Here is a 57,671-nt window from a genome sequence, read left to right as displayed (position 1 = left end):
GACATGGAAGAGATCATGGCAATTTTTGAAAAGGATACAGATCGTTTAATCAAGACGTTTACACCAAGCATGATTAAAGAGTTTAACTTTGATAATACAACCGATTTTTGGACGCAGGTTGTAATGAATCAGCAAGGCAAAATCAACACTTGGGCAATTTATTGGTATGCCACAGTGTTTTTGAATAATGGTTTATTTTTACATCCTAAAGAAACGTTTATAGTGAATATTGGACATGATGGTAGTGGTGTGCATTGTGGTCAGACGAATAAATTTGATAGTCCGTTAATACAAACTTATGACATAGCTTTTCCTGAAAAACTTGAGGTTTGTGATACTGCTAGAGAAGCTCATAAAGAATATTTCAGCTCTCAAACCGGACATATACATCGAATGATAAGAAAACTATCATCATTAGTAGGATTATGGAGATGATTAAATATATTACTCATAATAATCAACTATTATCAGTCATTATCCATCGAAACTTTGAGAAACAAGGCATAGAATTTTTCACACCAGATGATTTCTCTCAACAACTTGCATATATGAAACGTCCAAAGGATTACGTAATTCCACCTCATGTGCATAACCCAGTATTACGTGAAGTGCACTTAACGCAGGAAGTTCTTTTTATCAAAAGCGGTCGAGTCCGTGTAGACTTCTATGACGATGATAAAAATTATTTGGAAAGCACCACTGTTGAAGCGGGGGATGTTATTCTGCTAGCACATGGTGGACATGGTTTTGAAATGTTGGAAGAATCTGAAATCATCGAAGTCAAACAAGGACCGTATGCAGGCGAGATGGATAAAGTCAGATTTGAGCCCATCTGCAAAACGCAAATTAAGGTAAAAGATGATTGCCGTTAATGAGCCATTACTGAATGGTAATGAAAAAAACTATCTAAATGAATGTATTGATACAGGCTGGATTAGCTCTGAAGGTCCATTTATCAAAAAATTTGAACAAGGTATGGCAGACTATGTTGGTCGCCATTATGCAGTGTCAGTAACCAATGGCACTGCAGCGCTTGAAATGGCTATTGTCGCTTTAGGTATCGGCTTAGGCGACGAAGTTATTATGCCAAGCTTCACCATTATTTCTTGTGCGCAGGCAGTGGTAAAAGCGGGTGCTACACCAGTATTAATAGATTGTGAATATGATAGCTTCAATTTATGTGTTGAAGCGATTGAAGCTAAAATTACAGCACAAACCAAAGCGATTATGGTTGTGCATATCTATGGTTTACCTGTGGATATTAATCCAATTTTAGCTCTAGCCAAGAAGTACAATCTTAAAATCATTGAAGATGCGGCGGAAATGCATGGTCAGACCTATCATAATAAAAAATGTGGTAGTTTCGGCGATATAAGTATTTTTAGCTTCTATCCAAATAAGCACATTACTACTGGCGAAGGTGGTATGGTATTGATGGATGATGAAGTTTTGCATGAAAAATGTAAATCATTAAGAAATCTTGGTTTTTCACCTGATGGTAGTAAGCGTTTTATCCATGAAGAAATAGGATGGAACTTGCGAATGACGAACATTCAAGCTGCGTTGGGTGTGGCGCAATTGGAAAGAATAGATGAATTTGTAGAAAAGAAACGCTGGATCGGCGGAATGTATCAGGATTTATTACAGGACATTGATGCAATTAACCTTCCAATAAAGCGAACATCGTTTGCTGAAAATATCTATTGGGTATTTGCAATCACCTTGAAAGATGAGTATCCAAAAACCACCCAACAAGTGATGAAAGAACTTGGTGAAAAAGGCATCGGAACTCGCCCGTTTTTTTACCCGATGCACCAGCAGCCTGTCTTAAAAAAAATGGGGCTATTTGTAGATGAAGTTTATCCAAACGCAGCAAAACTATATGAGAGAGGATTTTATATCCCAAGCGGCTTGGCATTAACAGAGGCACAAATACAAGAAGTATCCAAGATTATGCATGAGGTTATCCAATGAGCCAGTTCGGTCATTTATATTCTCAATATTACGATTTACTTTATCAAGATAAGGATTATATTGGTGAAGTCGAATATATAAAGGAATTGATCAAAACCTATAAAAGCGATGCCTTAACCATATTAGACTTGGGTTGCGGTACGGGTAAACATGCAGAACTGCTTTGTGATGCAGGCTATCGTGTTCATGGCATAGATTTGAGTACAGATATGCTGTCGATAGCTGAGCAAAGACGATTAGGCAAAGAAGATCGCCTGAGCTTTACTTATAGTAATATCCAAGATCTCACATTAAATCAAAAATTTGATGCAGTCATCTCGCTTTTTCACGTCATAAGTTATCAAAGCTCTAATCAAGAGTTGGTGCAAGCTTTCCAAGTTGCAAAGAATCATTTGAGCGAAAATGGTATTTTGATTTTTGATTTTTGGTACGGTCCTGCCGTTTTGACAGATTTGCCAACAACACGAGTAAAACGGCTAGAAAATGAGTCAATTAAAGTGACGAGATTGGCTGAACCCGTCATACATGTTCAAGAAAACGTTGTTGATGTAAATTATACTGTTTTTATTCAAGACAAAAAAACTCAGGAAGTGGTAGAAAATAAAGAGTTACATAAGATGCGATATTTGTTTGATACCGAACTTGAGCTGATTTGTGAGCAAGTCGGGTTTGGTGTTTTAAATAAGTTCAAGTGGATGAGTAAAGAATCTCCATCGTTGGATAGTTGGAATGTGGTATGGATACTAAGAAAAAAATATTAATTATTCACCCAGAGGGTAATATTTTTAATAATCCTAATCTTTTAGCAATAGCAAACTATCTATCTGACGATTTTGATGTTGATGTACTAATGCCTCAATTTTTATATACTAATGAATCAAAGTTTGAAATGATAGTGTATAAACCTATATGGAATAAAATTAAGAATAGAATTAATTATTTTTTACTCTACAAATTATTATTTATTTTTTTTAGCTCTAGATATACAAAAAAGTATGATTTTATTTTTGGCGTTGATAGGATTGGCATCATTGATGCTTATTTATTATCTAAGAAAAACAAATGTAATTATGCTCTAATTTCATATGAAATCTTATTCAAAGATGAAACATCGCAGCAGTTCAAAGAAATTGAAATAACTTCTTGTCAGAAAATATCTTTTGCAATAGTACAAGATGAGCTAAGAGGGCGGTTTTTAGTAAAAGAAAATAAAATTAATGATAATAAATTGATATTTATCCCTGTAGCTAGTGATGGTTTTTCAGAAATTTCTGAAAAGAAAAATATTTTACATAAAATATTTAATCTACCACCCGAAACAAATATTCTAATATTTACAGGTAGTGTTGCTCAGTGGACATCTATTGATGAAATATTAGAGCAAGCTAATGATTTTCTACCGCCAAACTGGGCGTTAGTGATTCATGATCGGTATGGCAAGGCAAGGCAAAGTATCCATAAAATGAAGCTTGACTATACAATAGGAAAGAATATTTTTTTAATAGAAGATAGTATTTTTAGTTTTGAAGATCTTAATTCGATATTATCGGATGCAGTACTCGGAATTGTAAGCTATCGTCCAGTAGAAGGTTCACCCTACACTGGAAAAAACATTCAGCATATTGGACTTGCATCAGGTAAATTTAGCACCTACATGAAAAATGGTCTTCCAACTTTGGTATATAGAGCGGATGAATTGGGTGAAATTGTAACTGCGAATAGATTAGGTTTTTTTGTGAATGACTTAAAAAATCTAAGACATATCTTAGAGAATTTTGAGGGTAGGGATAAATATGAAACTCACTGTCAGTATTTTTTTAATACAACGTTATCATTTGAAAATTATAAAAATATTCTGAAAAGTAAGATAGAGTTACATATTGAGTAAGCTATTATGAATATAGTTTATTAGTACATAGTAGTTTAGGAAGTCTTAAATGAAAAAAGCACTCATCACAGGAATTACAGGTCAAGACGGCTCATATCTAGCCGAATTTCTGTTAGAAAAAGGCTATCAAGTTCATGGAATTAAGCGCCGTTCATCTTTATTTAATACACAGCGAATCGACCATCTCTATCAGGATCCACATGTCGATCATCAACAATTAATTCTTCATTATGGTGATTTAACAGATTCGTCGAATCTGACGCGATTATTGCAAGAAATACAGCCTGACGAAGTCTATAACTTAGCTGCCCAATCGCATGTGGCGGTCAGCTTTGAGTCGCCTGAATATACCGCTGATGTTGATGCAGTTGGGACACTTCGTTTACTTGAAGCAATTCGTTTTTTAGGCTTAGAGAAAAAAACCAAATTTTATCAGGCATCAACGTCAGAACTTTATGGCTTAGTGCAAGAATCTCCTCAAACCGAAACCACTCCGTTTTATCCACGATCACCTTATGGTGTGGCCAAGCTTTACGCTTACTGGATTACCGTGAATTACCGAGAGGCTTACGGCATATATGCTTGTAACGGGATTTTATTTAACCATGAATCCCCTCGTCGTGGCGAAACCTTTGTGACTCGAAAAATTACTCGTGGACTAGCCCATATCGCTTTAGGTCTGGAAAAGTGCTTGTATTTAGGTAATCTTAAAGCTCTGCGAGATTGGGGACATGCTAAAGACTATGTGCGAATGCAATGGCTCATGTTACAGCAAGATCAACCCGAAGATTTTGTGATTGCGACAGGCGTACAATTTTCAGTTCGGCAATTTATTCAATGGTCTGCACTGGAATTAGGAATTCATTTAAAGTTCGAAGGTGAAGGTGTTAATGAAATTGCAGTTGTCGAAAATATCACTGGGTTAAATGCAATTGGCGTAAACATTGGTGATGTGATTGTTCGTGTAGATCCACGTTATTTTAGACCAACAGAAGTAGAAACTTTGCTAGGTAATCCACAAAAAGCAAAAGATAAGTTGGGATGGGTACCCGAAATCACGGTGCAGGAAATGTGCAAAGAAATGGTTCTGGAAGATCTTAAACTGGCTCAACGTAATGCTTTATTAAAACATTCTGGACATGACGTATTTTCTCCTTGGGAAGCAGATAGATGACCCCAGAGAAAAAACAACAAATCTTTGTCGCGGGGCATCAAGGTATGGTGGGGTCTGCTCTTGTCCGTACACTAAGCCAAAACAAGAGTCTCCAGATTATTGTGGCTACTCGGCGGGAATTAGATTTAACCAATCAAAGTGCGGTAAGACATTTTTTTGCTTACCAGCATTTTGATCAGGTTTATTTAGCTGCTGCTAAAGTTGGCGGCATTCATGCAAACTCGGAATATCCCGCTGACTTTATTTATCAAAACTTAATGATTCAGAATAATGTCATCGATGCTGCTCACCAAACCGATGTGCAAAAATTACTATTTCTAGGATCATCTTGTATTTATCCTAAATTTGCAGAGCAACCCATTCAAGAAGAGTCGCTATTAGCAGGTTATTTAGAACCCTCAAATGAACCCTATGCAATTGCCAAAATTGCAGGAATCAAATTGTGTGAAAGCTACAATCGCCAATATGGACGAGATTATCGAAGTGTAATGCCGACTAATTTATACGGTATTCATGATAATTTTCATGATCAGAATAGCCATGTCATTCCTGCCTTAATTCAGCGTATTCATTCCGCTAAAATAGCTGATCAAAAACAGGTAGAAATTTGGGGAACTGGACAAGCTAAACGTGAGTTTCTTTATGTGGATGATATGGCATCAGCATGTATCCATGTCATGAATGCACCCTTCGCACAATACCAACAGATGACCGCCACTCTCTCCCATCTTAATATCGGCACAGGTGAAGAAGTGACGATTCAGGAACTGGCACAATTAATTTGTGATGTGATTGGATATCAGGGAAAATTAATTTTTAATGCGCAAAAACCCGATGGTACGCCTCGCAAAGTATTAGATATTTCGCGCTTACATCAGCTTGGTTGGCAGCATCAAATTTCATTAAAAAAAGGTTTAGCACAAACCTATTCATGGTATCTTAATCAGCAAGGACAACTTAGAACCGTATAGTGCATTAAGGATACAAGCATGATTGTACCTGTGATTTTAGCTGGAGGATCGGGTACACGACTATGGCCCCTCTCCCGCCAATCCAATCCCAAACAGTTTTTATACTTGGTCGATCAGCAATACACCATGTTACAGCTGACCCTAAAACGTTTAGAAAATTTATCCCAACAGGTTCTACCTCCAATCATTGTTTGCAATGAAAATCATCGTTTTATTGTCGCAGAGCAATTACGCCAAATTGATATTGCTCACGCTTCTATTATTTTAGAACCTTGCGCTAAAAATACTGCTCCAGCGATTACCCTAGCGGCATTACAGGCACTAGAATTATATCCTGACCAAAGTGTGAGCTTGTTAGTCTTATCCGCAGATCATTATATTGCCGACATCCCTGCTTTCCAGCACAGTATCTTACTTGCGGAACAACAAGCACGATTAGAGAAACTGGTTATATTTGGAGTAAAGCCAACAGAACCTCATACAGGTTATGGCTATATTCAATTAGGCGAGCAAATAAAAGAAAAAAATACTTACAAACTGGACAAATTTGTAGAAAAACCAGATTTACAAACGGCAGAACACTATGTATCAAGTCAAAATTATTTGTGGAATAGTGGGATGTTTATGTTCCAAACTCCACTCTTTTTACAAGAGTTAAAACATCATCAAGCTGATATTTATCAATGCTGTGTAAACGCATGGCAATATAAAACTAAAGATTTAGATTTTATTCGCATTGGTTTGCAAGAATTCCAACAGTGTCCAGAGAATTCGATTGACTACGCCATTATGGAAAACACCACTCAAGGTGTGGTTATTTGTCTTGATGTAGGCTGGAATGATTTAGGTTCGTGGTCATCATTGTGGGAATCGAATCAAAAGGATGCGAATCAGAATGTTATATTTGGTGATGTTATAGCCGAACAAAGTCAGCGTAACTATGTTTATTCAGCTTCTCGCTTAGTCACCGTGTTTGGTGTGGAAGATCTCATTGTTGTTGAGACCAAAGATGCAGTTTTAATTGCTCATCAAGATAAATCGCAAGAGATTAAAAAAATCGTTGAACAATTAAAAAATGAACAGAGAGTAGAACTACGGCAGCATAAAGAAGTCGTTCGACCTTGGGGAAAATATGATTGTATTGATGTTGGTTCGCGCTACCAAGTCAAACGAATTACAGTCAATGCCAAAGCAAAACTATCACTGCAAATGCATCATCATCGAGCAGAACATTGGGTAGTGGTGAAAGGAACTGCAAAAGTCACTAAAGGCGAAGAACAGTATTATGTCTCAGAAAATGAATCCACTTTTATTCCTTTAGGTACTTTACATAGTTTGGAAAACCCTGGTTGCATTCCTTTAGAGTTAATCGAAATACAATCTGGTAGTTATTTGGGAGAAGATGACATTTTGCGATTTAAAGATGAGTATGGACGTATCTAAATGCTGAAAAAATTAGAAGTTTTTGATGGAAAGATTAGTGTTATTACCGCAGTTTATAATGCTGAAAATCATATTCATTCTTTAATTGAAAGTTTAAGACATCAAGTTGATCCGAATTTTGAATGGGTTGTGGTTGACGGGCTGTCAACAGATAACACCCTAGATATCCTAAAAAAAATTGATGATCTCAATATTAAAATAATTTCCGAAGCAGACTTCGGCATTTATGATGCGTTTAATAAAGGTGTCAAACTTTCTCAAGGTGAGTATTATTTAGTTGCTGGGGCTGATGATATTTTTTACCCAAATGCCGTTGCAGATTATAAAAATGCAATAAATAGCAATATCGACATAATTACCGCAACTGTAAAAATGGGAAATGAACTTGCAAAGCCGATGGGGCATAGCTGGAGCTGGCTATTTGGGATGCGGGCTTTTATTTCCTGCCATTCAGTGGGTGCGCTTATTCGAAAAGAACTACATCAGAAATATGGATTCTATTCAAGGAAATTTCCCATAACGGCAGATCAGCTATTTATCAAACATTGCTGCCAGAGTGGCGCCCAAGTTAAAGTTATTGACAAATTAGTGGGTAACTATGGAGTAGATGGAGTAAGTGCTAGAGATATGTTTGGTGGTTGCACAGAAATGTTTAGAGTTCAGTTACTTACAAAAGAAAATAAATGGGTGCAATATCTTATCCTCGTGATTAAATTAACATTACGGATGTTTAGATAGAATAATATTTACCCCCTCATCATTAAGCTACTACACTGGTATAGATCTCGATATATTTATCCACCATATCATCTATATTAAAATTTGCCACAGCATTTTCTCTAGCCTTTCTTCCGACCTCAACGCATAATTCTGGGTGCTTCTTTAAATGCCTTATGGTCTGAACAAAATCATCTATATTATCTTTTTTGCAAAGAAAGCCAGTCATTCCATGATCAGCCAGCTCAGTTAATGAAGAGCAATCAGAAATCACTACGGGTAAACCACAGGCCATCGCTTCGGCGACAACTAAACCAAATCCTTCAAGCCTAGATGGAAAAATTAGAGCATCTACTGATCTATATAATCGAGCTAAATCCGATGGACTTTGGTAAGGTATGGCCTTCATATTTTTGGATACGACGGCGGCACTAGACTCACTTTTTGTGTAAAGTAACTCAAATCCATCACCCAACTCTTCCATAATTCGGGGTAGTAAGTCAAAACCCTTTCTAATTGAATTCGTTCCAACAAATAACAAACGAAATGGTTCATTTTTGTCTTTGCTTACTTGAGGGTGATCACAGAAAATATCTGTATCAATACCATTATAAATTGGTTGAACTGCTTTTATATCAAAAAGTCTCTCAACACACGCAGCAGTATATTGGCTAACAGCAGTAATACGATCTGCCTGTGCAAAACACTTTTTTTCTATTGGGGTGACCCAGTACTGATGATAATATTTTTGAGCTATCGTTTTATATGGTAAATACTTTGGATCTTGAACACAAAGATGCACTGATGCAACTATTGGTAGCTGACTGGGATAAAATTTAGGATGCAACCAACTATTAACATGTGTGATATTTGCCCAATCAGGCTTCTGTGGAACAGGGACAAGCCAAGGTAAGTATTCTGCATGATGCGGTAGCCATGTGATTTCAGCTTGAAATCCTCTTTCATTTAAAGCTGAAACTAATTGTTCTGTAAATTTATCCGAACCAGTATTGGTTCTAACTGTGGGAAACCATATTGCGGGTTTAGTATTTTTCATAAATTCACGATTACTTTTTCAAATTTATCTTTAAGATTATACCAAGCAAATTTTTCGGCATAATTTTGGCAATCTTGTTGGCTCATAAAACTCTCGTCCTGTAATAATCGAATCACTTTATCTGTGAAGTCTTGATAATCCTGATTTTCAACTAAATAACCTGTCTTGTTATTTTGTACAGCATCGACAATCCCACCAGTAGCGAAAGCAATGGTTGGTGTTCCATGTGCCGCTGCCTCAATCGCAACCATTCCAAAGCCCTCTGGATCATCTGGGATGTGTTTAACTGGAAAAACATGAAGATCCGCCAAATAATAAAAACTAGACAAAATATTATCATCACTAATATTACCCGTGAAAATAATATGATGCTCAATCTGATGCTTTTTCGCAGTCGACAAAATAAGCTCTTTAGATTGTAAATTTTTATTGAGTGACTGACTGGGTGTGTCACCAATGATCACTAAAACTGTATTTGGAATGGCTTGGACAATTTGAGAGAAACTGTGTTCAATAAATTCATTTAATCCTTTCCGCTGAGTCAGACGTCCAACAGAAATTAATACTTTTTTTTCTTGGAGTTGATATTGTTCCTTTAACTGATCGACCAGCCCTAAATTGATGGATATTGCGGGATAACTTACACCTGGATGAATAATACTCAGTTTATCTTTTTTTATGCCTTTTCTAAGACAGATATCATAGGTTGGAGAGCTATTAGCGATGACTTGCGTTGCATTTCGAATACAAGGAATCCATAAAGAATTATAAAACTTATTGTCCGTACCAATATCTAAACCATGAATATAGACGATACTTTTTTTTCTAAAAATTTTGGCCCAAAAAACAGCGATTGGTGCAGTTAAGCCACTGCCTGCAAATAAAATATCTGGGCGCTGAATGATGCAAAGCCAGAATGTTTGAAAAAAAGCCAAAATTAAAAAAATAGGTAATGGATTGAGAGGGACGCCATAAAACGTAGTGTCCTGAGGTGCTGTCGTTTTTGCTTCAGTATGACTAATAATACTTACATCATGGTCTTTAGAAAGTTCATCTGCAATATGCCAATTTAAACGTTCCATCCCTCCTATCAGAGGCGGTAGGTTGCGTGTCACGACAAGAATTCTTTTATTCATTCAATAGCTTGGTAGATTTCTAATTGCGCTATATTACCCCGAATTATGAATAAGATATAGAATCGGTTATTCACCTCTGCATAAATCAAGGCAAACAACAGTAATATACGACAAATATCCATGTCGAATGCAAATCCAACCATTTGAAATTATTATAAAATTTTAACAAAAAAGTCGTCCTTTTTTTTAAATTAATGACAATATTTGTCAACGCCTGAATATTATAAAACCAATAAACAATTGAAATATATTAAATTAAATACTGGCATGTTTCTTGATTATCTTCTGGAAAGATTATATTTGGAGATCATCCCCGTGATCAGTATCAAAGGATTTACACTCGTTGAATTAATGATTGTTATAGCCATTATTGGGGTTTTGGCTGCAATCGCAATTCCAGCCTATCAAAACTATACTACTCGGGCACAGATTTCTGAGGCAATCAATATGGCAAGTGCATTGAAGTCGGAATTGATGGTAAAATATGGGGAAAGTGGAACATGCCCAACCACTCCTGAAGACTTAGGTTTAGACTCATCAGGAACAGTAAATACCAAATATATTCAAAGTGTTGGTATTACCGCCTATACAGGTGCTGTATGTGCGTTTCAATTTACCTTTAATAGTAGTGGTATGAATGCAGGTGTTGCAGGAAAAACCCTCACTTTTGCCATGATGAATTATGCTGGAAATGGTGCAGCGCGTTGGGAGTGTGCATCATCACAAATTCGCCAATTATATTTGCCAACAATTTGTAAAGGCATATAAGAGGGTGTAAATAATTCTGTGTAAATACAGTTTTAAAAATACTTGGTTACACGCTCTTCAAACATGATACTAAAGCGATTCATGGCAGCTTTCCAATTCTGAATAGGCATCGTCCATTTTTTGCTTGCTGCCATAATTGCTAAATATACCACCTTTTTCACGGAATCATCAGTTGGGAAGATTTTTCTTTTCTTGGTTGCATGGCGGATAACGCTGTTGAATGATTCAATCGCATTCGTCGTGTAAATCGCTTTGCGAATATCCATAGAGTAAGCGAAGAACGTGTTGAGATTCGACCAGTTGGCAAGCCATGACTTGCTGATTTGAGGGGTAATCCCCCCTAAAAATAATAGGATCTAAAAGTAGAATTTTCTCTTAAGATACGAGCAGGAGATTCTGCATGAAAACATCTAAATTTACTGACAGTCAGATCATGTCCATCTTGAAACAGGCTGAATCTGGCACACCTGTAGCGACCCTTTGCCGTGAACACGGCATGAGTAATGCTACCTTTTATAAATGACGTGCCAAATATGGTGGTATGGATACATCATTAGTGGCTCGACTGAAAGAGCTAGAAGCCGAAAATACCAGACTTAAAAAGATGTATGCGGAAGAGCGATTAAAGGCCGAAATCATCCAGGAAGCGATGGCAATGAGCAGCACTGCTGCGCAAGGGTAAAGCCATCTTGCCGGCGTAAGATGGCACAACAGGCAGTTGCCCAGCATGCCATTAGTATTCGTTTGGCTTGTAAAGCATTTGGCATTAGTGAAACCTGCTACCGCTATCAAGCCAAACTCAGCGATGACAATGCACTCATTGCTGAACAGCTCATTGAACTCACTGAGGAAAATTCCGATTGGGGCTTTGGTTTGTGCTTCTCGTATTTACGGCATGTTGAGAGTTGCTGCTGGAATCACAAGCGGGTTTACCGCATTTACTGTGAGTTGGCACTGAATCTGCGTATTAAACCGAGAAGAAGACTAAAACGGCATGCGCCTGAACCATTGAAAGAACCAATCCGAGAAAATCAGGTTTGGTCATTAGATTTTATGCATGATCAGCTTTCCGATGGTCGCAAGTTTCGATTATTGAATGTGATTGATGATTACCGCCGCGAAGGCCTAGCCATTGAAGCAGGGTTCTCATTGCCCACAATCAGGGTTATTCGTACGTTGAATCAATTGCTGGAGTGGAGAGAAAAACCGTTAGTGATCCGATGCGATAATGGTCCCGAATTTATCAGTCACGAATTTGTGCGCTGGGCTACTGAGCACGGTATTCGTATTGAATATATTCAACCGGGTAAGCCACAGCAGAATGCGTATATTGAACGCTATAATCGGACCATACGTTATAGTTGGCTGAGCAAGCATTTATTTGATACTTTGGATGAAGTACAAGATTATGCAACAAACTGGTTGTGGCATTACAACCATGAAAGACCACATCAAGCTAACAAAGGAAAGCCACCTCTAATGGCTGCTTAACCTCTACTTTTAACTTCGGTTATTTATGGGAGGATTACCCTTGAGTTTAACAAATTTTGTCATTTTTAGAGAAATAGATCACACTTTATATTATTACGTCATCTATTTTTTATGTATTTGATTTAAATTTCAGCAAATTTAAGTTGTGTGCGGTAATCAATTTTGAGCTTTTTCTACCTCTATGCTTTAGACAGAGTAAACCATCTATGACACATAGCGAAGAATTGTAAAATCTCAAAAGTAAAGTTTTATATAGCAAAAATCATGAATAATCCCTCCCCCATCTTTCAAAGAGAGGGACCTAGATTGACAAAAATCTATCCTAAAATAATCGGTGCATTTCCTAATTCATTCTGTGTATCTAGCAACTGGCGGTCATAAAACACATCCAAAATTTCACCAATTTCTTCCACACCTGTCATCACCGCTTGGCGATACTGCTGCTGTGCCAAACCCTGCACAATATGCGCACAGACATCATCCCACTCCTGTTGCGTAGTCGCAGTTTTAATCCCACGGTCTATCACAATTTCCACTTTGCTCTCACACAAATTCAGGTACAGCAAAACCCCACTGTTAAGTTCAGTATCCCAAACACCTAATTCTGCAAATAATTGGCGAGCACGGGTATGCGTATCTATCGCATACGCCAACCGCGAGGGTAAACAGCCTTCAATCACCACCTGAATTTCACCTACATGCCCATGCTCGGCAGCCGTCACTGCTTCTGCAATGGCATGTTGATCCTGCGCATTAAAAAAACGTTTGGTGGCAGGTAAATAAAAGAAATGCTTCAGCCAACGCTTTACACTCGGACGCGCTGCAATGTCCATTTTCGGTTGAGTAATAATTTCTGTTGTATCTGTTGTGGTTACCATGATCCTGATGCTCCTCCCCCACCAAAGCCACCACCGCCGCCGCTATAGCCACCGCCACCAAAACCGCCGCCGCCAAAACCACCACCACGTCCGCCTCCACGCCCTGCAGAGGACAAGAAAATTTGGAAAATGGTCTGTGCAATCGCAGTGATGAGTAAAAAGAAAATTCCCGCGCCAATCATTAAACTGGTGATTAAGCCTGCACCATTGACCAAACCTGCCACTGTACCTGCCACGGCAGCGGTTGAAGCACTTAAGCGTTTTCCGACAATCAGTGAGCCAATTACCCCCGCAATTAAAATAAATAAAGCAGTGCTCAAGGTTTTTTCACGCGCCTGTTGTTCTTGCAAGGCTTGTTCCTGACGCTGTTTCAGTTCTTGCGCTGCCTGTGCCGCAACTTCGGGGTCTAGGTTTAAAATCCGTTCAATTTCTGCCAAGCCTGCGTCAATGCCTTGTGCATATTGCGCTTGTTTAAAATACGGCGTAATACGTTGGTTAATAATCCGACTGACTACAATATCGGGCAGCACGCCCTCTAAACCATAACCTGTTAAAATCTGAATCCGACGGTCATTGACTGCAATTGCCATCAACACACCATTGTCTTGCTTGGCAGAACCGAGCTGCCATTGTTCTGCGATCCGCATAGCAAAATCAAAAATATCTTCCTGCCCTGTGGTCGGTACAATCACCACCCCAATTTGTGCTTTGGCTTGTTGATGTAAATTTAAAATCCGCTGGCTGATTTCCTGTTTTTCTGCAGCAGTGAGCAAATTGGCTTGATCGACTACGGGCTGATTCAATGTCGGCAAAGCACGGATAGATTCACCCTCTGCCATATCATTGTCAATTTTCGGTTGCTGAACGGGTGTTTCTACAGGTGCTTGCTGAGTGCTAGATGTAGACTGGCGTGAGTTTACAAGTTCTGGGATAGAGTTGGCAGTTTGAGGATGCTGTTGCTGTACAATTTTACCTAGCACCACAGCTTCGGCGGTTTCATCGGTTGCGGTGGCAACTTCACTATATGCCAAGCAGCTGGAACACATAACTGCCATGAGCAGCAGCATCTGCACTAGATTTATACAGGTCTTGCTGTGCGATTGCAGCATCCAGACATCCTCCTAGGCGTTATTCAAACGAAACTTTCGGTGCAGTTTGTGCGCTTTGCTCGGCACTGAAGTTTGGTTTGGTGTCCATCCCAATGACTTTTGCGGTCATCACTTGCGGGAATTGACGTGCATAGCTGTTAAAGTCTTGCACTGTGCTGATGTAACGGTTACGCGCCACGGCAATACGGTTTTCTGTACCTTCTAATTGTACTTGTAAATCACGGAATTGCTCATTGGCTTTTAAGTCTGGATAATTTTCAGACACCGCTATTAAACGTGATAAGGCACTGGTCATTTGCGCCTGAGCTTCCTGATATTTCTGGAATAACGCAGGGTCTTCCAATACCGACTTATCCACTTTTAAGCCTGCGACATTGGCACGTGCCTGAGTGACTTCAGTCAAGACTTGTTCTTCATGTTTGGCATAGCCTTTGACCACATTCACCAAGTTTGGCACTAAATCGGCACGGCGTTGATATTGGTTTTGGACTTCTGACCAAGCCGCTGTTACGGCTTCATCTTTCACTTGTAAGGTGTTATAGCCACAACCGCTTAAAGTCAAGGTACTGCTTAAAGCCACTGCGAGCATGATTTTTTTTGTGAAATTCATACATTAACCTCTAAATTTTCTTTGTATTTGTTTGAAATGATTTCATTCTAACGTGAAATTCTGACCTGTATGTGTATTTTGTTTAATCGAGCGAATCAGCAAATTGTTTAGATCAAACAATAACCTTGCGCAGTAGATTGAATTGATATTGAAGTTTCTGTTCTTAGGCAATATATGGCTCAGGGATGGGAATATATTCCTAAAGGAAGATAAGAGAGATAAAATATCCAATAAAAAAAGACTGAATTCCTTAAAACTCAGCCCTTTCAAGATCCAAGCAAAAGAAACTCGTTTAGACATCCAAATAATCTAAAATGCCTTCAGCTGCCTGACGACCTTCCCAAATTGCAGTCACCACCAAATCAGAACCGCGTACCATATCGCCCCCTGCAAAAATTTTCGGGTTAGACGTTTGGAATTTGAATGTTTGCTGTTCTGCTGCAACCACACGACCTGAACCATCTACCCCAATATTGGCAGTGCTAAACCAGTCCGCAGGGCTAGCACGGAAACCAAAAGCAAGTAATACGGCATCGGCAGCTAAAACTTCTTCTGAACCTGGTACAGGCTCTGGACTACGACGACCACGACTGTCTGGCTCACCCAATTGCGTGGTCACGACTTTGACACCAGTGACTTTGCCATTCTCACCGACAATTTCAATTGGTTGACGGTTAAATAAGAAGTTCACACCTTCTTCACGGGCATTGGTCACTTCACGGCGTGAACCTGGCATATTAGCTTCATCACGGCGATAAGCACAGGTCACTTCCTGCGCACCTTGACGAATTGATGTACGGTTACAGTCCATGGCAGTATCACCACCACCCAGTACAATCACTTTCTTGCCTTCAACACTGATGTATTCTGCAGGGTCTTTTTCCCAGCCTTGGCAACGGTTGACATTGGCAATCAAGAAATCCAGTGCATCATAAACGCCATCTAAATCTTCACCAGCAAAGCCACCTTTCATATAGGTGTATGTGCCCATACCCATAAATACCGCATCGTAATCTGCAAGCAGTTGTTCAATGGTGATATCTGTACCAATTTCAGTATTTAAACGGAATTCAACCCCCATGCCCGAGAAAATTTCACGACGGCGTTTCATCACGTCTTTTTCCATTTTAAATTCTGGAATACCAAAGGTCAGCAAGCCACCAATTTCAGGGCGTTTGTCAAAGACCACTGGTTTGACGCCATTACGCACCAAGATATCGGCACAGCCCAAACCTGCAGGGCCTGCACCAATAATCGCAACTTTTTTATCGGTCCATTTCACATGCGACATATCTGGACGCCAACCCAAGGCAAAAGCAGTATCGTTAATGTACTTTTCGGCATTGCCAATGGTCACTGCACCAAAACCATCATTTAAGGTACATGCGCCTTCACACAAACGGTCTTGTGGACAAACCCGTCCACAAACTTCAGGCAAAGTATTGGTTTGATGACACAATTCTGCCGCCTGAAAAACACGACCTTCCGAAATTAGTTTAAGCCAGTTCGGAATGTAGTTATGCACAGGGCATTTCCATTCACAGTACGGGTTACCACAGCCCAAACAACGATGGGTCTGATTGGTCGCCACTTCTGCAGTAAACGGTTTATAAATTTCCACAAACTCATTTTTGCGGACATCGAGATCTTTTTTCTCTGGATCTTGGCGTGCTACATCCAGAAATTGAAAGTCATTATGTAGGCGTTCTGCCATGTCTTTCTCCGTAGGTGGATGTGGATAACGCGACATTTACACTGGGTATAAGTCTAAAGTTATCCACATCTGCCGAATGCTGAGTCGTGGATTATTGTGGATCTGCTTGGGTGGTTTTTAACAAAGTCTGCAAGTTTGCAGCTTTTGGTTTCACCAGCCAGAATTTACGGCTATAGAAATCAAACTCATGGCGGATTTTGTATGCCCACGCACTGCCTGTTTCTTTAATATGTTCATCTAAAATACGGCACAAGAACTCTTTATGTTCTTCCATCGATTCAGTTGAGATACGGTTCAATTCAATGAGTTCATGGTTGTAATGGTCAACGAAGTCATTATCTAAATCGAGTACATAAGCAAAACCACCGGTCATACCTGCACCGAAGTTATGACCCACTTTGCCCAATACAGTCACAATACCGCCTGTCATGTATTCACAGCAATGGTCGCCTGCGCCTTCAATGACTGCAAACGCGCCCGAGTTGCGCACCGCAAAACGCTCACCTGCCGTACCTGCAGCAAATAATTTACCACCGGTTGCACCATAGAGACAGGTATTACCAATTATCGCTGTGTTTTGAGTTTGGAAAGGCGAACCTTTTGGTGGGAAGATGGAAATACGCCCCCCCGCCATGCCTTTACCCACATAGTCATTGGCATCGCCTTCAAGTTTGATATGCAAACCACCTGCATTCCAAACACCTAAAGATTGTCCCGCTGTACCCGTAAGGTTCAATTTGACAGGATGATGTTCCATGCTCAAGTTACCATAACGACGCGCAATTTCACCTGAAATACGGGCACCAATTGAACGGTCACAGTTGCTCACATTAAAGTAATAATCGCCCCCTGTACCTGCTTCAATTGCAGGCAACATTTCTGCAATCATTTTTTCAGCCAAGATACCTTTATCAAACGGTGCATTGCCTTCAACCTGACAGTATTGCGCTTTGCCTTCTGCCGCAGGGTGCGATTCCAACAAGGCACTTAAATCTAAGTGCGCATGTTTTTCGGTTTCACCTGGTAAAATTTCTAGCAAGTCGGTACGACCAATCAAGTCTTTTAAGCTTGCCACACCCAATGCTGCTAACCATTCACGAGTTTCTTCAGCAATAAATGTGAAGAAGTTGATCAGCATTTGTGGTTCACCAATATAGTGTTCCTGACGCAAGTGATCTTGCTGCGTTGCTACACCAGTAGCACAGTTGTTTAAGTGGCAAATACGCAAATATTTACAGCCTAAAGCAATCATTGGTGTTGAACCAAAACCGAAGCTTTCTGCACCTAAAATTGCAGCTTTAACCACATCTAGGCCAGTTTTTAAACCGCCATCGGTTTGTACACGAACTTTGCCACGCAAATCATTCACACGTAAAGCTTGGTGCGCCTCGCTTAAACCTAATTCCCATGGCGAACCTGCATGGTGAATAGATGACAATGGCGATGCTGCTGTACCACCATCATAACCTGAGATGGTAATGAAGTCGGCATAGGCTTTAGCGACACCTGCGGCAATTGTACCTACACCCGGTTCAGATACCAATTTGACCGACACCATGGCTTGTGGATTGACTTGTTTTAAATCAAAAATCAATTGTGACAAGTCTTCAATCGAATAAATATCGTGGTGTGGTGGTGGAGAAATTAAAGTCACACCCGGTACAGAGTAACGCAAACGGGCAATCAAACCATTCACTTTACCGCCTGGTAACTGACCGCCCTCACCCGGTTTTGCACCCTGCGCCACTTTAATCTGCAATACTTCTGCAGATGTTAAGTAAGCAGGAGTTACCCCAAAACGCCCTGAAGCAATCTGTTTAATTTTCGAGTTACGAATAGTGCCGTAACGCGCAGGGTCTTCACCACCCTCACCTGAGTTTGAACGTCCACCAATGGTGTTCATGGCTATCGCAATGGCTTCATGTGCTTCTGGCGACAATGCCCCTAAAGACATCCCCGCTGAGTCAAAACGTGGCAGGATTTGCTCAACCGATTCTACTTGATCTAAGGCAATTGAATTGTCTGTTTTCAATTTAAAGAGATCACGAATGGTTGCAATAGGGCGATTGTTCACGATTTCTGCATATTCTTTAAAATCTGCATAATTGCCTGAACGTACCGCTTTATGTAATGCATTGATCACATCTGGGTTAAAAGCATGGTATTCCTTGCCAAATACAAATTTCAGCAAACCACCCTGATCAATTGGCTTACGTGATTTCCACGCAGTGTCTGCCAGTTTTTTCTGATCATTTTCAAGGTCGGCAAAAGTAGCACCCTGAATACGGCTCGGTACACCAATAAAGCAGGTATTCACCACTTCAGCAGACAAACCAACCGCTTCAAATAATTGTCCACCGCGGTAAGAAGCTACAGTTGAAATACCCATTTTTGATAAGACTTTGAGCAAGCCTTTTTCAATGCCTTTGCGGAAATTGCTTTGTGCATAGACTGGGTCGCCCAATAACTCACCTTTGGCAATCAAGTCATTGATCACATCATAAGCCAAATATGGATATACCGCTGTTGCACCAAAACCGAGCAATACTGCAAATTGATGTGGGTCACGAGCAAAGCCCGTTTCGACAATAATGTTGGCATCGGTACGTAAACCGACTTGAATTAAGTAGTGATGTACCGCACCTGTGGCCATGACGGCATTGGCAGGCAAATAACCTTCACGGATTTTTTTATCAGTAAGCACCAATAAAGTTTTTCCATCACGCACCGCTTGCGCAGCTGCTTCACAAATACGCTGAATAGCAGCTTGCAAACCTTCACTTTCTGCATAGTTCAAGTCGATATCGGCAATTTCATAGCCTTTACGTCCCAAAGTGCGAATCTGATGCATTTTAGAATTGGTCAGCACAGGACTTGAAATAATCAAGCGGTCTGCATGCTCTGGGCCTTGCTCAAATACGTTTTGTTCACGCCCTAAACAGGTTTCCAAAGACATCACGATCGATTCACGTAATGGGTCAATCGGTGGATTGGTCACCTGCGCAAACTGCTGACGGAAATAATCCGACACATGACGAACCTGACGTGACAATACCGCCATTGGGGTGTCATCCCCCATTGAACCGACAGCTTCCTGACCACTTTCTGCAATTGGACGCAATAACTGGTCACGTTCTTCAAAGGTCACCATAAACATTTTTTGTGCAGCTTTTAAGGCATCGCCTTTTAAGCCGTGGTCACATAAATATTCTTCAAGCTCTGGGCTACCTTGTAAACGGATTGAATTTTCACGTAACCATTCACGGTAAGGACGCATTCTTTTCAGATGGTTATTTACATCCTGCGTATCGAGCACTTTGCCAGTAAAGGTATCCACCACCAAAATTTGACCAGGACCAACACGTCCTTTAGAAATTACATCTTCAGGTTCATAACCCCACACCCCAATTTCAGAGGCCAAAGTGATGTAGCCATTTTTGGTGATCACCCAACGTGCAGGACGTAAGCCATTACGGTCTAGCATACAGATGGCATGACGACCATCCTGAATCACCAAACCTGCAGGACCATCCCACGCTTCCATATGTTTAGAGTTAAATTCATAGAAAGCACGTAAATCGGCATCGATTGTTTCAACGTTCTGCCATGCAGGTGGAACCAACATACGCAAGGCACGGAATAAATCCATTCCGCCACCCACCAGAATTTCCAGCATATTGTCTAAGCTTGAGGAGTCTGAACCTGTACGGTTTACAATTGGGTTTAGTTCTGTCAAACCTGGCAATAATGGATTTTCAAATTTAGGGGTACGTGCCATCGCCCAGTTCCGGTTGGCGGTAATGGTGTTAATTTCACCATTGTGTGCCAAGTAACGGAACGGCTGCGCCAACGGCCAACGTGGCAAAGTGTTGGTCGAAAAACGCTGATGGAACACCACAATATGTGATTCCAGACGTTCATCGGCAAGGTCGGTATAAAAGTCTGCAATCGCTGCAGGCATCATCAAACCTTTATAGCTGATCACGGTTGAGCATAGCGTGGTCACATAAAAATATGGATCAGCAGTCAATTGCTGCTCAGCACGACGACGCGCCAAGAATAATTTGCGGTTAAATTCAACTTCAGTCACACCCAATGGGCAATTGACAATAATTTGCTCAAACGCAGGCAAAGACTGCATGGCGATTTCGCCCAATGCCTCATTATTGGTTGGCACCACACGCCAAGCCAAAACTTTACAGCCTTCAGCTTCAATTTCTTTGGTCAGGATATTTTTAGCATGTGTAGCCAAAGCAGGGTCTAGGTTCAGAAATACCGTACCCACTGCAAAAATTTCGCTCAGGGTAATGTCACTTAAGCGTTTTGCTTCTTCACGGAAAAATTGCTTTGGCATTGCCAACAGCAAACCACATCCATCGCCCGTTTTACCGTCTGCGGCAATACCACCACGGTGGGTCATGCAACTTAAACTATGAATGGCAGTCTTGACGAGATCATGGCTTGCATCACCCTGCATATGGGCAATTAAACCGAAACCACAGTTATCTTTAAACTCATCCGGTTGGTATAAACCTTGAGCGGGAGCTACAGTATTAGGCGATGGCATGTGCATAGCGTACCCTTCTTTTACTTGCCCAATTGGGCCAATTAAACAATCTAGTTTTGCGATTTAACTCAATTTACAACTCTAAACATCAACCTTGGGTAAATGAAATGTCACACATTTATTTTAATCTATGCCGATTAAAAAGCTTGAATGACCTCGCTATCATTTACGCAACTTTTACACTTGAATGTAGCAGGCAAATTTGACAGTTTCGCACAATCATTGAATCTATTTTGCGCCAAAATAGGGACAACAACTCAATTCATGCACCAATAAAAGCAAAAACAATGCCAACTTTATTTTTTTATTCAACCATAACCAAATTTCGGCATTCACCGCTTAAATGTAAAATAAAATCGCATTTTTAAGTCAAATTCGCACTGTTTTTGTGCACTTCATTCTTTTTATACACCATGCTGCGCCATTTTAGAACGCATTTATGTATGAGAAGAATAGTATTTTTAGATCAAATTGGTGCAACTGAGCCAGAATAGCTCAATGCGAATCATAGACAAAAAGAATAGAACAAATAAAGGCAAGCGATGGTTTGAATGACTAAAATGAAGCTAAAAGAATATTGGAAATGTTTGTGATTAGTTAAAAGGATCGCGCACTTCAGGTTCAGGTGCATCGGGCTGAACAGGTGCAGTACCACTTTGTGATTTTTGTACATCCACGACATTACCCTCCTGATCACGGCGGGTAATCGTAGTACTGGTGGTACTATTTTGTGGGGCAACAGCCTGCGTAGTCGGTGCAGTCGTTGTGGTTGCAGGTGGACGAGCTAAAACACTTTCATCGATTACAGGCACAGCTGCAGGACGTAAATTTACTGCATATAATTTAGTGCTCAATCCAATTTCATCTGCCCCTAAATCATTGACATAAGGACGATAATCTGCAAATTGCACCACTACAGGCTGAATGGTTTCAGGAAATTTGAATGGCAGTGCTGTCAAAGCATGTGCAGCTTCGCGTTTATTGCCAAAACTACCATATAGCATCACATATTGTTCAGACTGCCCCTCACCACTTAAACGAATATAAAACAGCTTGCTCCGATCTGTTTGCTTTTTAATAAAACTTTTAATGATGTTTTCATCACTGACCCGAAACAATTCAATTGTGCTGTTATTTTTTTGTTCCTGAATAAATTTAGTACCCCGAAATTCAGCCTCATGCAAGCCTGAAGCCGTTAATCGCGTGGTGAGCTCCAAAGGTCGAACTTCTTCTTGTAAACCACCTAAATAAGTGGTTGCAGCAACCTTTTCAGGTTGAATTTGCAGATCAATTTCAGACTCTGGTTGTTTTTCAATTTCAACCAGTTCTTCACGGTCTGTCACCGCCCAAAAAATCAGTGCCGCCAATAAACACAGCACCGCGCCCAGCAACCAAATTGACTGTTGAATTTTTTGCCAGTGTGTACGCAGTGCTGTCATATGCTGCCTTTTATGCTTGATTGGCTAAAATCGCCTGTTTCATCAATTCTAAGTCAAACTCTTTGGTGATGATGGCTTGACCCAATTGCTTCATGAGCACCAAACGCAATTGACCATTCAACACTTTTTTATCATGTGCCATATAAGCCAAAAACTTGTCCAGTGGAATTTCCGGACATACTATCGGTAAATTAGCACGAGAAATGATTTTTTTTGTACGCTCTAAATCTTCGGCAGAAATCCAGCCCATGCGCTGCGATAAATCAGCGGCCATCACCATTCCTGTCGCGACAGCTTCACCATGTAACCATTCACCATAACCCAAATAAGATTCAATCGCATGCCCAAAGGTGTGCCCGAGATTCAATAAAGCGCGCTCACCTTGCTCTTTTTCATCATTAGCAACAATACGTGCTTTGTGTGCACATGAACGATATACCGCTTCTGCCAATACAGCAGGATCACGCGCCACTAATGCTTCCATATGCGTTTCAAGCCATTCTAGAAACTCAACATCTCCCAAAAGAGCATATTTAATGACTTCGGCTAAGCCTGCACACAACTCACGCTCAGGTAAGGTATTCAGTTGAGACATATCGGCCAGCACCACTTGTGGTTGTTGAAACGCGCCAATCATGTTTTTACCCAGTGGATGATTAATCCCGGTTTTGCCACCCACACTTGAATCGACCTGCGACAATAAAGTGGTTGGTACTTGAATGAAGTACACCCCGCGCTGAAAGCTTGCCGAAGCAAAACCTGCCATATCGCCAATCACGCCACCGCCCAAAGCCAGCACCGTACAATCACGGTTAAAACCAGCTTCCAGCAAGGCATCAAAAATAAGAGTGAGATGCTGAATATCTTTGTATTTTTCTCCATCAGGCAAACTACAGGTTGCCACTTTTTTGCCCAGTGCTTCCACAGCCGTCACATAGTGACTTAAATACAAAGCTGCAACCGTGGTATTGGTCACAATCATGACTTGCTGACCTAGAATATAAGGTGCAAGTAGTTCTTGGGGTTGAAGATCACTACCGATAAAAATAGGGTAACGGCGATCGCCGAGTTCAACATGTAAAGTCTGCATGAAAAGAGTCGCTTTCTTCCTAAGATATTTGCTCTGAAACAATCGTATTTAAGATTTTTTGTGCCAAATCTCGTGCAGCACCCTGATTGGTTTCAATAATATAATGTGCAACCTCACGATACAACGGATCACGCACTGCAAGCAAATCGCGTAATTTTTGTTCGGGGTTTTCGACTTGAAGTAAAGGACGATTTTTGTCGCGATAGGTTCGCTGAAGTTGAATTTCAACAGGAGTATATAGATAAACAACAATACCACGTTGTTTTAAAAATTCACGATTCGAGGCTTGAGTTACCGCACCACCACCTGTAGCGAGTACAAGTTTATGCCGTGTGGTTAACTCATTAATGACCGCTGTTTCACGACCACGAAACCCTTGTTCGCCTTCTTTTTCAAAGATCCAAGGAATCGTAGCGCCTGTTTTACGCTCAATTTCATGATCACTGTCTAGAAATTGACGCCCTAACAGTTCCGCCAAATGGCGTCCTACAGTAGTCTTACCTGCCCCCATCGGCCCTACCAAATAGATATTTGGTAGGGTGTCAAACTCTTTGCTTAGCAAGGAGTCACCTATAAATTTTGTTTAAATTGAAAATATATTAATGATTTCTTGAAACACTGTCATTAACAATTCGTGGTGTAACAAAAATCAGCAATTCTGCTTTCTGATTATTACGACTAGTATTTTTAAATAAATTACCAACAAAAGGAATATCCCCTAAGAAAGGTACTTTTTTCTCAGCATTCGATTTAGATTCTTTATAAATACCACCTAAAACTATAGTTTCACCATTATCAACCAAAACATTCGTTTTAACCTCATTACGATTAATTCTATACCCTGCTGCTGTCAACGCACCCAAAGTATCATTATTGACGATTAACTCCATCGCAACTTTTCCATCAGGTGTAATATTAGGAGTCACATCTAATTTTAAGTTCGCACTAAACATAGTTGTTTGAGTACCATCTTGGCTAACTGTTTGATATGGGATATCTTCACCATATGTAATAACTGCTTGCTTTTTATCTGCTGTTAATACTTTTGGAGTCGATACAACCTCAGCTTGACCATCTGCCTCTAAAGCAGATAATTCTAAATCCAACATAAAATCAGACAAACTAATTAAACCAAATGCTATACGAGCCGCTTTATCAACACTCGCCCCCAAATCGACATTCAGGTTTTGCGGACGTTCAATTTCATACTTCCAACCACCCGTATCATCATCTTTTTCTGGTTCACGCAAGTTCCACAAGGTCGTATCACTACCACCGACTAACAAGTTATTATTGTTGGTAATCCCTTGTGACAAGATACCCCACTTCACCCCCATATCTTTAGTAATACCAGTAGTTGCTTCAACAATACGTGCTTCAATCATCACCTGCTTCACAGACACATCAAGCAAATCAATCATTTGACGAATCTGATCAATTTTTGCCGATGTATCATTAATGATTAAGGTATTAGTACGTGGATCTACTGACACTGTACCACGTGGGCTCAGCAAACTGCCCACACTATCACCTAATGGGTCATTTGTGTTAGAACCACTGCGTGAGTTAGAAGCGTTTTTACCGTCGGTAATCAGCTTCTCAATATCTGCAGCTTTAGCATAGTTCAATTGAATATATTCAGTTTGTAATGGCGCCAACTTGACACTTTGCGCAATCGCCTTAGCTTCCTCTTCTTCGGCTTTAATCAATTCAGAAACAGGCGCAATCCAGATTACGTTACCATTACGACGCTTATCCAAGTTTTTGCTTTTCAAGATAATATCTAAGGCCTGATCCCAAGGTACATCTTTTAAACGTAAGGTAATGTTACCTTGCACGGTGTCTGCTGCCACCATGTTTACGCCTGTGAAATCAGCCAGTAACTGCAATACACGACGCACTTCGATGTCTTGGAAATCCAATGAAATCTTTTTGCCTGTATAGCTTTGCGCTGCACGAAGTTTTAACGGGTTTTTATCAACCGGGCGTTTGAGGCTGATCGTTAGTTTGTCTTCTGCTTGATATGCCATATATTCATAGCTGCCTGCAGCCTGAATAGTAATCACCCCATTGCTGCCATCATTGTGTGCATCAATGGTCGAAACAGGTGTTGCAAAGTCATTGACATTTAAACGACGCGCCAAATGTGCAGGTATTTTATTACCTAAAGTACGTACCACAATTTTGCTACCTTGCTGCTGCACATCTACAGGCGTATTGCTACCGAGTAAATCAATCACCACCTGACCTTCGCCTTCACCGCCACGCTGGAAACCAATATTGGAAACGCCTTGCGCACTACGTTGAGCAGTCACGGCAGCCACAGGGGTAGCCGTTTTTGAGTTGATTTTTAAAATAAAGGTGTTGCCTTCAACCCGCGTGGTGAATGGCCCCGCATCTGCTAAGTTCACAGTTAAACGTGAACGCTGTGCATCTGAACTGACCTCTACAGAGCTGGCTTCTTTGGTCGCAACAGCAACACTGTTTTGTTTCAGGGTTTGTTGTGCTTTATCAAAATCTAGAATCAAGCGGGAAGGTTGTTCGAGCTGATATGCAGCAGGTTGAGGTGGCAAACCATTAAACATCACACGAATTTCGGTGCCCTGCCCCGGAATTTGCATGGGTACGATGTTGGTAATGCTGACTTGGGCATTGGCAACTTGCATCACGGCCATTGCGACTGCACCCATTGAAAACTGACGGAACAAATTGTTCATTGTATTACCATCCCCAAAAATAAAATCTTTCACACTGTTATTCATTTTTATTCCTTTAATTTATGGCGCAGGCCCAATTAAAACTAAACTTCTTGGACGTTCTACATAACTTTCACGACCATCTGGAATAATTTCGATTAAATCAATTTGTGTAGGTGTAATATTTACTACACGACCATGATTTACCCCCATATAGCTACCACGCTGGATACGCTCAATTTCACCGTCTGGTGTTTGAATCAATGCCAAAATTTGACCATTTTGACGCATACTGCCTTTCATGGTCAGTGATTCAAGTGCGTAATTTTCCAAGGGTTGTAACTGGCGAGCAAGGTTCGGATAAACGCGTTTACCTGCCATTATTTTAAGCTCTGCCGCCAATGAACTAGGCATAAATGGGCTTTTGAGCTGGTGTGCTGCATAGTTAAAAGTTGGTGCAGGTTCAAACACAGGTGCGGGTTCAATTGGCAGTGGCGGCTGATTTCGAATTTCAGCTATTTGTGTATTCACAGCATCAATCCGAGAGTCACATCCTACCATCAACAGAGTCGCCATCAGAGCCAACGAAAGCTTTTTAATTTTCATTATTCAGCCCCTCCAACATTACCCGCAGTTTGTGTATCTGCACTGCCTACATAACGATAAGTTTTTGCTTGCGCTTTATAGGTTACTTGCGGAATATCAGTTTTCTTGTCTGTATTTTCAGTCGCTACAATTTCAAAGTCGTGCATGGTCACAATACGTGGCAATGCTGCCGTACCGCTCACGAATGAACCAAAGGCATGGTAATCACCTGTTGCTTCAATTGAAATTGGCTGTTCAATAAAGAACTCTTGTTTAATCTCATCCTCTAAACGAATGTTTTTAAACTTTAAACCTGAATTCACACCAGTGACGTTAATATCTTCAACCAATCCTGGAATTTCAGTTTCTTTTGGCAATTGTTCAAGTTGTTGATTAAAGTTCGCTTCCATTTCTTGTAATTGTGCTTGATATTGCTGCAAATTACGCAATTTAGAATCTTTTTCGCGGAACTCATTTAATAAGTTTTGTTCTTGTGCTTGTGCTGCTGCAATGGCATCTAACTTTGGCTTGATCACGACAAAATAACCTAAAGCCAAAATCAGGAAAATAATAAAAATCCAGCAGGTAATTTTGACCGAAAGCGGCCAAGCACCATAATTATTTGGATCTAGGGTATTGAACTGTTGAAAAAACTTTTCAACGGTCATTTTCTTTTTCGGAGCAACAGCAGCATCCTGATTTACTTCATCAAATTCATCGAGACTCATTGTGCTGCCTCCGCTGCTGATGTTGGATTAGGTTCTATTGGTGTTACAGGAATCGCAATATCTTCTAAATCTGAAGTCACTACGAAAGTACCGTAACTTTCCTCTACACGAGGAACCACAGAGCTTGGTGCTTTATCTTTGTTTTCTTCTTTGGCTAAGAATGAATTCATAAATGCATTGCGATACCAAGGCGATGCTTCCAAATTACGCAAGAATTCAGCCACTGTATTTGGACTTTCAGCCTTGCCTTCAAAAGTAAATTTATTGCCTGTCCGACTCACTTTGGTTAAGTACATATTGCTTGGTGTCACACGCACCAATTCATCCACTAAACGCACAGCGATTGGACGCTGACTTTGTAAGCCCTGAATTAACTTCATGCGCTCAACAATAGCATTCCGCTGTTCTTGCAAGCCTTCTAAAGATTTTAATTGTACATCTAGGTTTTGGTTGGTGCTGATCACCAATTGATTGGCTTGTTCTTGATCTTCTAACTTCGCGTTATAGAAGAACCATGCTAAAGTCACCAATAACACCCCAACAGCAGCCGCTGCAATACAAAATACAATAAATTCTTTTTTTCGTTTTTCTCTTAGCTCATCGCGCCAAGGGAGTAAGTTAATCTTTGCCATTAATCAAAACTCCTCATTGCTAAACCACATGCCACCATCAATGACGGTGCATCACTTTCAATTCTTTTAATGTCGATTTGTGGAGAGAAGCCCATTTGCAAGAATGGATTGGCAATGGTCACACGGTAGCCCAGTTTTTGCTGCAACAATTTCGCAAGACCTGGAATATTGGCATTCCCCCCTGCCAATAAAATGTGATCAATTTCGTTAAATTGTGAAGATGAGAAAAAGAACTGCAATGAACGTGCAGCTTGTTGCACCACCGCTTCTAAGAACGGTTCGAGCACTTCTACATCGTAGTCATCTGGCAAAGTACGGCTTTTTTTCGCACGCCCTGCTTCTTCATACGACAAACCATAACGGTTTTGAATTTCTTGTGTCAGCTGCTTACCGCCAAAGGTTTGCTCGCGGGTATAAATAATTTTGTTATTTTGCAGTACCGACAAGGTGGTCATGGTATGACCAATATCCAAAATACCAATGGTGTTCACACCCATTGGCAGGGTATCGGAGAACACTTTAAAGGCATTTTCGATGGCAAAACTTTCGACATCGGCAATTTTGGCTGTCAAGCCGCCCAACTCCAATGCTTCTACTCGTGCTTCTACGTTTTCTAAACGTGTTGCAACCAGTAACACATTGACTCGGTTTGGATTGGCTAAACGGTCTGGTTGGACTTCAAAGTCTAGGCTGACTTCATCTAATGGGAATGGAATATATTGCTCGGCGTCCATACGAATTTGAACTTCACGCTCATCGCTAGTCATATCTGCATCCATTTCAATGATTTTGGTAATCACCATTGAGGTTGGAATTGCTAATGCTGCAGATGTAGATTGCGTGTTTGCTAAGTTCAATGCACGTTCAAGCGCATCCCCGACTGCTTCTGGATTGAGAATGTTTTTTTCAACCACACTGCCTTCTGGAAGTGGGACCAGCGCATAGCTCTCGACCCAGTATCTACCATTCTTAACAGAGAGTTCTAATAACTTAACAGAAGTAGAACTAATATCTACACCTATTAACCCCTTACTTGGCTTACGATATAACCTACGCACAATAGTACCATTCCTATTATTTTTTTATCCCCAAAAAAATTTAACCTACTAATCCGCGCTGGTCTATAATTTTTTACGGATACAATAATTCATCTAACAATCCGTAAATCTACTCGCTATACTGACCAGCAATTAGTTTGCTATTAGCGCTTATTAAAACGCACTTGTTATGAAAAAGCTATCTTGTTCGGGTCGTGTTCATCCATTTTTTTTGATCATAATTATAATTTTGGTCGCAATACCGATGGGTTTCTATGGCATGTATCTCTATATTGCCCCATCTTTGCCAGAAATGACCACCTTAAAAAAAGCGCCATTATTAAAACCATTGCAGGTTTATAGTGCCGATAATGAGCTGATTGCGGAGTATGGCGGCAAGCTTTCTGTGCCTGTCGATTATGAACATATTCCTGAAAAATTCATTTTTGCGTTCTTAGCAGCCGAAGATTCTGCTTTTTTTGAACACAGTGGGATTAGCTTCAAAGGCTTGGGGCGCGCGGTGAGCGAGGCGGTAACAGGCTCCAATGTGCAAACTGGCGGCTCGACCATTACCATGCAAGTGGCAAAAAACTATTATCTCAGTCCTGAACGCACCTTAAAGCGCAAACTCACCGAAATCTTTTTAGCGCGTAAAATTGAACAAAACCTGAGCAAAGAAGAAATTTTGACCTTATACGTCAATAAAATCTTTTTGGGTAAAAATGCCTATGGCATCGCGGCAGCTGCCAAAATTTATTACAACAAAAGCCTAGAAGAACTGTCGATTGCACAAATGGCGATGATTGCAGGCCTACCTAAAGCACCTTCGCGCTACAATCCCGTGGTAAATCCTGAGCGTGCTTTGGAGCGTCGCAACTGGATTTTGGGACGTATGCTGCAACTGGGCTATATCAACCAAAATGAATACCAAAAAGCCATTGCTGAACCCATTATTTTAGATATGCCAGACCGCAGCATCAGCAATAAACATCCGTATATTGGAGAAATGGTACGTGCTGAACTGGTCAGTAAATTTGGCGAACAAGCGGTTGATTCAGGCTATAAAGTTTACACGACTGTAGATAGCAAACGTCAGATGTATGCTGAACAGGCGGTGCAAGAAGGTCTAGAAGCCTATGATCGTCGTCATGGATGGCGTGGTGCAGAGGCACATGACAAACCGCTGAACGAGTTTCGTGCTTATGCCAACACCTACCCTGCGCAAGTCAGCAAAGTGCTGAATAATTCTTTTGAAGCGTTAATGCAAGATGGCACAACGGTTACTGTACCGTGGTCAGGTATGTCTTGGGCACGCCCCTATCGCAATGCCAACAGTGTAGGCAATGCGCCAAGTCGCGCGGCACAGATTGTAAAAGTTAAAGATATTGTCCGTTTACGTCCAAATGAAAATAAAACCGCTTGGTCATTGGTACAAGTACCGAAAGTGCAAGGTCAATTGGTCGCAATTAACCCGAATAACGGCGCCATTGAAGCGTTGGTGGGTGGATATAATTTCTATCAATCCAAATTCAACCGTACTTTACAAGGTTGGCGCCAACCAGGTTCTACCATTAAACCTTTTGTGTATGCTCTGGCTTTAGAGCGTGGCATGACACCACATACTATGGTCAATGACAGTCCAATCACCATTGGCAAATGGACACCACGTAACTCCGATGGTCGCCATTTAGGCATGATTCCGTTACGACGTGCGTTATATTTGTCACGAAATACCGTTTCTGTACGTTTATTACAAGAAGTCGGTATTGAGCGTACCCGCCAACTATTCATGGATTTTGGTTTGCAGGAAGATCAGATTCCGCGTAACTACACGATTGCATTGGGTACGCCACAAGTTTTGCCTATTCAAATGGCAACGGGTTATGCCACTTTTGCCAATGGGGGTTACCGTATTCAACCGCACTTTATTAACCGTATTGAAGATGCTTATGGCAAGGTGATTTATCAAGCCAATCCTGAATATGCGTGTATTGCTTGTATTAATTCCAAAGAACAAACGACTGAAAGTGCCGAAGCCACCACGCCAGATGATGAAGTGATTGAAGTGACCAATAAAAAACTGGCACAAGCTGAACAAAATCCGAACTTATTGGCAGAGCGTAGTCAGTACAAACAGGCACAACGTATTTTAAAATCTAGCTCGGCGTATGATATGTCCAATATTTTACGTGACGTAATTCAACATGGTACTGGACGTGCTGCGCTCAGAATTGGTCGTGGCGATATTGGCGGTAAAACGGGAACCACCAACGATGCCAAAGACGCTTGGTTCGCAGGTTTCAACGGCAAACTGGTGACTGTGGCTTGGGTGGGCTTTGACCAACCTACCACTTTAGGACGTCGTGAATATGGGGGGGTCGCAGCGCTGCCAATTTGGACAGATTTTATGGGCAATGCACTCAAAGGCACACCTGAAGCATGGGTCAGTTTAGACAGCAAAGCCAAAGCGCCACAACGTGAACTTAATCAAATGAATGCAGAACAGAAGCAGGATTATCGTGCTTCACCGCCATTGGCACGTCCACTGTATCGACCTGCACCTGTTGCGCCAGCACGTGCCCCTGAGCGAGATTTTGACGATTTACCAGGCGAGGAGGTATTAATTCCTGAAAACGCTGCACCGCCTGCCATGCAAGCGCCAAACAACAGCCCTGCTAAACCCAATGCAGCCAAACCTGCTCCCGATGCGTTAGAAAACTTAATTGACGAAGTCTTATAACCGCGGACAAGTAGTCAGAAAAAAGCCCTCATTTACAAAAATGAGGGATTTTTTTATGGGCAACTCGAACTTACTTTTTCTGAAACAGATAAATTTGATGTTGTGCTGTCACATCAAATTGAGTTTGTTGTTCTAAAACCTGACGACGCTCTGCTTTGGCTTTGTAAGCATAAGGTGTCATAGCAATTAAATGATTTAAATCGTTTTGATTGAGCTGTAACGGCGTTTCCACTACGCTAGCATCGACTAAATCAAAGTCATCTTGCAATTGAGCGATAAATTTTTCAGGTTCATGCGGCTTCACTTCTTCAAACAAAGCTTGACGCATCGCCAATAAATGCTCAGGCGCAGGCGTTACTACCAACAAATAGCCTTGTGGTTTTAAAACCCGCAAAATTTCCTGTTGTGGAATTGGGCTAAACAAGCTGGTACATAAATCAATACAATGTTCTAAAACAGGCAAAGTTGCCCCCGTCCCCACCACCCAAGTCACTGCGGGATTCAGTTTCGCCGCCACTTGTACGGCATTCTTGGCAATATCCACCCCGACACACTGCAACACTTCGCCTTGCATGGCTGCGGTGTAATAGCCTTCACCACAGCCAATATCCAACAAATTTTCGATGCGTAAGGTGCGAATTTTTTGCACCACTACCTGTTGCAAGGGCGCATAATGCCCTGCACTTAAAAATGCACGACGTGCCTGCACCGAAGCAGGTGTATCCCCCGGATTTTTACTGTGCTTATGCTGCACCACATGCAAATTGACGTAGCCTTGTTTCGCAACATCATAGCTGTGATTGCTGGCACAACGCCACGTTCGATCATGCAGTTGCAATACCTGACGACACACAGGACACATCAGCAAATTCATCATTTTCTCCAGAGTGAACCACATAAAAAAGTCGGCAAGTGCCGACTTTTAAAATTTTCGGTTGGATAGGCTTAACGTAATTTTAAAGTCATTAAACCTAAAACCACCAGCATAATTGTGATAATCCAGAAACGAATCACCACTTGAGTTTCACGCCAGCCTTTCTTTTCATAGTGGTGATGCAACGGCGCCATTAAGAATACCCGTTTATTGCGCATACGTAGTGAGCCAATTTGCAGGAATACCGAAATCGCTTCAACCACAAACACTCCGCCCATAATCGCAAACACGATTTCCTGACGTACCATCACGGCAATCGTACCCAGCATTGCCCCCAAAGACAATGCACCGACATCGCCCATAAAGACTTGTGCAGGATGCGCATTATACCACAGGAAGGCTAAGCCTGCTCCAATCATCGCGGCACAGATTACCACCAACTCAGACGCATATTTCACATAAGGGATATGCAAATAATCAGCAAAACGAACATCCCCCGCCAAGTAGGCAAAGACGCCCAAACCTGCCGCAACCAACACGATTGGCATAATTGCCAAGCCATCTAAACCATCAGTTAGGTTCACCGCATTTGAGGCACCATTAATCACCAAATAGGTAAAGATAATGAAGCCAATACCGAGTGGAATCAACGACAATGGAATGCTGAAATCTTTAAAAAATGGAATCAACACATCCAGCATATCTGCAGTTTGTGCAGGATTTGGCTGTTGGGTTGCAATCACATACAATGCAATACCCGCACCCAATGATGCTACCGAAGTCCAGAAGAATTTTTTACGCGCTGGCAAACCCGCATTGTCTTTGTAGCGAATTTTAATCCAGTCATCTGCCCAGCCTACAGCGCCAAAAATGACCATAACTGCCAGTACAATCCAGACGTAAGGGTTAGATAAATCTGCCCACAATAGGGTCGAAATACCAATGGAAAGTAGGATTAACACCCCGCCCATGGTTGGCGTACCCATTTTTTTGGCATGCCCTTCAGGTGCATAAGAGCTGACTGCTTGACCGTATTTTAATGCTTGTAATTTACGAATCATCACAGGGCCTAGCACCAAACCGATGCCAAGCGCAGTCAATACACTCAGTAATGAACGTAATGTTAAATAGCGAACCACCTGAAACGAGCTGTTATAGCCCGCCAGCTGTTCAAATAACCATAACAGCATTTAAATTTTCTCCATCAATGCAGCCATCAACGTTTCCATATGGGTATAACGAGAACCTTTAAATAGGAAACTCATGGACTGAGGTTGATGTGTTTTTACCAGATCAATTAAAAACGGTAAGGCTTGTTCTTGAGTGACAAAAGCCTGTAATTTTTTTCCATATTGGGTACTACGTGCACCTTCTTGGGTCGCAGGTGCAAATTCACCGACCGCCACCACAAAGTTGATGCCACCAATAGACACCAAATCACGCCCCAACATATAGTGCTGTTGTGCTGCGCTATTGCCCAGTTCACCAATATCACCAATGACCATAACTCGCACACCTGTTTGCTGTGCAAGGACTTCGCCTGCAGCACGCATAGAGGTTGGATTGGCATTATAGGTGTCGTCAATGAACAAATGTGCGCCATGCTGAATAAAGTTCAAGCGGCCTTTTGCGCCTTGTGCCTGCTCCAAGCCTGAGACAATATCATCTAAACTTACGCCAATTGCCAGTGCAAAAGCCGCAGCTGCCGTGGCATTTTGTACATTGTGTTCACCTGCAAAGGGTAAATGAATCTGACGCACACCGTGGGCGGTATTTAAACAAAAACTTGCCGATTGTGGCTGCAACTGAATGTCTGTCGCAAACACATCACCGCCTTCACCAAAACTTAGACGCTGTTCCGACTGAACCGCTTGCTGAATCTGTCCGGCAAAATCATCGCCAGCAGGGACAATGGCCGTGCCTTGTGGGGCAATATGTGCATAAATTTCAGACTTAGCCCGACAAATGCCCTCACGTCCACCAAACTCACCCAAATGCGCAGTACCAATATTGATAATGCCTGCCACCTGCGGCTGCACCAAGTTTGAGGTGTAATCGATTTCACCTTGATGACTGGCGCCTAATTCCATCACTGCATATTGATGGCTTGCATTCAACTCCAATAACATCATCGGCACACCCAAGTCATTATTCAGGTTGCCACGGGTAATTAAAGTCGGTGCCAAACGTGACAAAATACTACCGAGCATTTCTTTAGTGGTGGTTTTACCGCTACTGCCTGTTAACGCAATCACTTTTAACTGAGGATGTTGCTGACGACGAAATGCGCCCAAGTGTCCTAAAGCTAAACGGGTATCAGGCACGACCAATTGGCAAATATCTGCGTCTACAGGCTGGCTGACAATTGCCATAGAACAGCCCTGAGTCGCTACTTGTGCCACAAAATCATGCGCATCAAAACGCTCACCTTTTAAAGCCAAAAAGGCATCACCTGCTTCGGCATGACGTGAATCGGTTAAAATACGTTTAATCTCGCCTTGCGGTGCTTGCCCATTGAACCAATAACCCTGTGTTGCCTGTTTGAGTTGTTCGGCAGTCCAAGGTTCTAAAATTGCGGTACTGGTGGTGGAAGTGTGCATACAAATTCCTTATTGGGCAGGATAAGCAGAAGGTGAACAATGCTGTGCATCTATCGCAGATTGCACTTCAACCACATCGTCAAACCAGTGTCTTACCCCATCTATTTCTTGATAGTTTTCATGACCTTTGCCTGCAATCAAGACAATATCGCCTGACTGTGCATGTTTGACTGCATATTTAATCGCTTCACGACGATCATGAATTTCATGGCTCTGTGCCACCGACAAATCGACACCTGTCTGCATATCGGCAAAAATTTGCAAAGGATCTTCTGTACGCGGGTTATCAGAAGTCAAAAGCACAACATTGGCATAGTCCAATGCCGCTTGGGTCATCAGTGGGCGTTTACCACGATCCCGATCTCCACCGCAGCCAAACACCGCCCAAAGCTGTGCGCTAACATGGCGTTTTAAGGTTTGCAACACTTGAATTAGGGCATCTGGCGTGTGTGCATAATCCACCACAAATAAACGCTCTGCATCACGCAACACTTGCATACGCCCCGGTGCGCCTTTGAGTTGTGCAGTCGTGTGTATTAAATCCTGTAATGCAAAACCTGCTTGCTCTGCTGCGATTAAACTCGCGACCAAGTTTTCAACATTAAAATGTCCGAGCAACGGACTTTGCACCACATATTCTGCCGTAGCAGTTTGTAGATGGAAACGTACACCATTCAGACTGTATTCAATCTGCTGTACTTGATAGTCTGCCGCTTGCTGCGTGGAATAAGTCAAAATTTTCGGTTGCGCAGGGTTCTGTTGCGCCGCTTGCAACATGATCCCAGCATATTCATCATCTAAATTGACAATTGCAACTTTTAAACTGGCAAACTGAAACAGCATGGCTTTGGCTGCAGCATACGCCTCTAAAGTACCGTGATAATCCAAATGATCACGGCTCAGGTTGCTATATACCGCAATTTCAATATCGCAGCCATTTAAGCGCCCTTGCTCCAAACCATGTGAACTGGCTTCAATTGCGGCAAATTTTGCCCCCTGTTGTGCATAGCTGTATAAAGCATTTTGCAGTTGCAAGGCATCTAAAGTGGTATGTGTTGAAGCTTCCAAATTAGGCAAAATTCCGTTGCCTGTGGTGCCCATTACCGCACAGCGTTGGGCTTGTAACATTAACAACTCAGCAATTAAGCGGGAAATGGTGGTTTTACCATTGGTGCCCGTGACTGCAAGCATACGCGCTAAAGGTACAGGCTGTCGTGCTTGTAAATATTGTTTTTGCCACTGTCCCATGCGCTGACGCACATCTGGCACCACCAAATTATTGGCAACTGCCAGTTCAGTTTCCGAAATCACCGCCAAAGCACCTTGATCTAAAGCTGCTTGTGCAAATTGTGCGGTTTTTTCAGGCTGCGACAAACTGGTCAGGGCAATAAAAATTTGCCCTGCTGTCACATGGCGGCTGTCGAGTTGAAAGCCCTGAAAGTCTTGTATCATCCAATCTGCAACGCTTGCTGTGCGGTAAATATCTTGAAAGCGAATCGACATGCGTCACCTGTTATGGAGTGTTGAGAGTTTCTAAAGGTTTATCTAAAGGCACGTTCATTAAACGTAACGATTCTTGCATCACACGAGCAAACACAGGCGCTGCCACCAAACCGCCATAATACTGACCCGTTGGGTTTTCTACGACCACCACCATTGCCAAACGTGGATCACTCACTGGGGCAACCCCTGCAAATAAAGCACGATATTCGGTTTGTGAGTAACCTTTGCGGTCTGCACGGAGTTTATGTGCCGTCCCTGTTTTACCTGCAACCCGATAGCCTGGAATATTGGCTTGACGAGCAGTACCGCCTGGCAAGGTCACCGCTTCCATCATCAGCATCACTTGATCGGCAATTTTGGCATCCACAATTTGTTCGCCTTTGGGCTGTTCTTCCAGCTTATATAGGCTAAGCGGCATTTTAACGCCTTTATTGGCCAGCATGGCATAGGCATCTGCCAATTGCAGCACAGTGGCATTTAAACCATAGCCATAGGACATGGTCGCCACTTCTGATACATTCCATTTACTTGGCGGCAAGATTAAACCTGCACTTTCACCCGGGAATTTAACAGCAGAACGTGCACCAAAACCGAGACGTTTATAGAAAGTTGGCAAAGTTGCATAAGGTAACGACAAGGCAATTTTCGCCACACCTACGTTAGATGATTTTTGAATAATCCCCGCCAGAGTCAGTGACCCATAATTATGAGTATCGCGAATGGTGTGATTACCCACCCGCATTGAACCACCGCTTAAATTGACCACGGTATTCGGTGAATATTTACCGCTTTCCAGTGCCATTGCCACCGTCATCGGTTTCATGGTCGAACCCGGCTCAAAAGAATCGACCGCGCCACGGTTACGCATCGCATCTTTGTTCGATAAGCTTTTTTTGTCGTTCGGGTTGTACGATGGCCAACTGGTCATTGCCAGAATTTCACCTGTTTTGACATCCACCGTAATAGCAGTTGCCGAACGTGCATTATTGGCGACACCTGCTGCGGTTAATTCACGGTACATAATGTACTGCAAACGTGAATCAATACTTAAGGTGATATTTTCACCCGGTTCTACTTCTTTAATGACCTCAGGGTCTTTAACTCGGTTACCTTTTTTGTCACGGATGATTTGCTGTTCGCCATCTACACCAGCCAAACGGGTATTCAGCTGCATTTCCAAGCCTTCAATACCTGTGCCCTCACTGTTGGTCAAACCAATAATTTGTGCATTCGGCTGCGGCTGTGGGTAATAACGCTTATAGTTTTTTTCGGTATATACCCCTTGGAAATTGCGTTTTAGAATCAGTTCTGCCTGTTGCGGTGGCACTTCTTTTTGCAGCACCAAATAACGTGAGCGTGGACGCTCATTCATTTTTTGTTTGAGTTCCTGACGATCCATGCCAACCGCATCGGCCAGTTCATCTAAATTTAAGTTTTTATCTGGTAACTGACGACGCAATTTACGGCTAGTCGGATTTTTTTCCAGCTCTGCGGTAATTTCATCAAACAGCTTTTTATTGTCAAAATAATCACGTGGATCGATCACCACTTTCATAATTGGGGTACTAATTGCCAAAGGCACGCCATTGCGGTCATAAATCACCCCACGCATGGCTTTTAGTTTTTCAGTTCTTAAAATATTGGCATTGGCTTTGTTTTGTAAAAAATCATGGTTGATAATTTGCACATAGAATGCCCGTCCCACCAGTGCCACAAAGACCAGTAGAACCACGCTCCACATTAAGTAAAAACGCCACATTTCAACATGAATGGCATTTTTCCCAGTGACCGATTGTTGTTTCTTTCGGGTTTGCTTTTTACGCGCATCGACCATGTGCTAGCCGCCTTATTGTTCTGAAGTTGTAGGCAAAGAAATCACCACCGTTTGTGCTGCAGGTGGTGAGTACATGCGCAGTTGCGTCACAGCACGGGTACCAATTTGTGCTGTTGCCCCAAAGGTTTGTTGCTCAATCAGTAAACGCCCCCATTCGGCATTTAAGTCATCTCGCTCGCGCATATAAGAACTCAGCTCACGATAATCATGGCGATATTCAAACACTTGAAACACCACCATAATCGCGCTGATAAATACCAGCGCCAATAAAATAAAATAGGCGACCATTTTTTTCAGTCGCACTTGAGATTGATTTTTTTCAACGGTTTCAGTTTTCATTATTGGCCTTTTCAAGCTAATCGTTCTGCAACACGTAGCCATGCGCTGCGTGAGCGTGGATTGGCTTTGACTTCTTCATCACTGGCACGCACACGTGATATTTTTTTCAATCGACGTGTATCTTGTTGCTGTTGTGGCAAGCCCCAACCCGAATCTTCAGGCAGGCTCGATTCTTTTTGAATAAACTGTTTAATTAAACGATCTTCCAAAGAATGGAAGCTAATTACCGCCAAACGACCTTCGGGTTTTAACACCTCAACGGCTTGCGGCAAGAAGTTTTCAATATCTTCTAATTCTTTATTAATCGCAATACGAATTGCCTGAAAAGTACGCGTTGCAGCGTGTTTGTTTTTTTCCCACTTCGGATGGGCAACTTTTACAATTTCAGCCAATTGTGCGGTGGTTTCAATATAACCCGCCTGTTTAATGGCTTTGGCAATACGGCGGCTATAACGTTCTTCACCATATTGAAAAATCACATTGGCTAAGGCTTCTTCTTCAATATCCACCAGCCATTCTGCTGCAGTCGGGCCTTGTGAATTGTCCATACGCATATCAAGCGGGCCGTCTTTCATAAAGCTAAAACCGCGTTCTGCCTGATCTAGCTGTGGTGACGACACGCCTAAATCGGCCATCACACCATCGACCTGAGTGACGCCCAAATCATTCAACGCTTGCTGCATATCAGCAAAACTGGCATGAATAATTTGAAATCGCGAATCTTGCTGTCCCAATTCTGCTGCCACGGCCAAAGCTTGTGGATCTTTATCAAAGGCATAAACTCGCGCCTGCGCATCCAATTTGGATAACAACAAACGCGTGTGTCCACCTCGTCCAAAGGTGGCATCGACATAAATTCCTGTATTGCGATCTGCCAACACGGCATCAACAGTTTCATGAAGTAATACAGAAATATGCGACATAAGGTTCAATCAATACAGCTAAAATGTAACTGCACATTATTACCTTGTTTTGGCAAAGCTCCAAACGTCTTTTTGTAGATAAATATTACTTTCCATAGGGAAAACCGTTTTTGACTTTTTTAAAGCACAAAAAAATCTCCGTAGAGATTTTTTTGTGTGCCAATCCAATAAAAGATTAGCCGAAAATGGATATCTGTTTAACGCTTAGTATTATAAATTTGGTCGAAAATCGCACCATTCACAAAATGTGTTTTTTGTGCATTTTCCCAGCCACCGAACACTTCATCAATCGTGAAGGTTTTTAATTTCGGGAATTGTGCTGCATATTTTGCAAGGACTTTTTCATTACGTGGACGGTAGAAATGCTTAGCCGCCATTTCCTGACCTAAAGGTGAATATAAATAGTTGATATAGCCTGTCGCTAACCATTTATTGCCATTTTTTTCTACTGTGCGGTCTACGATTGCCACCGAAGGTTCAGTCAAAATAGAAATAGATGGATAAACAATATCAAACTTGTCTTTGCCTAAGGTTTTTAAAGTTACAAGGGCTTCATTTTCCCAAGTCAACAACACATCACCAATGCCACGTTCAGCAAATGTAGTCATCGACGCACGTGCTGCCGAATCCATCACTTTTACATTGTGGTACATCTTGCCCACAAATTCTTGCGCTTTGGCCTTAGAGCCGCCCGGCTGCTTTTCTGCATAACCCCAAGCCGATAAATACACCCAACGTGGCAAACCACCTGTTTTCGGGTTAGGGGTAATAATTTGTACGCCTGGTTTGGTTAAGTCATTCCAGTCTTTAATGTTTTTCGGATTGCCTTTACGCACCATAAAGACGATGGTCGAGGTATAAGGCGCAGAGTTATGAGGAAATTCTTTTTGCCAACCTGCTTGGATTTGACCTGACTTTACAATTTCTTCAATGTCATTCGCCAATGCCAAAGTTACGACATCGCCCTTTAAACCATCGACCACAGAACGCGCTTGCTTGCCTGAACCACCATGTGATTGTTTAAAGTTGACGTCTAAACCTGTACGTTTTTTCCAGTACTGACCAAACGACTTGTTAAATTCATCATAAAATTCGCGGGTCGCATCATACGATACATTTAAAAACTGACGATCTGCAGCCTGAGCAGTCGTTGCAGCAAAACCTGTTGCCAATAGCGCAGCAGCCAATAAAGCTTTCAATTGAGTTTTCATTACAGCACACATCACCTTTAATCTGTCGCTCAATATATGCAATGCTCAGGCGCTGCGCAATTTGTAAAAAACATGCAAAAAATGATTAAATTCAAATAATTTAGCTTTAATTAATTGTTTTTAATCAATTTAATTCAAGATGCGGCGTTTATTCCAAATTTATACCTTTTTATGGATTAGATATATAAAAAGTGAATAAAACTTTGATCCGTTTTTAGACTCAACGGTAAAATAAGCGACATCACAGCAATCAAACCCGCTTCAAAACTATTTTATTGTGACTTTTGTAACAATCTTCACGATATCTCCACAGTTGTTTGTTACAACATGTTCTAAATCAAAGATCATCTGAAAAATCGGTATATAGTGAGTAAATGATGATAAAGATCTTATTAAGAGTGTGACGCAAATCTACTTTTGTTATGATTTTTGTGATTAAATATTAAAGTGATTAAAACAATTTATAAATTGTGAGTTCACTCATAAAGGAAAGGGGGAATCAAAATGAAATCTAAACTCATGTTCGCAGTATTACTCAGCTTAAGTACAGTCGGTCACAGTGCAGTGATCAAATCTGCTGAAAGCAAAACCAATTTAACTGAGGCAAAAGGCTCTTTAATTGAAAAAGCCATTACCCAGCAAAAACAGGCAGACAAGCAAAAGTTTGAATCGAATAATGATTTAAAAGTGCTGACTTCCATTCATGTCGCTCCAACTCAAAATTTCTTTGCCTTGCAAAATCAGCGTTTTAGCCGTTTTGTACAAGCCTTATTCCCGCAAGGTAACTCATAAGTCTGCATCAAACTCACTGCCTTTAATCCCCTTTTCAAATGCAGTTGAAACGCCCAAGTACAGAATGTTGAATTTAACATTAAGTACTTGGGCTTTTTCGTTATAATGGTTGCAATTTACATTTTGAATTAATTTTTGCTTATGACTGTTCGTACTCGTATCGCGCCTTCTCCTACTGGTTTCCCGCACGTGGGAACAGCGTATATCGCCTTGTTTAACTTATGTTTTGCCAAACAACACGGTGGTGAATTTATTCTTCGTATTGAAGATACTGACCAACTGCGCTCAACCCCTGAATCTGAAAAAATGATTTTGGATTCATTGCGTTGGTTAGGCTTAAATTGGGCAGAAGGTCCAGATATCGGCGGCCCACATGCACCGTATCGCCAATCTGAACGTATGGATATTTATAAGCAATACGCCTTGCAATTGGTTGAACAAGGGCATGCTTTCTATTGCTTCGCTACTAGCGAAGAACTAGATCAAATGCGTGCAGAACAACAAGCACGTGGTGAAAGCCCGCGCTACGATGGTCGTGGTTTAAACTTGTCTGCAGATGAAGTGCAGCGTCGTTTAGCGGCAGGCGAAGCGCATGTTATTCGTATGAAAGTGCCAACCGAAGGCGTATGTAAATTTAATGACATGCTGCGCGGTGAAGTGGAAATTCCATGGGCGCAAGTCGATATGCAAATTTTGCTGAAAACAGATGGCTTGCCAACTTACCATTTGGCCAACGTGGTCGATGACCATTTGATGCAAATCACTCACGTGATTCGTGGTGAAGAATGGATTCCATCGGCACCGAAACACCAATTGCTTTATCAATATTTTGGTTGGGATATGCCTGTGTTATGCCACATGCCATTGTTACGTAACCCAGATAAATCTAAATTGTCTAAGCGTAAAAACCCAACTTCAATTAACTACTATAAAGATATTGGGGTACTGCCAGAAGCCTTGCTGAACTACTTAGGCCGTATGGGTTGGTCAATGCCAGATGAAAGTGAAAAATTCACGTTGGCCGAAATGATTGAACACTTTGATATTCAACGTGTATCACTGGGTGGCCCAATTTTTGATGTGGAAAAATTGAACTGGCTGAATGGTCAATGGATTAAAGCGCTTTCACCTGCTGAGCTGTTAGATACCTTATTGGCTTGGAAAGCAGATCGTGCCAAATTGGAAGAGATTGCTGCCGCGATTCAACCGCGTATTAATTTACTCTCAGAAGCGGTCAATTGGTCTGCACATTACTTCAACCATTTCCCAAGCTTGAGCAAGGAACAGTTTGAAAGTAAAAAACTGTCTGAAGAACAAGTGCGTCAAAGCCTACAATTTGCAATTTGGCGTTTAGAAAGTCTATTTACTTGGAACAACGACACGGTGAGCCAAACCCTAATGGATTTAGCCAACCAAATGGAAATCAAATTGCGTGATTTCATGCCTGCGTTCTTTATTGCAATTGCAGGTTCAACCGCATCTACACCTGTGATGCAAACCATGGTCACCATTGGTCCTGACCTGACCTTTGCGCGTTTGCGTCATGCCTTAGAAGTGGTTGGCGGACCAAGCAAAAAAGAAGTTAAAGTCTGGGAAAAACTGAATGAAAGCATCAAATTGCCGAAAAATGATGCAATTGATCCAGCTTAATTCATTTTTTTGTTGACGTGTGCGCGCAATAGCCCTAATATTGCGCTCACACAGACTGGGGTCATAGCTCAGTTGGTAGAGCGCTACAATGGCATTGTAGAGGTCAGCGGTTCGATCCCGCTTGACTCCACCAAGTTTAAATAAGGCTTTACCTGTGTTGCCTCATCAAGTCCCTATCGTCTAGAGGCCTAGGACATCGCCCTTTCACGGCGGTAACCGGGGTTCGAATCCCCGTAGGGACGCCATATTCAAGATGAATATAAATTCACTTATCTTCATCCTATAATAAAGCTCAAGCAATGACTTGGGCTTTTTTATTGCCCTGTTTTCTGACAGACTGTTTTTGATTTGCCGTACATTTGGTTAGAATAACGATCAGATTAGAATTTTGGAGTTGTAATGCAATACCGATGCCCTAAATGTCAAAGCCCAAAAATCATGCCTGTTGCGCAGGCAGGTCAAACAACACCGCGTCCTGTGGTGCCAAAAAGCTTGGTGATGCTTATTCCAGCGGTATTTGTCTTATTACTTCTTGTCTTGATCAGTATCGCCATGTGGATTTTTGGTGATGGTGCAGGCACAACCTTACAAAGCATTACTGTGGCGGTATTTGTGCTGTGTGTAATTGCAGGTTTCTTGTTTTATCGTGATTTGCCTGATTTCAAAATTTCTATGCAAGCCTTTATGCAGTCACAAAAAAAATGGAAGTGCCGTGAATGTGCACATGAGTGGGAAGTTTAAACCTCACTGGTCTACATCTAGATTAAGAAAAATGTTGCTAGGTTGATCACAAGACCACATCATCGAGCAAATATAAAAAAACCAGCCTTCTCGGCTGGTTTTTTTAATGAGAACTCAAGTTTTTAGACTTAAGCGCCAATTTTACGGTATTTGCTACGTTTGGTTGCCAGATCATCACCATATTTCTTACGGCGATATTCTTCAAACTCAGTATAGTTACCTGTAAAGAATTCTGGTTGCTCATCTTCGAATGACAAGATGTGCGTTGCAATACGGTCTAGGAACCAACGGTCGTGCGATACCACCATCACTGTACCTGGGAAGACTAAAATTGCATCTTCCAGTGCACGTAAAGTTTCAATATCCAAGTCGTTTGATGGCTCATCCAGCAAGATCACGTTTGCGCCCTGCTGTAGAATTTTTGCCAGTTGTAAACGGTTACGCTCACCACCCGACAATTCACCAACGCGTTTTTGCTGATCCTGACCTTTAAAGTTAAAGCGACCAATATAAGCACGCGATGCAATTTCATAATCGCCCACTTTCAAAATGTCTAAACCGCCAGAAACTTCTTCCCAAACAGTTTTATCATCATCTAGAGTGTCACGAATCTGACCGACATAAGCCACTTTTACCGAGTCACCTAAAGTCACGCTGCCCGTATCAGGTTGCTGCTCGCCAGTCATCATACGGAATAAAGTCGTTTTACCCGCACCGTTTGGACCGACAATCCCCACAATCGCTGCAGGCGGCACAGTAAAGGAAAGGTTTTCGTAAAGTAAGCGATCACCAAATGACTTGCTGATGTTTTCCACTTCCACCACTTTGTTCCCTAAACGTGGGCCAGGTGGAATATAAATTTCAGAAGTTTCGTTACGCTGTTGGAATTCACGCGAGTTAAGCTCTTCAAAACGCTCCATACGCGCTTTGTTTTTCTTTTGCTGGCCTTTCGCATTGGAACGTACCCATTCCAATTCTTTTTTCAAGGCTTTAGCAAAAGATTCTTCTTGCTTCTGTTCTTGCTCTAAACGGTTATTTTTCTGCTCTAACCATGAAGAGTAGTTACCTTGATATGGAATACCATGTCCACGGTCAAGTTCTAAAATCCATTCTGCAACGTTATCCAAGAAGTAACGGTCGTGGGTAATTGCCACAATCGTACCCGGGAAGTCTTTTAAGAAACGCTCTAACCAAGATACAGATTCTGCATCCAAGTGGTTCGTCGGCTCGTCTAGAAGCAGCATGTCTGGTTTAGACAATAACAAACGGCATAAAGCCACACGACGACGCTCACCACCCGATAATTTGTTAACATCAGCATCCCAAGCTGGCAAATTTAATGCTGCCGCTGCTTGTTCAAGCTGATTGTTCAGGTTGTGTGCATCCCAAGTTTGGATAATCGCTTCTAACTTCTCTTGCTCTTTTGCAAGTTTGTCGAAATCTGCATCTGGATCTGCATATTCTGCAAAAACTTGGTCTAAACGCTCTAAAGCATCTAAAGCTTCACGCACACCATCTTCCACGTTGCCGCGTACATCTTTGCTCGGGTCTAGTGGTGGTTCTTGCTCAAGATAACCAATTTTGATGCCTGGCTGCGCACGTGCTTCACCCGAGAAATCTTTGTCTACGCCCGCCATAATACGGAGCAACGTCGATTTACCTGCACCGTTTAAACCAAGCACACCAATTTTCGCACCTGGGAAAAATGATAAAGAGATGTCTTTCAGGATTTCGCGCTTAGGCGGAACCATTTTGGACACTCGGTTCATCGTATAAATATATTGGGCCACGTAGGACTCCTCAATAGAAAACCAAATCTGGGGCTCAGATGAGCAGCCCCTGCTCTAATGAGCGAAAAAATAATCGGGTATTATACCTGAATACAGAGAAAAAATAAGACACCCCAAACATCTTGCATGCTTTGTTACAACTCTGTCTTTAAGCTTGCAACCCGCCCATCTACTTAAGTGCTATATCAACTTTCACGCTAAATATTGCAATATTTTGACGCTTTCTTTCATATTGAAAAATGCTAGACTCAAGCCAATTTAACTCACGAAGATGAAGTAAACATGACCTATAAAGACGAAACCTTGGCCATTCATGCAGGATATAGCCCAGAACCGACCACTAAAGCAGTAGCTGTACCAATTTACCAAACCACATCGTATGCCTTTGATAATACACAACATGGTGCCGACTTATTCGATTTAAAAGTACAAGGCAATATTTACACCCGCATTATGAACCCAACCACTGCGGTGTTGGAGCAACGTGTTGCAGCGCTTGAAGGCGGGATTGGTGCATTGGCTTTAGCATCAGGCATGGCTGCAATTACCTACGCCATTCAGACCATTACCGAAGCAGGCGACAACATTGCTTCAGTATCAACTTTATATGGCGGTACGTACAACCTATTTGCCCATACCTTGCCTAAACAAGGCATTGAGGTGCGTTTCTTCGATTATCAACAGCCTGAAAGCTTGCGCGACCTGATTGATGACAAAACCAAACTGGTCTTTGTAGAGTCAATTGGCAACCCATTGGGCAATATTATTGACCTTGAAGCGATTGCAAAAATTGCACATGAATATGGCATTCCAGTGGTGGTGGATAACACCGTTGCCACGCCTGTCTTGCAAAAATCATTTGATTTTGGCGCAGACATTATTATTCACTCACTGACCAAATATATAGGCGGTCATGGTACGTCTATTGGCGGCATTATAGTCGATAGCGGCAAATTCCCTTGGGGCAAATATCCTGAGCGTTTTAAAGCCTTAAATACACCTGACCCAAGTTACCATGGTGTGAACTATGTAGAAGCCTTAGGCGCTGCAGCATTTATTGCACGTGCACGTGTAGTACCACTACGCAATACAGGTGCAGCGATTAGCCCGCATAACGTATTCCTAATTTTACAAGGTTTAGAAACCTTAAGCCTGCGTATGGAACGCCATACTGAAAACGCGCAAAAAGTAGCGGAATATTTACAGGCACATCCAAAAGTGAAATGGGTCAATTACGCAGGTTTGAAAGATCACCCGCAACATGCGTTGGCACAAAAATATGTGAAAGGCAAACCTTCTGCAATTCTGTCTTTTGGCGTGCAAGATGGTCGAGAGGGCGGAACTCGCTTTATTGATGCGCTGCAATTATTCACCCGCTTGGTCAATATTGGCGATGCTAAGAGTCTGGCTTGCCACCCTGCGACCACCACTCACCGTCAGTTGAGTGCAGATGAACTCAAGGCTGCAGGTGTAAGTGAAGATATGGTGCGCTTGTCCATCGGGATTGAACATGCCGATGACTTAATTGCCGATTTAGAGCAAGCTTTAGCAGCCGTATAAAAACTCATCAGTTCAAACTTTGTACTGGCATCCTGCTGATTAATTTCAACAGGATGCTTTTTTATTTTAATTTTTCTTTGTATGTCTTTGCATTAGCTTTATTTCATGGTAAAAATAAAGATATACAGCTCACAAAAATAGAGCAATTACTCTAAATTCATTTTTAAATTCAACCACTTATTCCATAGCTTTTTTTGTGCAATCGGCTATCATAAAGCCAAGTAAAACAGTTCAAATTCAGTCTGAAATTTGAATCGTCAATCTCAATAAAAATGACAACTCAGGAATCTAAATCAGGAATATTAGCGTGAAGCCAAAATTAGAGAAACTTTTTCAACAGCGTGTAAATGGTAAAGTTGCCCTTATTACAGGTGCATCGAGTGGTATTGGTTTAACCGTGGCACATAAGCTAGCCGATGCAGGTGCGCATGTGCTTTTGGTGGCACGTACTCAGGAAACGCTCGAACAAGTCAAAGCTGAAATTGAAGCACGTGGTGGCAAGGCTTCAGTTTTCCCTTGTGATCTAAACGATATGGACTCTATTGATGCTGTATCGCAACAAATTCTTGCCTCTGTCGATCATATTGATATTTTAATTAACAACGCAGGCCGCTCAATCCGTCGTGCAGTACATGAGTCGGTTGATCGTTTCCACGACTTTGAACGTACCATGCAGCTCAACTATTTTGGTGCTGTGCGTTTGGTACTCAATATTTTGCCGCAGATGATGCACCGTAAAGATGGTCACATCATCAACATCAGCTCGATTGGTGTATTAGCCAACGCAACGCGTTTCTCGGCTTATGTGGCATCTAAAGCCGCATTGGATGCGTTTAGTCGCTGTCTATCTGCAGAAGCGCATACACACAAAATTGCGATTACTTCGGTGTATATGCCATTGGTTCGTACCCCAATGATCGCACCAACCAAAATTTATAAGTACGTGCCCACCCTTTCACCTGAGCAAGCGGCAGATTTAATTGCTTATGCGATTGTGAAACGTCCGAAGAAAATTGCGACACATTTGGGTCGTTTGGCTTCAATCACTTATGCGATTGCACCAGACATTAACAACAAACTCATGTCGATTGGTTATAACTTATTCCCAAGCTCTACCGCTTCTGTGGGCGAGCAGCAAAAACTGAACTGGGTACAAAAAGCGTATGCGCGCTTGTTCCCAGGTGAACACTGGTAATTTATACACAATTCAAGTTTTGCTTTAGGCGACCTACGGGTCGCCTATTTGTTTTTACAGCTTAGGTTGAACAGCGCACAACAATACAACATCACTTCAACAATTTTTAAATTGTGCAGCCGCAACTTTTCATGTGATTTTAATATTGGTTTAAGAAATAGCATTCAAAATGACATTACAATAATGAAAGGTACAACACATGAAAACTCTGTATCTGTTTAAGCTATTTTGTTTTTCTGCTGCGGGCTTAAGTTTTTATCACTTATATACTGAGCTTACGCGCAATCATGTAGACACATTTCAAGTGATGACACTGACAGGCCTGGTGGTCTTGTTAGTCGAATTGGGCTATCGCAGCCAACTTGCCGTGCCCATGTCGCATTCATCTGGTGCGATGTCCGAAGTTTCTGCCTCTTCTAATTACAGTTATTTCATGTCTAAATTGGCAGCAGGCAGTATTGCCACAAGTTTTGTTCTGCAAGGCTTAATCCGTTAATTGCTTATTTAAGATCCACAATCTCAACCATAACAAAACATTCAATTGCACCGCATTTTTATGCTATAACACAGCTGTTTTAAGTATTTTGAATGGATTATGCGAGCACTGGCCCTCATTTTACAGTATGGCTGTTTTGCCTTTGCCTTGTTTCTGAGTTATCAGGTTGCAACGGCGCTTTATCAGCAAGAATATGAACTTTTAGAGGTTGTTGCCGATGTCGGCACGATTTTAATTTGTATTGATTTGGGCGTATTTTTATTTAGCAGCAAAGCCTCACAAGGTTTAAATCTTCAGGAATATGCTCGCCAACTTGAAGCACCACCGTCAAAACTAGTCGCAGTGACTCGTAAACTTGGACATTTGGGAATTATGCTGATTTTGGTGAGTTGGATTGTACCGTTGATTTAAAATCCATCAAAAAATCTGTATATAAAAATGTTCCTGCAAAACAAAAAGCTCCCGAATTTCGGGAGCTTTTTGTTAGAGCAATTCAAAATTACTTCGAACCTTTAATCCCTGCTTGTAACAACAATGCACCAAAACCACCAATTTTATTTTCTTGTGGTTTAGCGGCTTGTGGTTTTTTCGCTTGTGGACGCTCAGTCTGAGGACGTGACTGCTGTGGACGTTTCGCTTGTGGCTTACGCTCTGTACGCTGTTCTTGATCACGACGTGGTGCACGCGCTGCTTTTGCAGGTGCAGCCGAACCTTCAGGACGCATCGATAAATTCACACGGTTACGCTCTACATCAACCTGCAACACACGCACTTGAACAATTTGACCTGGTTTCACCACTTTATGCGGATCAGCCACAAATTCATTGGCCAACTCAGAAATATGCACCAAACCATCCTGATGTACGCCCACATCCACGAAAGCACCAAAGTTGGTCACGTTGGTTACAACACCTTCAAGCTGCATGCCTTCAGTCAACTGCGCCACTTCAGTAATATCTTCACGGAATTTAGCCGTACGGAATTCAGGACGTGGGTCACGACCTGGTTTTTCCAATTCAGACAAAACATCCTGAATAGTTGGTAAGCCGACTTGCTCATCCACAAATTCTTCAGCATTCACCGAACGGATAATTTCAGTATTACCAATAATATCTTTAACCGTGGTCGCTTTGGCAGCCACAATTTTTTCTACTAAACCATAAGATTCAGGGTGCACTGCAGAAGCATCCAAAGGCTCAGAACCTGCCTGAATACGTAAGAAACCTGCTGCTTGTTCAAAAGTACGTTCGCCTAAACGCGGTACGTTTTTCAAAGCTTGGCGATTGTCAAAACGGCCATGTTCTTTACGGTATTCAACAATTTGCTGTGCAATGGCTTTATTCAAACCTGCGATATAACCCAAAATTGCTGAAGATGCCGTGTTGACATCGACACCGACCGAGTTCACACAGTCTTCTACCACAGCTTCTAAGGTTTTTGCTAAACCTGCCTGATTCACGTCATGTTGATACTGACCCACACCGATTGATTTTGGATCAATTTTTACCAACTCTGCCAATGGGTCTTGCAAACGACGTGCAATCGACACTGCACCACGAATCGACACATCTAGTTCTGGCAACTCTTGCGATGCCAATTCAGAAGCTGAATACACAGATGCACCCGCTTCAGATACAGACACACGTGTTAATTTCAAGTCACTGTGCGCCGCCATCATTTCTGCCACAACCGCTTCAGTTTCACGGCTTGCAGTCCCGTTACCAATCGCGATTAAATCAACATTGTGCTCACGGCATAAACGTGCAAGTTCTTCAATCGCGCCTGCTTTGTCTTCTTTAGGTGCAAATGGATAAACCGTGCTATGTGCAACCACATCGCCAGATTGGTTCACCACAGCCAGTTTGACACCTGTACGGATGCCAGGGTCTACGCCCAGCGTACAACGCGCACCTGCAGGTGCAGAGAGCAATAAATGACGCAAGTTTTCTGCAAAGACATCCATCGCTTCAGCTTCAGCAGCCAAACGCTTTTCAGTCAATAATGAATGTTCGATTTGTGGACGCACTTTGCCCAACCAGAACAATTTTGCCGTTTGCTTTAAAAAGTCCTGACGTGCTTGCGGCTGAATTTGATCTAAATTGTATTCAGTTTCAATACGTGCCAAAGGTGCACTGTCTTCACCATCAACTTTTAAACCCAAGACGTTTTCTTGGCGACCACGCAACATCGCCAATAGGCGATGTGAAGGCACTTTGTTGAGGTTTTCTGAAAAATCGAAGTAATCACGGAATTTTTTGCCCACTTCTTTTTTCTCTTCAGAAGCAACCAAGCTTTTTAATACCGCTGTTTTGGCAAAAATTTCTTTTAATTCTGTGGTTAAGGCAATATTTTGTGCCCATTCATCAATCAGAATGTGTTGTACCGCATCTAGCTGACTGTCTGCATCAGGATAGTCTGCATGACTAAAGCCTGCTAAAGCTTCGCTTGGCTCAACCTGTTCTGCAAAAATTTGCGCTGCAATTGGGCCTAAACCTGCTTCTTTAGCTTTAAACGATTTACTGGTGCGTTTTGGACGGTAAGGCGCGTAAATTTCTTCTAAAGCATTTTTGGTTTCAGCAGCGTTAACCCGTGCCAATAAATCATCAGATAATTTATCTTGTTCTTTGAGTGATTCTATTACTTTTTCGCGACGCTCATATAAATCACGTAAATACGATAAACGTGTATCGAGCTGACGTAGCTGCGTGTCATCTAAACCTTGCGTCACTTCTTTACGGTAACGTGCAATAAATGGAACGCTAGCACCTTCATCAATAAGTTTGATGGCAGCTTCTACTTGATTTGGTCGTACGGCAAGTTCTTTTGCTAACTGCTGAACTAAGTCAGTCATCGTGTGTGATCCTACAAGGATAAGTACTAAAAGCCATGATTATAAAGACCAAGACTATAAAATCCACAATTGTTTTATGAATTTTATAAATGGTGGTTTTTTGGCGATTTTTGCCAATTCGGCTAAATTTTATAAATCTAAATAAAATTCAGGCTTATGTTAGACTCAAACGGACAAATATGTCAGTTTTTCGCATGGGAATGCTGTATATATTTGGTATCTATGTCTTGATTTTATCTGCAATATTTGTTGCTTTAGAGCATAGGCAATAGATACCAATGAATCGTATACTCAAAGCCAACTCAACTTTTTGTTTACGATGACAATAAAGAATAAAGGAGCACATCATGAGTTTAGTTGTACCTGCTGAAAAAACAGATGCCGTACACAGCGAAACTGACCGCGTTGAACGCATTCTCGTTGTAGATGATGATGTGCGTTTACGTACCCTGTTACAGCGTTTCTTGGAAGATAAGGGCTTTGTGGTCAAAACTGCCCACGATGCGACACAAATGGATCGTTTGTTACAGCGTGAACTGTTCTCTTTAATCGTGCTTGATTTTATGCTGCCTGTTGAAGATGGTTTAAGTATTTGCCGTCGTTTACGTCAATCTAACATCGACACGCCAATTATTATGCTGACGGCTCGCGGCAGTGACTCTGACCGTATTGCAGGACTTGAAGCAGGTGCAGATGATTATTTACCAAAACCGTTTAATCCAAATGAGCTGTTAGCGCGTATTCGTGCTGTATTGCGTCGTCAAGTGCGCGAGGTACCAGGTGCACCAAGTCAGCAAATGGAAGTGGTTGGTTTTGGCCCATGGTCACTAGATTTATCGACCCGTACTTTGACACGTGAAGGTCAGGTCGTGACCCTAACTACAGGTGAATTTGCAGTACTCAAAGCGTTGGTACAACATCCTCGTGAGCCTTTAACCCGTGACAAGTTAATGAATTTGGCGCGTGGTCGTGAATGGGGTGCGATGGAGCGTTCGATTGATGTTCAGGTTTCACGTTTACGTCGTTTAATTGAAGAAAACCCTGCCCGTGCACGTTATATTCAAACGGTTTGGGGTGTCGGTTATGTATTTGTTCCAGATGGTGCGGAATAAGTTGAAAATGATGTGAGGCTTCAGCCTCACATCTTCATGCAATGATCAACATTTATGCACACCGATCATTGTGCTAGATTTAAAGAACAGACATTCCAATAACAAGTATATTCATCATAAAATTTCACTCACTAAATTCGCTTTACAACCTCTGCCACAGGACAAGATGTGAAACTCGAACCCATCGACCCACAAGAATTTACCGACTATGTGGCGTATTCTGAAAAGAAACGTACCCGCTGGGAGCGTTTTCTGGATAAAATCAAACCACGCTCTGCAGCCATGCGCACCACGGTACTGGTGGTTTTTGTGGTGTTGTTTAGCCTGTTTATGTCGTTGTGGTTCTTTTGGCGCACCTTGTATTTACCTGAAATTCAACAACACGCCCGCTATTTAGCGGTTGAACTGGAAATTTTAAACAATCCAGATTTGCGCATTTTTCACAATGAAGCCGAAGTCGATGTCGATGCGTGGCTTAAAAATCGGGTCGGCATTGAATATGTAACCGATCCACGTGAGTTTCCTAATGTACGGGAAAAAGTCATTGCAGAGTTTTTTACCCAACAAATAGAAAAGAAACTGGCAACTGAATTAAAAATGCAGGATGTCACGGTCTATTTCCAGTTCAAACCAAGCCCGCGTATTTGGATTCAAACCCCAGAAATGAATGGCAACTGGGTACGTGAACCCCTTAAAACCTATGCCAACTACAGCCCTGAATTGGTCTTTGGCTGGCTTTTGGGTATTCCACTGTTAGCTGCAGCAATTATTTTAACTCTAGTACGTCAGCTGAATCGTCCTTTGCGTCGTCTGCAAAATGCCGCCAATAGCTACAGTAAAACAGGCAAAGCACCTTATTTAGAAACCAATCACGGTCCGCAGGAAATTCGTGAGGTCAACCAAGCCTTTAATCACATGATTTATACCTTGGAACAGACTGAACGTGACCGTCGTATCATGTTGGCAGGTATTTCACACGACCTGCGCACGCCACTGACACGGATTCGTTTAAGTGCCGAAATGATGCCCGATGATGATTTTTTAAAAGAAGGCTTAATTTACGATGTAGAAGATATGGATGCGATTTTAAATCAATTCATTTCTTATATGCGTGATGGTTCCGATGAAGAATTACAAGAAACCGATTTAAATGTTTTGCTGCAGGAATTGATTATTCAATTTAAACCGTTGGATATTCGCTTTAACGCACAAGAATTACCTTTAATTCAGGCGCGCAGTTTGTCGCTGAAACGTCTGATTGGCAACCTGATTAATAACTCGAAACGCTATGGTGCAGAGCCAATTGAGTTGTCTGCAGAAGTGCTGGATGAACACATTCGGATTAGCGTGGCAGACAACGGTACAGGCATTCCAGAAGACCAAATTGCCGATTTAATGCAGCCTTTTGTACGCGGCAATGAAGCACGTACTGTACAAGGCAGTGGCTTAGGTTTGGCAATTGTAAAACGTATTGTCGATATTCATCAGGGCGAGCTCACCATTCAAAACCGTGAACACGGTGGTCTTGAAGCCATCATTACCCTGCCGTTACAACCTGAAATCGTTGAAGAAAAAAATAATGTTGGCACGCTGGAAAAAATCAAACAAAGTTTGAGTGAACACTTCTAAACGGCTGACGCTTTTGATCTCTATCTGGCTTGCTATATACCAATTTCAGACCAACAGCAAATCGGATGGACGATCAAAGTAAAAAATTCAGATGGTGCATATCAAAATTGTATAAAAATATATCAAACAAATTGTAATATTTACCTTTTGATATATAAATAAACGATTAAATTCAATTATTTATGTATTATTTTATATTTTTATACCACCATTTAGGCAAAAAATTAGACCTTAGCCTAACACCTATGCAAAATACCTTTTTTGATCGGTACAATCGGTATCAGTCTAGTATTTTACGAGAGTTCGCCATGTCTTTAGATCGCATCCGTTTAGCCTCCCTCCACGACAAAGTAATCAGCGCAGAACAAGCTGCTGAATTCGTTCAAGATGGTATGACCGTAGGTATGAGTGGCTTTACTCGTGCGGGTGAAGCAAAAGCTGTTCCACTTGCATTGGTGGCACGCGCTAAAACCAACCCTTTAAAAATTGACTTAATTACTGGCGCAAGTCTTGGTAATGATTTAGACAAGCAATTGACTGAAGCAGGTGTTTTGGCTCGTCGTATGCCGTTCCAAGTAGACAACACCTTGCGTAAAGCAATTAACCAAGGTCAAGTTATGTTCATTGACCAACACTTGTCTGAAACTGTTGAGCAAATGCGTAACAACACGCTAAAACGCCCAGACATCGCGATTGTTGAAGCAGTTGCAATTACTGAAGACAGCTTAATTATTCCAACAACTTCTGTAGGTAACTCTGCAAGCTTTGTTGAATATGCAGATAAAGTCATTATCGAAATCAACACCACTGTAAGCACAGAATTTGAAGGCCTACACGACATTTATATTCCTGAAGCACGTCCAACACGTGGTCCAGTGCCATTAACTCACGTTGAACAACGTATTGGAACCAAAGGTATTCAGTTAGACCCTGCAAAAGTTGTGGGTATTGTATTTAACGATACCTTGCTTGACTCTCCATCTAACGTGACCGATCCAGATGACGAAACTCAAGCAATTGCAGATCACTTGATCGCATTCTTTGAAAACGAAGTAGCACAAGGTCGTTTACCGAAAAACTTGGCACCTTTACAAGCAGGTATCGGTTCAATTGCAAATGCAGTATTAACAGGCTTCAAACACTCTAACTTTGAAGACTTGGTGATGTACTCAGAAGTACTCCAAGACTGTACGTTTGAATTGATTGATGCAGGCAAAATGAAGTTCGCTTCTGGCTGTTCAATGACTTTGTCTGAAAAATGTGGCGATCGCGTATTTGGTAATCTTGCACACTACAAAGACAAATTCATTTTACGTCCACAAGAAATTTCTAACTTCCCTGAGTTAGTACGTCGTTTAGGCATCATTGGTATTAACACTGCACTTGAGTTTGATATTTACGGTAACGTGAACTCAACCCACGTATGCGGTACCAAAATGATGAACGGTATTGGTGGTTCAGGTGACTTCGCGCGTAACGCACACTTGGCGATTTTCGTGACTAAATCGATTGCGAAAGGCGGTGACATTTCATCTATCGTTCCAATGGCTGCGCATGTAGACCACAACGAACACGACGTTGACATCTTAGTCACTGAGCAAGGTTTAGCAGATTTACGCGGTCTTGCACCACGTGAACGCGCTCGTGCGATTATCGACAACTGTGTACACCCAATGTACCGCAATGCATTGAATGATTACTTTGAGCGTGCATGTGCAAAAGGTGGTCACACTCCTCACCTACTTCGTGAAGCATTATCTTGGCATGCAAACTTCGAAGAACACGGTCACATGTTGACTCCTGCACAACAAGAATCTGCGCAACCAGCATAATTCGCGTGCAATAAAAAAACGCCCTGATTTTTCAGGGCGTTTTTTTATGTCTTAAGTTTTTATGTCTGTAAGCGTCCGCTGAACACACCTTCTGAATTCATCCTATAAGCCTTAATTTAGTCCCCACTTAGAAACAAGTGGGGACTTAAATTTATGACTACAAATCACCAGACATCCATCGCATCTCTTGCGAAAAAACGAAGAACATACAGTGCTGAATTTAAACAGCAGATCGTTCAGGCTTCTAAAGCACCGGACGTTTCAATTGCTTCAGTCGCTTTGCAACATGGATTGA

Annotated in this window: 47 protein-coding genes, 2 tRNA genes and 2 pseudogenes (1 of these 51 running past the window's edge); 25 read left to right on the top strand and 26 right to left on the bottom strand. The window is 41.8% G+C overall.

Going from position 1 to position 57,671, the window contains the following annotated elements; genetic code table 11:
- The 9 genes in view from FTU71_RS09245 to FTU71_RS09205 are tightly spaced (at most 49 nt apart) and all read left to right on the top strand, a layout consistent with a single transcriptional unit that may run on beyond the window.
- On the top strand, positions 1 to 435 hold the 3' portion of the coding sequence (locus FTU71_RS09245) for a hypothetical protein (RefSeq protein ID WP_180111904.1). 6 nt of this gene lie to the left of the window's left edge; the window shows 435 of its 441 coding nt (coding positions 7–441); the start codon falls outside the window, past its left edge; it ends in the stop codon at positions 433 to 435.
- The gene (locus FTU71_RS09240; protein ID WP_180111902.1) at positions 432 to 872 is read left to right on the top strand and encodes a hypothetical protein; all 441 of its coding nucleotides are present in this window, start codon (positions 432 to 434) and stop codon (positions 870 to 872) included. The genes FTU71_RS09245 and FTU71_RS09240 overlap by 4 nt, the downstream gene beginning before the upstream one ends.
- On the top strand, positions 859 to 1,974 hold the full coding sequence (locus FTU71_RS09235) for a DegT/DnrJ/EryC1/StrS aminotransferase family protein (protein ID WP_180111900.1): 1,116 nt from the start codon (positions 859 to 861) through the stop codon (positions 1,972 to 1,974). The genes FTU71_RS09240 and FTU71_RS09235 overlap by 14 nt, the downstream gene beginning before the upstream one ends.
- The gene (locus FTU71_RS09230) at positions 1,971 to 2,735 is read left to right on the top strand and encodes a class I SAM-dependent methyltransferase (RefSeq protein ID WP_180111897.1); all 765 of its coding nucleotides are present in this window, start codon (positions 1,971 to 1,973) and stop codon (positions 2,733 to 2,735) included. The genes FTU71_RS09235 and FTU71_RS09230 overlap by 4 nt, the downstream gene beginning before the upstream one ends.
- Entirely contained in the window at positions 2,711 to 3,862 is a 1,152-nt protein-coding gene (locus tag FTU71_RS09225; RefSeq protein WP_180111895.1) for a hypothetical protein, read from the top strand. The genes FTU71_RS09230 and FTU71_RS09225 overlap by 25 nt, the downstream gene beginning before the upstream one ends.
- Positions 3,863 to 3,911: 49 nt before the next feature.
- Positions 3,912 to 5,036, top strand: coding sequence for a GDP-mannose 4,6-dehydratase (gene gmd, locus FTU71_RS09220; RefSeq protein ID WP_180111893.1), 1,125 nt, complete (start codon positions 3,912 to 3,914; stop codon positions 5,034 to 5,036).
- The gene (locus FTU71_RS09215) at positions 5,033 to 6,007 is read left to right on the top strand and encodes a GDP-L-fucose synthase (protein ID WP_180111891.1); all 975 of its coding nucleotides are present in this window, start codon (positions 5,033 to 5,035) and stop codon (positions 6,005 to 6,007) included. The genes gmd and FTU71_RS09215 overlap by 4 nt, the downstream gene beginning before the upstream one ends.
- An 18-nt stretch (positions 6,008 to 6,025) precedes the next feature.
- On the top strand, positions 6,026 to 7,450 hold the full coding sequence (locus FTU71_RS09210) for a mannose-1-phosphate guanylyltransferase/mannose-6-phosphate isomerase (RefSeq protein WP_180111889.1): 1,425 nt from the start codon (positions 6,026 to 6,028) through the stop codon (positions 7,448 to 7,450).
- Entirely contained in the window at positions 7,451 to 8,188 is a 738-nt protein-coding gene (locus tag FTU71_RS09205) for a glycosyltransferase (protein ID WP_180111887.1), read from the top strand.
- A gap of 22 nt (positions 8,189 to 8,210) precedes the next feature.
- On the opposite strand, the gene FTU71_RS09200 is transcribed toward FTU71_RS09205, so the two are convergent.
- Both FTU71_RS09200 and FTU71_RS09195 read right to left on the bottom strand, forming a co-directional pair.
- Positions 8,211 to 9,224, bottom strand: a complete 1,014-nt coding sequence (locus tag FTU71_RS09200) for a glycosyltransferase family 4 protein (RefSeq protein ID WP_180111885.1) — start codon at positions 9,222 to 9,224, stop codon at positions 8,211 to 8,213.
- Positions 9,221 to 10,306 carry a glycosyltransferase family 4 protein gene (locus FTU71_RS09195; protein ID WP_257222472.1) on the bottom strand — a complete coding sequence of 362 codons (1,086 nt, stop codon included), beginning with the start codon at positions 10,304 to 10,306 and terminating at the stop codon, positions 9,221 to 9,223. Before FTU71_RS09195 ends, FTU71_RS09200 begins: the two co-directional genes overlap by 4 nt.
- Before the next feature lie 369 nt (positions 10,307 to 10,675).
- On the opposite strand from FTU71_RS09195, the gene FTU71_RS14665 reads away from it, so the two are divergent.
- Positions 10,676 to 11,128 (top strand): pilin, encoded by a 453-nt coding sequence (locus tag FTU71_RS14665; RefSeq protein WP_373684949.1) that lies wholly within the window; start codon positions 10,676 to 10,678, stop codon positions 11,126 to 11,128.
- 32 nt (positions 11,129 to 11,160) lie between these two features.
- On the opposite strand, the pseudogene FTU71_RS09185 reads toward FTU71_RS14665, so the two are convergent.
- Positions 11,161 to 11,457: pseudogene (locus FTU71_RS09185) on the bottom strand (transposase); the annotation flags it as partial.
- 71 nt (positions 11,458 to 11,528) lie between these two features.
- Between FTU71_RS09185 and FTU71_RS09180 the strand changes: the two are divergent.
- Positions 11,529 to 12,619: pseudogene (locus tag FTU71_RS09180) on the top strand (IS3 family transposase).
- Between the two features lie 317 nt (positions 12,620 to 12,936).
- Here the strand turns inward: FTU71_RS09180 and FTU71_RS09175 are convergent.
- From FTU71_RS09175 to FTU71_RS09115, 13 genes are all read right to left on the bottom strand, one after another.
- Positions 12,937 to 13,497 carry a TPM domain-containing protein gene (locus FTU71_RS09175; RefSeq protein ID WP_180111881.1) on the bottom strand — a complete coding sequence of 187 codons (561 nt, stop codon included), beginning with the start codon at positions 13,495 to 13,497 and terminating at the stop codon, positions 12,937 to 12,939.
- Positions 13,491 to 14,606: a TPM domain-containing protein gene (locus FTU71_RS09170; protein WP_180111879.1), complete on the bottom strand. Its 1,116-nt coding sequence runs from the start codon at positions 14,604 to 14,606 to the stop codon at positions 13,491 to 13,493. The genes FTU71_RS09175 and FTU71_RS09170 overlap by 7 nt, the downstream gene beginning before the upstream one ends.
- A 19-nt stretch (positions 14,607 to 14,625) precedes the next feature.
- Positions 14,626 to 15,216, bottom strand: a complete 591-nt coding sequence (locus FTU71_RS09165) for a LemA family protein (RefSeq protein ID WP_180111877.1) — start codon at positions 15,214 to 15,216, stop codon at positions 14,626 to 14,628.
- Positions 15,217 to 15,508: 292 nt separating this feature from the next.
- Positions 15,509 to 16,930, bottom strand: coding sequence for an FAD-dependent oxidoreductase (locus FTU71_RS09160; protein ID WP_180111875.1), 1,422 nt, complete (start codon positions 16,928 to 16,930; stop codon positions 15,509 to 15,511).
- A gap of 91 nt (positions 16,931 to 17,021) precedes the next feature.
- On the bottom strand, positions 17,022 to 21,497 hold the full coding sequence (gene gltB / locus FTU71_RS09155) for a glutamate synthase large subunit (protein WP_180111873.1): 4,476 nt from the start codon (positions 21,495 to 21,497) through the stop codon (positions 17,022 to 17,024).
- A gap of 593 nt (positions 21,498 to 22,090) precedes the next feature.
- Positions 22,091 to 22,936 (bottom strand): hypothetical protein, encoded by an 846-nt coding sequence (locus FTU71_RS09150; RefSeq protein WP_180111871.1) that lies wholly within the window; start codon positions 22,934 to 22,936, stop codon positions 22,091 to 22,093.
- Between the two features lie 10 nt (positions 22,937 to 22,946).
- Complete coding sequence (gene aroB / locus FTU71_RS09145; RefSeq protein WP_180111870.1) at positions 22,947 to 24,026, bottom strand: 3-dehydroquinate synthase; 1,080 nt, start codon at positions 24,024 to 24,026, stop codon at positions 22,947 to 22,949.
- A 19-nt stretch (positions 24,027 to 24,045) separates the two neighbouring features.
- A complete protein-coding gene (aroK, locus tag FTU71_RS09140) occupies positions 24,046 to 24,588 on the bottom strand; it encodes a shikimate kinase AroK (RefSeq protein WP_180111868.1) in 543 nt (180 codons plus the stop codon).
- A gap of 37 nt (positions 24,589 to 24,625) precedes the next feature.
- Entirely contained in the window at positions 24,626 to 26,788 is a 2,163-nt protein-coding gene (locus tag FTU71_RS09135; protein WP_180111866.1) for a type IV pilus secretin PilQ, read from the bottom strand.
- A gap of 15 nt (positions 26,789 to 26,803) precedes the next feature.
- On the bottom strand, positions 26,804 to 27,328 hold the full coding sequence (locus tag FTU71_RS09130) for a pilus assembly protein PilP (protein ID WP_096901282.1): 525 nt from the start codon (positions 27,326 to 27,328) through the stop codon (positions 26,804 to 26,806).
- Positions 27,328 to 28,035 (bottom strand): type 4a pilus biogenesis protein PilO, encoded by a 708-nt coding sequence (locus tag FTU71_RS09125; protein ID WP_096901283.1) that lies wholly within the window; start codon positions 28,033 to 28,035, stop codon positions 27,328 to 27,330. The genes FTU71_RS09130 and FTU71_RS09125 overlap by 1 nt, the downstream gene beginning before the upstream one ends.
- Positions 28,032 to 28,667 carry a PilN domain-containing protein gene (locus FTU71_RS09120; RefSeq protein WP_070153532.1) on the bottom strand — a complete coding sequence of 212 codons (636 nt, stop codon included), beginning with the start codon at positions 28,665 to 28,667 and terminating at the stop codon, positions 28,032 to 28,034. Before FTU71_RS09120 ends, FTU71_RS09125 begins: the two co-directional genes overlap by 4 nt.
- Positions 28,667 to 29,725 carry a pilus assembly protein PilM gene (locus FTU71_RS09115; protein ID WP_004974460.1) on the bottom strand — a complete coding sequence of 353 codons (1,059 nt, stop codon included), beginning with the start codon at positions 29,723 to 29,725 and terminating at the stop codon, positions 28,667 to 28,669. Before FTU71_RS09115 ends, FTU71_RS09120 begins: the two co-directional genes overlap by 1 nt.
- 169 nt (positions 29,726 to 29,894) lie before the next feature.
- Between FTU71_RS09115 and ponA the strand changes: the two genes are divergently transcribed.
- A complete protein-coding gene (gene ponA, locus FTU71_RS09110; protein WP_180111864.1) occupies positions 29,895 to 32,444 on the top strand; it encodes a penicillin-binding protein PBP1a in 2,550 nt (849 codons plus the stop codon).
- A 70-nt stretch (positions 32,445 to 32,514) separates the two neighbouring features.
- On the opposite strand, the gene FTU71_RS09105 is transcribed toward ponA, so the two are convergent.
- From FTU71_RS09105 to FTU71_RS09070, 8 genes are all read right to left on the bottom strand, one after another.
- Positions 32,515 to 33,318, bottom strand: a complete 804-nt coding sequence (locus FTU71_RS09105) for a putative RNA methyltransferase (protein WP_096901285.1) — start codon at positions 33,316 to 33,318, stop codon at positions 32,515 to 32,517.
- Positions 33,319 to 33,389: 71 nt separating this feature from the next.
- Positions 33,390 to 34,508, bottom strand: a complete 1,119-nt coding sequence (mraY, locus tag FTU71_RS09100) for a phospho-N-acetylmuramoyl-pentapeptide-transferase (RefSeq protein WP_019836136.1) — start codon at positions 34,506 to 34,508, stop codon at positions 33,390 to 33,392.
- Positions 34,509 to 35,918 carry a UDP-N-acetylmuramoyl-tripeptide--D-alanyl-D-alanine ligase gene (murF, locus tag FTU71_RS09095; protein ID WP_096901286.1) on the bottom strand — a complete coding sequence of 470 codons (1,410 nt, stop codon included), beginning with the start codon at positions 35,916 to 35,918 and terminating at the stop codon, positions 34,509 to 34,511.
- 9 nt (positions 35,919 to 35,927) lie between these two features.
- Entirely contained in the window at positions 35,928 to 37,421 is a 1,494-nt protein-coding gene (locus tag FTU71_RS09090) for a UDP-N-acetylmuramoyl-L-alanyl-D-glutamate--2,6-diaminopimelate ligase (RefSeq protein ID WP_096901287.1), read from the bottom strand.
- A gap of 10 nt (positions 37,422 to 37,431) precedes the next feature.
- Complete coding sequence (gene ftsI / locus FTU71_RS09085; RefSeq protein WP_096901288.1) at positions 37,432 to 39,255, bottom strand: penicillin-binding protein PBP3; 1,824 nt, start codon at positions 39,253 to 39,255, stop codon at positions 37,432 to 37,434.
- 12 nt (positions 39,256 to 39,267) lie between these two features.
- Positions 39,268 to 39,594, bottom strand: coding sequence for a cell division protein FtsL (gene ftsL, locus FTU71_RS09080; RefSeq protein WP_096901289.1), 327 nt, complete (start codon positions 39,592 to 39,594; stop codon positions 39,268 to 39,270).
- An 11-nt stretch (positions 39,595 to 39,605) separates the two neighbouring features.
- Entirely contained in the window at positions 39,606 to 40,517 is a 912-nt protein-coding gene (gene rsmH / locus FTU71_RS09075) for a 16S rRNA (cytosine(1402)-N(4))-methyltransferase RsmH (RefSeq protein ID WP_096901290.1), read from the bottom strand.
- Between the two features lie 197 nt (positions 40,518 to 40,714).
- The gene (locus tag FTU71_RS09070; RefSeq protein WP_096901291.1) at positions 40,715 to 41,728 is read right to left on the bottom strand and encodes a sulfate ABC transporter substrate-binding protein; all 1,014 of its coding nucleotides are present in this window, start codon (positions 41,726 to 41,728) and stop codon (positions 40,715 to 40,717) included.
- 504 nt (positions 41,729 to 42,232) lie between these two features.
- On the opposite strand from FTU71_RS09070, the gene FTU71_RS09065 reads away from it, so the two are divergent.
- The 5 genes from FTU71_RS09065 (at position 42,233) to FTU71_RS09045 (ending at position 44,911) form a co-directional block, all read left to right on the top strand.
- A complete protein-coding gene (locus FTU71_RS09065) occupies positions 42,233 to 42,520 on the top strand; it encodes a hypothetical protein (RefSeq protein WP_180111862.1) in 288 nt (95 codons plus the stop codon).
- Between the two features lie 141 nt (positions 42,521 to 42,661).
- A complete protein-coding gene (gene gltX, locus FTU71_RS09060) occupies positions 42,662 to 44,170 on the top strand; it encodes a glutamate--tRNA ligase (RefSeq protein ID WP_096901292.1) in 1,509 nt (502 codons plus the stop codon).
- 57 nt (positions 44,171 to 44,227) lie between these two features.
- Positions 44,228 to 44,303 (top strand) — tRNA-Ala (locus tag FTU71_RS09055).
- A gap of 36 nt (positions 44,304 to 44,339) precedes the next feature.
- Positions 44,340 to 44,415 (top strand) — tRNA-Glu (locus FTU71_RS09050).
- 154 nt (positions 44,416 to 44,569) lie between these two features.
- A complete protein-coding gene (locus tag FTU71_RS09045; protein ID WP_004974430.1) occupies positions 44,570 to 44,911 on the top strand; it encodes a hypothetical protein in 342 nt (113 codons plus the stop codon).
- A gap of 128 nt (positions 44,912 to 45,039) precedes the next feature.
- Here the strand turns inward: FTU71_RS09045 and ettA are convergent, their stop codons facing one another.
- The gene (ettA, locus tag FTU71_RS09040; RefSeq protein ID WP_004974427.1) at positions 45,040 to 46,701 is read right to left on the bottom strand and encodes an energy-dependent translational throttle protein EttA; all 1,662 of its coding nucleotides are present in this window, start codon (positions 46,699 to 46,701) and stop codon (positions 45,040 to 45,042) included.
- A gap of 282 nt (positions 46,702 to 46,983) precedes the next feature.
- Here ettA and FTU71_RS09035 point away from each other — a divergent pair, with 282 nt between their 5' ends.
- The 4 genes from FTU71_RS09035 to FTU71_RS09020 all read left to right on the top strand — a co-directional run bounded on the left by FTU71_RS09035 (position 46,984) and on the right by FTU71_RS09020 (position 50,363).
- Positions 46,984 to 48,261, top strand: a complete 1,278-nt coding sequence (locus FTU71_RS09035) for an O-acetylhomoserine aminocarboxypropyltransferase/cysteine synthase family protein (RefSeq protein WP_004974425.1) — start codon at positions 46,984 to 46,986, stop codon at positions 48,259 to 48,261.
- A gap of 307 nt (positions 48,262 to 48,568) precedes the next feature.
- On the top strand, positions 48,569 to 49,456 hold the full coding sequence (locus tag FTU71_RS09030) for an SDR family NAD(P)-dependent oxidoreductase (protein WP_004974423.1): 888 nt from the start codon (positions 48,569 to 48,571) through the stop codon (positions 49,454 to 49,456).
- 199 nt (positions 49,457 to 49,655) lie between these two features.
- A complete protein-coding gene (locus FTU71_RS09025) occupies positions 49,656 to 49,952 on the top strand; it encodes a hypothetical protein (RefSeq protein ID WP_179995405.1) in 297 nt (98 codons plus the stop codon).
- A 99-nt stretch (positions 49,953 to 50,051) separates the two neighbouring features.
- Complete coding sequence (locus tag FTU71_RS09020; RefSeq protein WP_019838218.1) at positions 50,052 to 50,363, top strand: hypothetical protein; 312 nt, start codon at positions 50,052 to 50,054, stop codon at positions 50,361 to 50,363.
- An 88-nt stretch (positions 50,364 to 50,451) separates the two neighbouring features.
- Here FTU71_RS09020 and FTU71_RS09015 read toward each other — a convergent pair whose 3' ends face one another.
- A complete protein-coding gene (locus tag FTU71_RS09015; protein ID WP_180111860.1) occupies positions 50,452 to 52,803 on the bottom strand; it encodes a Tex family protein in 2,352 nt (783 codons plus the stop codon).
- A gap of 347 nt (positions 52,804 to 53,150) precedes the next feature.
- On the opposite strand from FTU71_RS09015, the gene ompR reads away from it, so the two are divergent.
- The 4 genes from ompR to FTU71_RS08995 all read left to right on the top strand — a co-directional run.
- The gene (gene ompR / locus FTU71_RS09010) at positions 53,151 to 53,915 is read left to right on the top strand and encodes a two-component system response regulator OmpR (protein ID WP_104852661.1); all 765 of its coding nucleotides are present in this window, start codon (positions 53,151 to 53,153) and stop codon (positions 53,913 to 53,915) included.
- Between the two features lie 168 nt (positions 53,916 to 54,083).
- Positions 54,084 to 55,544, top strand: coding sequence for an ATP-binding protein (locus FTU71_RS09005; protein WP_004974413.1), 1,461 nt, complete (start codon positions 54,084 to 54,086; stop codon positions 55,542 to 55,544).
- 308 nt (positions 55,545 to 55,852) lie between these two features.
- Positions 55,853 to 57,376, top strand: coding sequence for an acetyl-CoA hydrolase/transferase family protein (locus FTU71_RS09000; RefSeq protein ID WP_004974412.1), 1,524 nt, complete (start codon positions 55,853 to 55,855; stop codon positions 57,374 to 57,376).
- 153 nt (positions 57,377 to 57,529) lie between these two features.
- Positions 57,530 to 57,671: transposase (locus tag FTU71_RS08995; RefSeq protein WP_180111858.1), on the top strand; the 142-nt coding region annotated here is incomplete at its 3' end.

Source organism: Acinetobacter sp. YH12136, assembly GCF_013418545.1.
In the GTDB taxonomy this organism is placed as follows: domain Bacteria; phylum Pseudomonadota; class Gammaproteobacteria; order Pseudomonadales; family Moraxellaceae; genus Acinetobacter; species Acinetobacter towneri.
This window is presented reverse-complemented; position numbering and strand designations above follow the sequence as displayed.

Excerpts from the sequence above, each read along its gene's own strand:
- FTU71_RS09200 (WP_180111885.1), bottom strand. The coding sequence starts at position 9,224 with ATGAAAAATACTAAACCCGCAATATGGTTTCCCACAGTTAGAACCAAT.
- FTU71_RS09015 (WP_180111860.1), bottom strand. The coding sequence starts at position 52,803 with ATGACTGACTTAGTTCAGCAGTTAGCAAAAGAACTTGCCGTACGACCA.
- FTU71_RS09065 (WP_180111862.1), top strand. The coding sequence starts at position 42,233 with ATGAAATCTAAACTCATGTTCGCAGTATTACTCAGCTTAAGTACAGTC.
- FTU71_RS09025 (WP_179995405.1), top strand. The coding sequence starts at position 49,656 with ATGAAAACTCTGTATCTGTTTAAGCTATTTTGTTTTTCTGCTGCGGGC.
- FTU71_RS09230 (WP_180111897.1), top strand. The coding sequence starts at position 1,971 with ATGAGCCAGTTCGGTCATTTATATTCTCAATATTACGATTTACTTTAT.
- FTU71_RS09135 (WP_180111866.1), bottom strand. The coding sequence starts at position 26,788 with ATGAATAACAGTGTGAAAGATTTTATTTTTGGGGATGGTAATACAATG.
- FTU71_RS09120 (WP_070153532.1), bottom strand. The coding sequence starts at position 28,667 with ATGGCAAAGATTAACTTACTCCCTTGGCGCGATGAGCTAAGAGAAAAA.
- ftsI (WP_096901288.1), bottom strand. The coding sequence starts at position 39,255 with ATGGTCGATGCGCGTAAAAAGCAAACCCGAAAGAAACAACAATCGGTC.
- ftsL (WP_096901289.1), bottom strand. The coding sequence starts at position 39,594 with ATGAAAACTGAAACCGTTGAAAAAAATCAATCTCAAGTGCGACTGAAA.
- FTU71_RS09045 (WP_004974430.1), top strand. The coding sequence starts at position 44,570 with ATGCAATACCGATGCCCTAAATGTCAAAGCCCAAAAATCATGCCTGTT.
- rsmH (WP_096901290.1), bottom strand. The coding sequence starts at position 40,517 with ATGTCGCATATTTCTGTATTACTTCATGAAACTGTTGATGCCGTGTTG.
- gltX (WP_096901292.1), top strand. The coding sequence starts at position 42,662 with ATGACTGTTCGTACTCGTATCGCGCCTTCTCCTACTGGTTTCCCGCAC.
- FTU71_RS09035 (WP_004974425.1), top strand. The coding sequence starts at position 46,984 with ATGACCTATAAAGACGAAACCTTGGCCATTCATGCAGGATATAGCCCA.
- FTU71_RS09210 (WP_180111889.1), top strand. The coding sequence starts at position 6,026 with ATGATTGTACCTGTGATTTTAGCTGGAGGATCGGGTACACGACTATGG.
- FTU71_RS09215 (WP_180111891.1), top strand. The coding sequence starts at position 5,033 with ATGACCCCAGAGAAAAAACAACAAATCTTTGTCGCGGGGCATCAAGGT.
- FTU71_RS09125 (WP_096901283.1), bottom strand. The coding sequence starts at position 28,035 with ATGAGTCTCGATGAATTTGATGAAGTAAATCAGGATGCTGCTGTTGCT.
- FTU71_RS09160 (WP_180111875.1), bottom strand. The coding sequence starts at position 16,930 with ATGGCAGAACGCCTACATAATGACTTTCAATTTCTGGATGTAGCACGC.
- FTU71_RS09130 (WP_096901282.1), bottom strand. The coding sequence starts at position 27,328 with ATGAAAATTAAAAAGCTTTCGTTGGCTCTGATGGCGACTCTGTTGATG.
- gmd (WP_180111893.1), top strand. The coding sequence starts at position 3,912 with ATGAAAAAAGCACTCATCACAGGAATTACAGGTCAAGACGGCTCATAT.
- FTU71_RS09235 (WP_180111900.1), top strand. The coding sequence starts at position 859 with ATGATTGCCGTTAATGAGCCATTACTGAATGGTAATGAAAAAAACTAT.
- murF (WP_096901286.1), bottom strand. The coding sequence starts at position 35,918 with ATGCACACTTCCACCACCAGTACCGCAATTTTAGAACCTTGGACTGCC.
- mraY (WP_019836136.1), bottom strand. The coding sequence starts at position 34,508 with ATGCTGTTATGGTTATTTGAACAGCTGGCGGGCTATAACAGCTCGTTT.
- aroB (WP_180111870.1), bottom strand. The coding sequence starts at position 24,026 with ATGCAGACTTTACATGTTGAACTCGGCGATCGCCGTTACCCTATTTTT.
- FTU71_RS09175 (WP_180111881.1), bottom strand. The coding sequence starts at position 13,497 with ATGGTAACCACAACAGATACAACAGAAATTATTACTCAACCGAAAATG.
- FTU71_RS09000 (WP_004974412.1), top strand. The coding sequence starts at position 55,853 with ATGTCTTTAGATCGCATCCGTTTAGCCTCCCTCCACGACAAAGTAATC.
- FTU71_RS09170 (WP_180111879.1), bottom strand. The coding sequence starts at position 14,606 with ATGCTGCAATCGCACAGCAAGACCTGTATAAATCTAGTGCAGATGCTG.
- FTU71_RS09070 (WP_096901291.1), bottom strand. The coding sequence starts at position 41,728 with ATGAAAACTCAATTGAAAGCTTTATTGGCTGCTGCGCTATTGGCAACA.
- ponA (WP_180111864.1), top strand. The coding sequence starts at position 29,895 with ATGAAAAAGCTATCTTGTTCGGGTCGTGTTCATCCATTTTTTTTGATC.
- FTU71_RS09105 (WP_096901285.1), bottom strand. The coding sequence starts at position 33,318 with ATGAATTTGCTGATGTGTCCTGTGTGTCGTCAGGTATTGCAACTGCAT.
- FTU71_RS09225 (WP_180111895.1), top strand. The coding sequence starts at position 2,711 with ATGGATACTAAGAAAAAAATATTAATTATTCACCCAGAGGGTAATATT.
- ompR (WP_104852661.1), top strand. The coding sequence starts at position 53,151 with ATGAGTTTAGTTGTACCTGCTGAAAAAACAGATGCCGTACACAGCGAA.
- FTU71_RS09150 (WP_180111871.1), bottom strand. The coding sequence starts at position 22,936 with ATGACAGCACTGCGTACACACTGGCAAAAAATTCAACAGTCAATTTGG.
- FTU71_RS09020 (WP_019838218.1), top strand. The coding sequence starts at position 50,052 with ATGCGAGCACTGGCCCTCATTTTACAGTATGGCTGTTTTGCCTTTGCC.
- gltB (WP_180111873.1), bottom strand. The coding sequence starts at position 21,497 with ATGCCATCGCCTAATACTGTAGCTCCCGCTCAAGGTTTATACCAACCG.
- FTU71_RS09165 (WP_180111877.1), bottom strand. The coding sequence starts at position 15,216 with ATGAATTTCACAAAAAAAATCATGCTCGCAGTGGCTTTAAGCAGTACC.
- FTU71_RS09195 (WP_257222472.1), bottom strand. The coding sequence starts at position 10,306 with ATGGAACGTTTAAATTGGCATATTGCAGATGAACTTTCTAAAGACCAT.
- FTU71_RS09090 (WP_096901287.1), bottom strand. The coding sequence starts at position 37,421 with ATGTCGATTCGCTTTCAAGATATTTACCGCACAGCAAGCGTTGCAGAT.
- FTU71_RS09240 (WP_180111902.1), top strand. The coding sequence starts at position 432 with ATGATTAAATATATTACTCATAATAATCAACTATTATCAGTCATTATC.
- FTU71_RS09205 (WP_180111887.1), top strand. The coding sequence starts at position 7,451 with ATGCTGAAAAAATTAGAAGTTTTTGATGGAAAGATTAGTGTTATTACC.